Annotated in this window: 38 protein-coding genes and 1 tRNA gene; 19 read left to right on the forward strand and 20 right to left on the reverse strand. The window is 44.7% G+C overall.

Going from position 1 to position 42,113, the window contains the following annotated elements:
- Positions 1 to 187: 187 nt before the first annotated feature.
- The 5 genes from FFM77_RS12650 to FFM77_RS12670 all read right to left on the reverse strand — a co-directional run bounded on the left by FFM77_RS12650 (position 188) and on the right by FFM77_RS12670 (position 9,732).
- The gene (locus FFM77_RS12650; protein ID WP_171001637.1) at positions 188 to 3,142 is read right to left on the reverse strand and encodes a mucin-binding protein; all 2,955 of its coding nucleotides are present in this window, start codon (positions 3,140 to 3,142) and stop codon (positions 188 to 190) included.
- Between the two features lie 269 nt (positions 3,143 to 3,411).
- Positions 3,412 to 3,864 (reverse strand): hypothetical protein, encoded by a 453-nt coding sequence (locus FFM77_RS12655; protein ID WP_171001636.1) that lies wholly within the window; start codon positions 3,862 to 3,864, stop codon positions 3,412 to 3,414.
- Positions 3,839 to 7,660, reverse strand: a complete 3,822-nt coding sequence (locus tag FFM77_RS12660) for a bacterial Ig-like domain-containing protein (RefSeq protein WP_137636135.1) — start codon at positions 7,658 to 7,660, stop codon at positions 3,839 to 3,841. Before FFM77_RS12660 ends, FFM77_RS12655 begins: the two co-directional genes overlap by 26 nt.
- 507 nt (positions 7,661 to 8,167) lie before the next feature.
- Positions 8,168 to 8,998, reverse strand: a complete 831-nt coding sequence (locus FFM77_RS12665) for a hypothetical protein (protein WP_137636136.1) — start codon at positions 8,996 to 8,998, stop codon at positions 8,168 to 8,170.
- 449 nt (positions 8,999 to 9,447) lie between these two features.
- A complete protein-coding gene (locus FFM77_RS12670) occupies positions 9,448 to 9,732 on the reverse strand; it encodes a hypothetical protein (RefSeq protein ID WP_137636137.1) in 285 nt (94 codons plus the stop codon).
- Between the two features lie 432 nt (positions 9,733 to 10,164).
- Here FFM77_RS12670 and FFM77_RS12675 point away from each other — a divergent pair, with 432 nt between their 5' ends.
- The 4 genes from FFM77_RS12675 to FFM77_RS12690 all read left to right on the forward strand — a co-directional run bounded on the left by FFM77_RS12675 (position 10,165) and on the right by FFM77_RS12690 (position 12,742).
- Positions 10,165 to 10,581, forward strand: a complete 417-nt coding sequence (locus FFM77_RS12675) for a Zn-Finger Containing protein (RefSeq protein ID WP_137636138.1) — start codon at positions 10,165 to 10,167, stop codon at positions 10,579 to 10,581.
- Positions 10,582 to 10,678: 97 nt separating this feature from the next.
- On the forward strand, positions 10,679 to 12,118 hold the full coding sequence (locus tag FFM77_RS12680) for a DHA2 family efflux MFS transporter permease subunit (protein ID WP_137636139.1): 1,440 nt from the start codon (positions 10,679 to 10,681) through the stop codon (positions 12,116 to 12,118).
- 121 nt (positions 12,119 to 12,239) lie between these two features.
- Positions 12,240 to 12,434 (forward strand): hypothetical protein, encoded by a 195-nt coding sequence (locus FFM77_RS12685; RefSeq protein ID WP_137636140.1) that lies wholly within the window; start codon positions 12,240 to 12,242, stop codon positions 12,432 to 12,434.
- 14 nt (positions 12,435 to 12,448) lie between these two features.
- Positions 12,449 to 12,742: a hypothetical protein gene (locus FFM77_RS12690; RefSeq protein WP_137636141.1), complete on the forward strand. Its 294-nt coding sequence runs from the start codon at positions 12,449 to 12,451 to the stop codon at positions 12,740 to 12,742.
- 53 nt (positions 12,743 to 12,795) lie between these two features.
- On the opposite strand, the gene FFM77_RS12695 is transcribed toward FFM77_RS12690, so the two are convergent.
- Together FFM77_RS12695 and FFM77_RS12700 are read right to left on the reverse strand one after the other, a co-directional pair.
- On the reverse strand, positions 12,796 to 13,179 hold the full coding sequence (locus FFM77_RS12695; protein ID WP_137636142.1) for a DUF1398 family protein: 384 nt from the start codon (positions 13,177 to 13,179) through the stop codon (positions 12,796 to 12,798).
- A 47-nt stretch (positions 13,180 to 13,226) separates the two neighbouring features.
- Positions 13,227 to 14,600: a cytosine permease gene (locus tag FFM77_RS12700; protein WP_137636168.1), complete on the reverse strand. Its 1,374-nt coding sequence runs from the start codon at positions 14,598 to 14,600 to the stop codon at positions 13,227 to 13,229.
- Between the two features lie 541 nt (positions 14,601 to 15,141).
- On the opposite strand from FFM77_RS12700, the gene FFM77_RS12705 reads away from it, so the two are divergent.
- Positions 15,142 to 16,359, forward strand: coding sequence for an MFS transporter (locus FFM77_RS12705; protein ID WP_137636143.1), 1,218 nt, complete (start codon positions 15,142 to 15,144; stop codon positions 16,357 to 16,359).
- 156 nt (positions 16,360 to 16,515) lie between these two features.
- Positions 16,516 to 17,211, forward strand: a complete 696-nt coding sequence (locus FFM77_RS12710) for an ATP-binding cassette domain-containing protein (protein ID WP_137636144.1) — start codon at positions 16,516 to 16,518, stop codon at positions 17,209 to 17,211.
- Between the two features lie 23 nt (positions 17,212 to 17,234).
- Here FFM77_RS12710 and FFM77_RS12715 read toward each other — a convergent pair whose 3' ends face one another.
- The gene (locus FFM77_RS12715) at positions 17,235 to 18,173 is read right to left on the reverse strand and encodes an alpha/beta hydrolase (RefSeq protein ID WP_137636145.1); all 939 of its coding nucleotides are present in this window, start codon (positions 18,171 to 18,173) and stop codon (positions 17,235 to 17,237) included.
- A 24-nt stretch (positions 18,174 to 18,197) separates the two neighbouring features.
- Positions 18,198 to 18,659, reverse strand: a complete 462-nt coding sequence (locus FFM77_RS12720; RefSeq protein WP_137636146.1) for a DUF1836 domain-containing protein — start codon at positions 18,657 to 18,659, stop codon at positions 18,198 to 18,200.
- A gap of 231 nt (positions 18,660 to 18,890) precedes the next feature.
- Here FFM77_RS12720 and FFM77_RS12725 point away from each other — a divergent pair, with 231 nt between their 5' ends.
- Positions 18,891 to 19,364, forward strand: coding sequence for a nucleoside 2-deoxyribosyltransferase (locus FFM77_RS12725; protein WP_137636147.1), 474 nt, complete (start codon positions 18,891 to 18,893; stop codon positions 19,362 to 19,364).
- Positions 19,365 to 20,014: 650 nt separating this feature from the next.
- Here FFM77_RS12725 and FFM77_RS14070 read toward each other — a convergent pair.
- Complete coding sequence (locus FFM77_RS14070; protein ID WP_171001638.1) at positions 20,015 to 22,198, reverse strand: GW dipeptide domain-containing protein; 2,184 nt, start codon at positions 22,196 to 22,198, stop codon at positions 20,015 to 20,017.
- A 636-nt stretch (positions 22,199 to 22,834) separates the two neighbouring features.
- Here FFM77_RS14070 and FFM77_RS12735 point away from each other — a divergent pair.
- A complete protein-coding gene (locus FFM77_RS12735; protein ID WP_137636148.1) occupies positions 22,835 to 24,385 on the forward strand; it encodes a bifunctional metallophosphatase/5'-nucleotidase in 1,551 nt (516 codons plus the stop codon).
- A gap of 188 nt (positions 24,386 to 24,573) precedes the next feature.
- Here FFM77_RS12735 and FFM77_RS12740 read toward each other — a convergent pair whose 3' ends face one another.
- The gene (locus FFM77_RS12740) at positions 24,574 to 25,434 is read right to left on the reverse strand and encodes an aldo/keto reductase (RefSeq protein WP_137636149.1); all 861 of its coding nucleotides are present in this window, start codon (positions 25,432 to 25,434) and stop codon (positions 24,574 to 24,576) included.
- A gap of 148 nt (positions 25,435 to 25,582) precedes the next feature.
- On the opposite strand from FFM77_RS12740, the gene FFM77_RS12745 reads away from it, so the two are divergent.
- Positions 25,583 to 26,335: a threonine/serine exporter family protein gene (locus FFM77_RS12745; RefSeq protein WP_137636150.1), complete on the forward strand. Its 753-nt coding sequence runs from the start codon at positions 25,583 to 25,585 to the stop codon at positions 26,333 to 26,335.
- 12 nt (positions 26,336 to 26,347) lie between these two features.
- Positions 26,348 to 26,815 carry a threonine/serine exporter family protein gene (locus tag FFM77_RS12750; RefSeq protein ID WP_137636151.1) on the forward strand — a complete coding sequence of 156 codons (468 nt, stop codon included), beginning with the start codon at positions 26,348 to 26,350 and terminating at the stop codon, positions 26,813 to 26,815.
- A 147-nt stretch (positions 26,816 to 26,962) separates the two neighbouring features.
- Here the strand turns inward: FFM77_RS12750 and FFM77_RS14075 are convergent, their stop codons facing one another.
- The 5 genes from FFM77_RS14075 to FFM77_RS12770 all read right to left on the reverse strand — a co-directional run bounded on the left by FFM77_RS14075 (position 26,963) and on the right by FFM77_RS12770 (position 29,866).
- Entirely contained in the window at positions 26,963 to 27,118 is a 156-nt protein-coding gene (locus tag FFM77_RS14075; RefSeq protein WP_171001639.1) for a hypothetical protein, read from the reverse strand.
- A gap of 292 nt (positions 27,119 to 27,410) precedes the next feature.
- Positions 27,411 to 28,238 carry an undecaprenyl-diphosphate phosphatase gene (locus FFM77_RS12755; protein WP_137636152.1) on the reverse strand — a complete coding sequence of 276 codons (828 nt, stop codon included), beginning with the start codon at positions 28,236 to 28,238 and terminating at the stop codon, positions 27,411 to 27,413.
- A gap of 181 nt (positions 28,239 to 28,419) precedes the next feature.
- Entirely contained in the window at positions 28,420 to 28,938 is a 519-nt protein-coding gene (locus FFM77_RS12760; RefSeq protein WP_137636153.1) for an O-acetyl-ADP-ribose deacetylase, read from the reverse strand.
- A 2-nt stretch (positions 28,939 to 28,940) separates the two neighbouring features.
- Positions 28,941 to 29,522, reverse strand: a complete 582-nt coding sequence (locus FFM77_RS12765) for a TetR/AcrR family transcriptional regulator (protein WP_137636154.1) — start codon at positions 29,520 to 29,522, stop codon at positions 28,941 to 28,943.
- 20 nt (positions 29,523 to 29,542) lie between these two features.
- Positions 29,543 to 29,866 (reverse strand): DUF4175 domain-containing protein, encoded by a 324-nt coding sequence (locus tag FFM77_RS12770; protein WP_137636155.1) that lies wholly within the window; start codon positions 29,864 to 29,866, stop codon positions 29,543 to 29,545.
- A 179-nt stretch (positions 29,867 to 30,045) separates the two neighbouring features.
- Between FFM77_RS12770 and FFM77_RS12775 the strand changes: the two genes are divergently transcribed.
- Entirely contained in the window at positions 30,046 to 31,008 is a 963-nt protein-coding gene (locus tag FFM77_RS12775) for a DUF1002 domain-containing protein (RefSeq protein WP_137636156.1), read from the forward strand.
- A gap of 596 nt (positions 31,009 to 31,604) precedes the next feature.
- On the opposite strand, the gene FFM77_RS12780 is transcribed toward FFM77_RS12775, so the two are convergent.
- Positions 31,605 to 32,102, reverse strand: a complete 498-nt coding sequence (locus FFM77_RS12780) for a MarR family winged helix-turn-helix transcriptional regulator (RefSeq protein ID WP_137636157.1) — start codon at positions 32,100 to 32,102, stop codon at positions 31,605 to 31,607.
- A gap of 162 nt (positions 32,103 to 32,264) precedes the next feature.
- The gene (locus FFM77_RS12785) at positions 32,265 to 32,903 is read right to left on the reverse strand and encodes a TetR/AcrR family transcriptional regulator (protein WP_171001640.1); all 639 of its coding nucleotides are present in this window, start codon (positions 32,901 to 32,903) and stop codon (positions 32,265 to 32,267) included.
- Positions 32,904 to 33,320: 417 nt separating this feature from the next.
- Here FFM77_RS12785 and FFM77_RS12790 point away from each other — a divergent pair, with 417 nt between their 5' ends.
- Complete coding sequence (locus FFM77_RS12790; protein ID WP_137636159.1) at positions 33,321 to 34,973, forward strand: phosphoenolpyruvate carboxykinase (ATP); 1,653 nt, start codon at positions 33,321 to 33,323, stop codon at positions 34,971 to 34,973.
- Positions 34,974 to 35,077: 104 nt separating this feature from the next.
- Entirely contained in the window at positions 35,078 to 35,269 is a 192-nt protein-coding gene (locus tag FFM77_RS12795) for an LBP_cg2779 family protein (protein ID WP_137636160.1), read from the forward strand.
- Between the two features lie 405 nt (positions 35,270 to 35,674).
- Here FFM77_RS12795 and FFM77_RS12800 read toward each other — a convergent pair whose 3' ends face one another.
- The gene (locus FFM77_RS12800) at positions 35,675 to 36,772 is read right to left on the reverse strand and encodes a C40 family peptidase (protein WP_137636161.1); all 1,098 of its coding nucleotides are present in this window, start codon (positions 36,770 to 36,772) and stop codon (positions 35,675 to 35,677) included.
- 256 nt (positions 36,773 to 37,028) lie between these two features.
- Positions 37,029 to 37,361: a hypothetical protein gene (locus tag FFM77_RS12805; protein ID WP_137636162.1), complete on the reverse strand. Its 333-nt coding sequence runs from the start codon at positions 37,359 to 37,361 to the stop codon at positions 37,029 to 37,031.
- 246 nt (positions 37,362 to 37,607) lie between these two features.
- Here FFM77_RS12805 and FFM77_RS12810 point away from each other — a divergent pair, with 246 nt between their 5' ends.
- The 6 genes from FFM77_RS12810 (at position 37,608) to FFM77_RS12835 (ending at position 41,867) form a co-directional block, all read left to right on the forward strand.
- Complete coding sequence (locus tag FFM77_RS12810; RefSeq protein ID WP_223876845.1) at positions 37,608 to 38,315, forward strand: SDR family oxidoreductase; 708 nt, start codon at positions 37,608 to 37,610, stop codon at positions 38,313 to 38,315.
- Positions 38,316 to 38,829: 514 nt separating this feature from the next.
- Complete coding sequence (locus FFM77_RS12815) at positions 38,830 to 39,201, forward strand: hypothetical protein (protein ID WP_137636164.1); 372 nt, start codon at positions 38,830 to 38,832, stop codon at positions 39,199 to 39,201.
- A 64-nt stretch (positions 39,202 to 39,265) separates the two neighbouring features.
- Positions 39,266 to 39,338: transfer RNA gene (locus FFM77_RS12820), tRNA-Ala, on the forward strand.
- 175 nt (positions 39,339 to 39,513) lie between these two features.
- Positions 39,514 to 40,260 carry an alpha/beta hydrolase gene (locus FFM77_RS12825; protein ID WP_137636165.1) on the forward strand — a complete coding sequence of 249 codons (747 nt, stop codon included), beginning with the start codon at positions 39,514 to 39,516 and terminating at the stop codon, positions 40,258 to 40,260.
- Positions 40,261 to 40,435: 175 nt separating this feature from the next.
- A complete protein-coding gene (locus FFM77_RS12830; protein ID WP_137636166.1) occupies positions 40,436 to 41,164 on the forward strand; it encodes a demethylmenaquinone methyltransferase in 729 nt (242 codons plus the stop codon).
- Positions 41,157 to 41,867: a YdcF family protein gene (locus tag FFM77_RS12835; protein ID WP_137636167.1), complete on the forward strand. Its 711-nt coding sequence runs from the start codon at positions 41,157 to 41,159 to the stop codon at positions 41,865 to 41,867. The genes FFM77_RS12830 and FFM77_RS12835 overlap by 8 nt, the downstream gene beginning before the upstream one ends.
- The last annotated feature ends 246 nt before the right edge of the window (positions 41,868 to 42,113 follow it).

The raw sequence follows: 42,113 nt of genomic DNA on the forward strand, positions 1-42,113 counted from the left end.
TTGAGGATGTGTCCTTTTAGTTTACACAAAAATTGGTGTTGATGGGAAATCCATCAACACCAAATATTGTAGAACCACAAAAACTGACCTTAACCTGATATTGGTTAAAGTCAGTTTTTATTTTGCCACTCTGGTCGGTCCAGAATCGGCCGGAACGTGGTGACCACGTTTATAAGTCCAAGCGTACTTAATGTTCTTTGTGCCGATAACCGACTAATCCTAAGATCAATACCATGAGACTACCAAGTAGACTCCAACGAGAATTATTGGTTTCATTAGTTTGCGGTAATGTCGTCGTTTCAGTTGCGGTTGCTTTGACAGGACGAGTCGTATGACCAACTGGATTAACTGAATTAGCCATTGGTAAGATGTGTGCCGCCTGAGCCTCACTAGTCCCACTTGTGCCTGGTTGCGTCGCGGTTTGATTTTCTGGTTTAGTTGGCGTCGTTGTGGCCGGTTGATCAGGATCTGGTGTCGGCTGCGGGTCAGGATTAATCGTATCCCCTTGACCCGGATCTTCCGGTTCAGTTGGCGTTTCTGGATCAGGGTTACCAGGATCAGGCGTTGGTTCCGGATCAGGTGTTCCTGGATCCGTAACCGCTGTGTAAGTGACCGTTGTTTCTAAGCTAGCACTATCGGCGGTGACCCCATCGACTGCCGCCACAGTCGTTTGGTCAGCTTGATATCCAGCAATCACTGGTGAAGTTTGTGCGGCAAACCCCGTCTGATCGCTTTGCCAAGCACGCCAAGTCGTTACCCAGGTCACAAGATCACGTTGGCCACTGCGGTTAAAGACCAGCTGCTTGACACTATCGGCCGCAGCGGTGGTACCATCTGCATAAATGTAATGAATCGTCTGCGTGATCGTCCGACTATCCGTTACTGTAACCACTTGATGTTTGAGATGAACCGTATACGTTGGCGCTTGATCGTCAAAGTCCACACCCTCACTTGGAAAGTCATCGCTAACTAAGACGTAGCCCAAGTCTAAATAATGCTGAATAGTGGCTTTAGTCTGATAATCACTGGCGCTCCCTTGCGTCCCGGTGATCGTATCGCTGGTCAACGTCTTGCCAGTCGTATCGTCAACATAGACAATCGTGATTTTACCATCTTCACTTGGCGCCACGGTCTCTTTTTGGTAGATATAAGTGACCGTCCCGCCAGCTTTAGTTAACGTCCCATTAGCCGCTAAACCGGCACTATCAACCTGCTTAAATGTGTAACCAGCAATTGATTTTTCAGTTGTCGTGTAACTTTCACCGACCCACTGGCCATTTGGATAAGTCGCGGTACCAGTGGCCAAAACATTGCCAGCCGTATCGACATACTGAACTGTCACCTCACCAGCGGCTTCTTGAGTCGCTTCGGGCGTGAAGTAGAGGTTAACCGTTTGTGGATCGGCAGTATACGTTAACTCTAAAGACTCTGCATCCGTTTTAACATAATCATAACCGTCTAGTTTAGTATATGACGTTAAATCAACCGTCTCACCGATTTTTTGGCCCGTGCCTAGTTTTTCCGGTGCTTTAATGACTTTACCGGTGGTGCTATCAAGGTAATTCACTTGAATGCTGGGATTTTCTTGCCAGTTAGCTGGTCGATAAATCATCGCATCGGTCAATAATTCTAAACTATTGTAGCCATCGCCATAATTAACATCAAAATAGTAGGCCGACCCCGCTGGATGCGCGAGATACCCCCACTGACCATACGTGAAATAATCTTCAGTCTGAACGGGCGCATCAATTTGATACATCCCATCGCCTAAATCTGTGACTGAATCCCAAGTTTTTTTGGTACTAGTAGTCCCGTCCGGATTCGTAACCGTGGTAGAAACCGGTGGCAAACTGTATGATTTGGTATTTTGATGCTGTAAATATTCACCATTAATGCCAATCTGATCAGTAGCTTTAAATGTAATTGGCTGGCCAGCGACAATATTCATCTCGACGGAACTTTTATAAGTCTGATTAGCCGCAAAAATTCGGACATAGGCATTGGGGTTAACGCCACTAAAGACTGAAAAATCAGTAATGCAGTTACCCGTTAATCCAACCTGTCTAAAGCTACCGCCATTGCCACCATGGTACCCATTATTAAGGAAATCCGTTAACCAATCGGCAATCTGTGCTAATTGGGCATTCGTCATCCCATTGAAGTTCTTGTGATAATACTCCTTATCCGGATCATTTGATTGTAAATCCACATATTGTAAATCAGTCGTTGCAATTTTATTGAGTGGGGTTAGATCAACCTGATTGAAGTAGTTAGTGTACAAACTAAGCGTGTCAAAATGTAAGTTTTGTAATGGTTTTAAGTCAAAATCAGTCCCCACAACTTGATTTTGCGCATTGACCGTAGCTGCTTTAATATCCAACGACAGTTTAATCACTGTTTTTTCAGGTAGATAACTCAGCGCTTCTAAGCCAGCTAAAGTCGTTACATCAACATCCGAAACGGTAATACTGAGCGACGTTTTCTTCGTATTACGAATATCACCAATCGTCAAGTCGGCATCAGTCGCTAAGCCCAAGCCTTTTTTAACGGCCGCCAATAAGTTTGTATCACTAATTGTCACGATATCTGTATCACTGACTTCGGCTTTAACCGCCTTGGCCTTTGGCGCGACACTGCGCGCTGCTGGGGCCGCGGCTTTCATTTTTTCAACATCTTTAGCGGCACTGCTGGCAACTGCTGGTTGTTTAACAGTACTAATTGGTGCTGCTTCTGACGTTGACTCACTAGCAACGGAACCGGTTTCACTTGAGGCTTCTGATGTCGTTGAAGCTTCCGAAGATGCACTAGTCCCGCTTACTGAAGCCTCTGATGCGGTCGAACCAGCTTGACTGGTTGCTTGTGATTCAGTATCGTTTGACCCTTCGCTCGAATTAGGATCAGTTTCAGTCGATGTTGTGCTATCAGTCGCATTTAAGGCCACTTCTGGTTGTTGTAATTGACCAGCTTGTTGATCTGTTTGCGTCGTTCCGGCATCGCTGGCAGCTGGTTCGGTTGCGGCTTGGGCGTTGTTAGGCACCGTTAAAAAGGTCCATGAAATCGCCATGGTTGCCACCCCGGCCGTTAGCCAGTTCGGGTGAATCGTAACGTGTTTGGTTGATGTAACGGTTGGCTTGATGCGCATTTTAATCTCCCCCTGAGTCAAATGTCTACCAGTAACTAACTTCATTAATAATTATCTTTTCAGATTAACGTTATTATAAATACACCTCTTTAATTATTATACCCTATCGTTAATTTATGTAAACCCTTTCTTATTGAAATATTACTAATAAAATAACAATGTTCTTTGTATTATACTGAAGACCCGTTTAATTGCGACTAAACACACTTAAAAAAGTGACCTATCAACAGTTCGATAGGTCACTTGGTTTAACTTTATTTGGGTTTTATCTAATCTTCATGCCGACGTTTGCGACTTAATCCTAGGCCACCCATTAACCCAGTTAAGACTAACAGTACACTCCCTAAAGCAGTGGTTGCCGATTTGGCTTCTGTCGTTTGTGGCAACGTCTGGGACTCAGTTTTAGCCATTGGCGCTGATGAGTCAACCGTCGACACGGCTTGCGCAACTGTGGTCGTGTGACTCAGACTAATCGTAGCTGCTTGTGCATCAGTTACTACCGGTTTAGCAATCGAGCCAGCACTGGCTGTTGTACTTGCCGCCGTTGAGTTTTGACCACTTTGAGGCCGGTTAACTGTCTTACCCGTCTGATGGTCATCCGTGGTTTTTGAATTATCCGTAGGTTCATCAGTACCAGAATTAATGGTATCACCATGTTCGCCGCTTCCATCAGGCTGGTCAACATTCACGCCCGGATTATCCCGTATTCCCACTCTCCCCATTAGCCGTAACCGTCACTGTCGCCGTCTTACTGATCAGATTACCAGCTGCATCGGTATATTGGTAAGTAACTGGGTAAGTCCCTGCAGTTGTTGGGTCAACAGCGCCAGTCACAACGACTTGTTGAGGATCAACCGTTTGGCCGGTGGCATCAAGAACCTTGACGATGTTATCAGTGGCGTTCCATGCCTCACCAACCATTAACGTACTGTCTTTAACTTGCAAGTCTGCTTGACTCTTTACCACGGTAACCGTCACTAATTTCGTCACTTGATTCCCTTGGCCATCCGTATAATGCAACGTGACTGGATACGTTCCTGGCGTCGTCACATCAACCTTGCCAGTCATCGTCACTTTGCTTAAATCATCAGCTTGACCAGTTTCGTTTTGAATGGCCGTTACACTGTCGCTCAACTGCCAACTCGCTTTAGGACCAGCAATCACTGTATTGTCATTAGCGTTAATCTTAGCTTGCGTCGCAACGACCGTAATCGTCGCCATATCGTCAAACACATTGCCGGCCCCATCAACATAGTGATAGGTGACCGTATATTGACCCGGCTTGGATAAATCAACGGTATCGCCACCAACTGTCATCGCACTAACATCGACTAAGTGACCGTATTCGTCTTGACGAGTCGTTAATTGGTCGGCCGCATTAAAGTTAGCGTTAGGGCTTTGAATAACCGTCGTATCTTTGGCTTTCACACCAGCTTGCGAAGCGACTACCGTCACAATGGCCGTCGCAGTAGTCGTGTTACCTTGACTATCGGTATACGTATACGTCAGTTCATTCCGACCAGCTTTGCTCAAATCAACCGTTCCACTTACCGTAACTGTAGTCCCATCTGTCCGTAAATAGCTGTACATCACCGACATGACCTTAGCCGCAATTTTGACATTGTTTTCTAAAATAACATCATCAGCACTAACTGTATCACCATTGGCCTGAATGACTGACGTTAAATTATCCTTCGCGTACCAAGTGGCGTTCGGCCCCATCACAATGGTGGAATCCGTTGCATTAACTTTCGCTTGTGAGGCAACTACCTTAATCGTCGCCGTTTTTTCGTGTTGATAACCGGCTGCATCAGTGTAGGTAATCACAACCGTCTGAATCCCCGGCGTGGTTAAGTTTGGCGTTTGATTGGTAGTAAGCTTAACTGTCGTTAGATCAGTCACGGCATTACCATCAACGTCAGTTAAACTAGCTAAACTATCGGCAATCGTCCAAGTCGTGTTGGGACCCGCCGTAACTGTGATGTCTTTAACTTCTAAGGCAGCCCCATTGGCAACCACAGTGACGGTAACGTTATAGCTATGTTGGTTACCTTCACTATCCGTATAAGTTAAGGTAATCGGGGTTTTACCAACCGTGTTCAAATCAGGTTCAACATTAGCTGTAATATTCAGATTATTGACATCAGTAATAACATTGCCAGCAAAATCAGTAGCACCCGTCACATGATCAAAGAGGTTCCAACTAGCTTGGTCACCTTGTACAATGGTTAAATCTTTCGTCGTTAGCGTAGCTTGACTGGCAACCACATTGACGGTAACGTCTGCCGTCCGTTCATTTCCAGCAGCATCAACGTAGGTTAAGGTTACCGTTTGCGAACCCGCTTTGCTGGTATCTAAAGTGGTACTCGTCACTTTGGCCAATTCGTCAGTCGTTAACGCATTACCTGCAGCATCTTTACTTTGCGTCGTATCAACACTATCACTAGCTGTCCAAGTTGTGGCGCCTTGGTTCACACTGACTTCTTTACCAACCAAGACAGATTGGCTATCGACTACTGTAATGGTTACATCTGCAGTCCGAGTAACACCCGCATCATCAACATAGGTCAAGGTCGCTGTGTAAACGCCCTTTTTGGTAGGATCAACATTGCCAGTTACCGTTACTGCTTTATTAACATCCGTCGTGGCTAAAATATCTTCACCAGCAGCATTCTTTAAGCCAGTCACACTATCTTTAGCACTCCAAGTTGCAGTTGGACCGCCGATGATGGTCTTATTTTCGGCAGTTAAGACGGAAAGTGATGGTGCCGCCTCCCAAACATAGGTCGTCACTTCACTTGGTGCTGATTGACCATTATATAAATTCATTAAATCAGCGCTACTATATTTCTTGGTGCTATCCGTTAAGCTAATCCACTTACCAGTATAACCAGCCGCCGTGATTGCCGGTAAATTCACAGCTGTCGTTAATTTTGTATTCGCATTTAAAGTTAATGATTTAAGAGTCTTTGAGAATAGCATTGACGACAGACTGGTAGCTTGCCGTAAGTCCCAAGATGAGAGATCTAGAGATTCAATGCCAGCACCATTAAACATAAATGTCGTAGTCTTAACTTTACTTGTATCCCATCCAGAGACATTGACCGACTTCAAATTGTCATCAAGAAAAAACATGCTCATTAAGTCAATAGTTGTTCCAGTTGCAACATTAGTTCCAACTTGCCACTTGCTCAAATCAATTGAAGTTAAACTTGAATTACTATCAAACATATGAATAAAAGAGGTTACCCGACTAACATCCCAATTTTCAACTGGAATACTAGCAGCAGTAACGCTAGAAAACATGTACGATGTATCGGTTGCTTGACCCATTGACCAATCGGCTACACCAGAAAAATCAGCCACTTTATCACCAGAAAACATTTGTGAAAAGTCTTCGGTATTTGTTACGTCTAAATTTTCTAGACCATCAATTTCAGTCAGCGGTACATTATTTTTATCCTGTGCACGTTTGAAGAACGCATACGATAAAGTCTTTCCGGCAATCACACCTGGTTCAATAACAACTTTTCTAATCTGAGAACGCATAAGATTCCCATCAGGTAAAATTTGGGCTGCCTGAGTACCACGCCATGGTGCTGGTGAATCACTCAAGGTCCCAGCACCAATCGTTAATGTCCCGTCACTCGTCAATACCCAGTGACTAGTTCCCCAATCGCCACTAGCTAATTCAGTTAATGCCGGTGCCGCCTTCATTAAACTCTTCCGTGAAAATGTCTGTTGGACCGTTGCTGCTTGAATCGCACTATCCAACAAACCACTCGCTAAATAATTCGCATTTCCAACTGATAAGTCATTCTCAGCTAAGCCATTAACATTCTGGTCAGTAACTAAGTCATTAACATTAACCGTAACTTTATCTTCGACTGGATTAGTTATTTCAGATTCTGAATGATCATCGTTCACTGACTGTTCAACATTGGTATCAGTTGCCGGTGCCGTTACAACTGGTGTTTTTGGTGTCGTCGTAATCGGTTTCTCTGGTTCAGTTGGGTTACTTACCGAATTAGCTGCATCAGACTCAACTGATATGGCTTCATCTTGTACTTTTTCATCACTATTTGAGGTAGTTTCTTTTTTGCCCGATTCATTGCTAGCACTATTACTAGTATCAGAAGATTCAGTAGTAACTTCAGCAGCATCAGTCACTGATTTATTCTGGTCATTAGTATCAACAGCCGCATTCTTATCAGTATCAGTGGTGGTCGTGGTGTCAGCCTTAGTGGTTGCTGTATCACCTGTATTTTGCCCATTAGCAACGTCTGATGTACTACCCTGATCACTTGAACTCGTGCTATTTAACGGCACAACCTTTTGACTAAGTTCGCTGCTACTCGTGGTTTCGCTAACAGAAGCGGCACTACTATCATCCGCCGTTGTCGCCGCTTGACCCATTAAAGCATTCACATTCCACGCGGCCACTGCGACCCCCGCAAAGACCCAAAAACGGCCTTTTTTATACATCTTGTAGTAAACCTTTTCATTTTGTTTTGTCATTTTATTGCCCCCAAGCTAAGAAGATCCCTTTGTACTAACCAACTTGCCAGTCATTAACATTGACTGCCGATTACATTTATTAATAGTGATATCAACGAAGCTAGAATTGACGCTCGTTTGACGATCATTGCTATTTAGTTCATTAATTATTGTGTTTAATAAATAAATACCTTTTATATTTATAATATAGCACGATAAGTCAGTATAAATCAACATAAATTCGTTATATATAGATCATTTCCCACTGTTGCTAAACTTATGCGATAAGCCAGATAATTGCTAATTTATCAATGTTTTACTTTGTTAAATAAAGGAATAGTCTTATCATTTTGTTGTCTACTTCAACCAGATATTTTCGTTACTTAACGTTCTTGAGTTTTCCCAAAAATATTGCCATAATTCACAATTTAGATGACGCTAGGCACGGAAACCGTGAGATAACAAAAAAGCACCATCAATCTGTCAGTCAACAGATTAATGATGCTAATGATTTATTTAGTTTAAGAGTTAAGCTTGACGTAATTTGTGACTAACACCGGCTAAGCCAGTCAAGGTCGTTAAGGCTAGTAATAAGCCCCCTGCCATTGAGATTGGTGTGGTCGTTGGTGTGCCATTGCCTGCAATCGTAATTGCTGGCTTAGTGACTAGGGTTGCACTAACTGGCTTAACCGTAGCCGTGGTGGCCGCAATCTTAGTCGTCTTAACTGTGACCGGCTTCGTTGCTTTAGCAGTTTTAACAGCACTGGCCGCAACAACTTCAGCTTTTGGCGTAGTCGTGGCAGCTGACTTAACCGCCGTGGTTGTCGCTGGAGTGGCCGTTACCGTCGTTATTTTGGTAGTCGCAGTTGAACCTGTCGTTGCTTTAGCGGCTGGCGCAGCGGTTACCTGACTCGTTGCCGTGGCTTTAGCAGGTGTTGTTGTCTTAGCAGTTGTTGTCTTAGCAGTTGTTGTTTTAGCTTGTTTTTGGCTAACAGGCCGTGGTGATAAGTTAATCCGATCGGTAATTTCTTCGGTCGTTGTCCCATCATCATAAGTGGTCGTCTTCGTACCATCATTTTCGGTGACACCCGTTTTAACATTGGCGTCATAAGTCGATTCATCGGTCGCACTACTGTCAGTCACATCAGTTTGCGCCTCAGCGGTACTGTCGCTAGTTTGATCCGTGGCTTGGCTATCATCAGTTGTTGCGGTGACCGTTGTTGAGTCGCCAGTCGTTGCAGCCCCATCATCCGCTTGGCTAACGATCCCAGTCATACTTAAGGTAGCAAGGGCGACTCCCGCCAACAGCCAAATTCGACTTTGTTGTTGTAGTTTTTTTAAATTCATTGATTTACGCATCCTTGATACCCCCAAATTCTGTTAAAAAACGTTCGAAATCGATTAATATTATTACATTTACTTATATCGGAAAGTCAATAATCCGGTTAACCACTGATAAATCAATCTTTTCATAATTGGTACTATCATTTAATTTAATCAATCGGGTAAATAGCTAAACCCTTTCTGCATTTATAGAATAACACATCACATTAGTATAAATCAATAACAAATTCTTAATATACCGATTTATTTTAGTGACAATTGTAAACGCATAAATGACTACTCATTTACTGTAATAACGCTATTCGTCGACGAGGCCACTAACTATACCAATTATTATATTCGACTGATCAGCGTCGTTGATTAGTTAAAACAGCTAATTGTACGTTATTGGAAAAAGCAGGGTAGTGAAAAGCAAAAAAATAGCGTTAATCAGACGATAACGTCCAATTAACGACTCAATCTATTTAGTTATCATGTGATTGATGAGTGACGAATTGTGCCAATACCGCAGTTAGCGTATCAACCGTTGCTGGATAATCGGCTGGATGTTGTAATAAATAACTCATGACACGACCCTGATACAACACTGAAGTCGATTGTTGGCCATTGGTTTGTAATAAGGTCCGTCGAAATTCATTTAATAATTGCTGCAACCCAGCCTGATCAGTGTCTGCTCCGTCTAGCGTTAAAGCCGCGCGACTGATGGCATCCAAGACCATCGCTTGCGTTGTTTGTTGTTTAAGTGTCATAGTTCAAGCCCCCACCCTTTTTTGGATAAGCTTTAGTATACGCTAAGTTTTCTGAAAAAAGCCAGTCAAAAGTTTGTCAATTGCGGCGTATTAGGGAATATGTTAGGGTATTATATTGCGACGATTACTAATCTACGCTTGGTGCTAGTTGAAATTGCCGCCTGCCGGTTGGATTCTAAAATAACTGAACTTTAAATCATTAATCGTTAGTTTTTTAATTCCTGTTAGTTAACGACGGGCGGCCCAGAATTGGCTCAGTGGTGTCGTTTATCTTGGTCGGCAATATTCCGACTTAGATAAAGCCCGGCTTTCGAGACCGCCCTGTGGCTCGAAAACGCGGCCACCACGTTCCAGCCGATTCTGGGCCAACCAGAGTGGCAATTTAATCCAACTAGCACCAAGCGTACTAACTGATATGGAGGTTACGACTTAATGAAACCATCCTCAAAATGGCTACGACGGCTTCAAAATTTCATGCGCGGTCGTTATGGTCAAAATGACACGTTAAATAAATGCTTAAACAACTTGGCACTCTTACTGTTAGTCATCAGTATTTTCACTCGAATTGGCTGGCTAGTCTTAATTGCTTTCCTATTATTAGCCCTTAGTTACTGGCGACTCTTTTCTAAAAAGATCTATCAACAAGTTGCCATCAATCGCGGGTTTCAACGGATCTGGTTTCCAATCGTACGACCCTTTACGCGTTTAGGCTATCAGTTTAAGCAACATTGGCGTTACCGGTTCTTTCATTGTGCACAATGCCAGCAACGGATTCGAATTCCACGGCACCACGGGCGTGTTCGGGTCACTTGCCCCAAATGTGGCCATCAATTTGAAGCCAGAACTTAAACTCATTTTCAGAAATTACTTACGAAAACTTTCATTTTCTGTTACAGTAATCAATTGTGCTCATATTACTGGTTACTAGAAGGAGAAAAGTTTTTTTATGAAAAAACAGTCACAATCCAATCCAACCTTAATTATGATTGGGTTACTCTTGGGTGGCTTTGTCGGGATGTTTAGTGAAACGGCACTAAACATTGCGCTCCCCCAATTGGAACAACAGTTACACGTTAATACCGGGACCATTCAATGGCTGGTCACTGGTTACTTATTAATGGTCGGAATCGTCCTACCATTATCAAGTATGCTGACCAAGCATTTCACCACCCGTCAGTTATTAATCTTTGCGTTAGTCGACTTCATGGTTGGGGCCGCCGTCTCAGCCATGGCTGGCAGCTTTGCCATCTTATTAGTCGGGCGAATGATTCAAGGGATCGCGACCGGATTGATTCTGCCATTGATTTTTACCGTCTTGTTAGCGATTTATCCGCCACAAAAACGGGGTAGCGCCATGGGACTAGTTGGGCTAGTCATTATGTTTGCCCCCGCGTTAGGCCCGACCATTGCCGGCCTGATTCTGGGGACGTTATCATGGCACTGGATCTTTTGGTTATTCATTCCATTATTGGCGATTGCCTTAATTATCACCCTGATTTTCATGCAAAATGTTTCCGACGTCACCAAGCCGAAAATCGATATTTTATCCATTATTTTATCTTCATTTGGTTTCGGTGGGTTAGTCGTTGGTGCTAGTCTAGCTGGGGACCAAGGTTGGGGAAATCCCATCGTTTTATTGGCTTTAGTCATTGGGATTGTCGCCCTTTACGTGTATGCCCGGCGCCAACTCAAACTGGAGACCCCTATCTTGAATCTGCGGGCTTTCAGCTTCAAGAAGTTCAGTGTCGGGACGATTCTCGTCATGGTCGACTTTGGGATTATCATGTCATCGATGTACCTTTTGCCAATGTATTGGCAAAAAGGGTTAGTCGTTCCGGTTGCTTTAACCGGGGTCTTAATGTTACCTGGTGGGATTGTCAATGCAATCGTATCCGCTACCGCTGGCCGCTTATTTGATAACTATGGCGCCAAGTATTTAACTCAGATTGGCTTTGCGTTGAGTTTCGTAGGGGCGGCAATGCTACTCTTCACGACCACCCATTCAGCTTACTGGTATGTGATCTTAGCCCATGTCATTATTATGATTGGGGCGCCACTCGCCATGTCACCAGCCCAAACGTATGGGTTAAACGCTTTACGGGGGCCAGTTGCCGCTGATGGGAGTACCATTCTGAACACGTTACAACAAATCCTGGGCGCCTTAGCAACTGCGATTGCAACTAGTTTATTGGGGATTGGTCAGAGTGCCAGTCACGCAACTGGCGCAACGGCCTTTGTTCACGGGACCCATTACGGCTTTTGGTTCACCTTAGCACTAGCCGTCTTAGGCTTCTGTCTCTCTTTCTTAGTTAGCAATCAACCAGAAAAATCAATTGATCCACTCGCTGAAAAACGGCACCCAGAACGGGCAGCTACTGAACATTAATTTCTAAACTAAATGACCAAGTTAAGATTCGCTAATGAGTCTCAACTTGGTCATTTTTTAGATTGCACTTTCCCAGCTTTTCCGCCACAATGGACTTGGACACACACGAGGGGTTTAATTTATGGAAACAACGATTGATTTAATTATTGGTACCAGCACCATCTTAGCCATCATTTGTTTTTGGCAAACAATTCACTGCTTTCGGCTCGGTCAGAATCGGCTCATGGCCAGTATCTGGCTCGTAGTCGGTTTGCTACTAGTCGGGTTGGCTGGTTTCTTCATCTGGGCCGCTATTCCGCTGTGGACTAGTCTTTAGAGGGGGTCTGATCAATGAATCCAGCAGAAGTCTTCAATAAATATTTAGATAAGTATCACATCACCATGCAGCATCCCGAACATGGGTTAGTGATGTTAACGTCCCCCGTCTGGCCGCAACATCCTGCGTTACAACAAGCAATCTTGCGTGCGTTGCAAGACCTAAAAGGCGTCTCACAAGTGACGATTAACAGCCCTGAACAACTTGTCATGCGCTACGATTCTAGTGAACTACGACGAATCAATCCATTGACGCTGTTCGCCATTGAACGCAAGCTTAGCCGCCAATATCATCAGGCCGGCTATTAATTAAAAAAGTCGTTACCCAGTAAGCTGAGTAACGACTTTTTTAATTAATAGCTTTAAAATTCAATGACGGCCATGATCTTACCTTCGGCCCCGGCAAAATCAATGACTTTGCGCTTTAAGTTGGCGGTCCAGGTCTGACAACCAGCCGCGGCTAACCCTTTAACGGCTTCTGCCAAGCTCAACTTACCAGCGACATAATCCGTCCCTAGTTGTTGGACTTTATCAGCATCTTCTTCAGTGGCTACCTTAGTGCCTAAGCCATTAGTTAATCGTTCTACCAAGTACCCATTTTCACCAAAGTACGTTGTCGCACCAGCACGTACATCGTATTCAAAATGTTGCACGCCTAGGTCAGCTTCTTTTTTCGCGATAGTTGCAAAGTCCGCGTGGTCGCCTAAGCTGGCCAAGACTTCATCAATTGCTGCTAATTTAAACATAATTTTATCTCCCTCGTATAATTAGTCCGTCTCTATTGTAATCCAAATCAAGCCTGTGTGTCTTTTAACGGGTAGAAAATTCGCATCAATGCCATATAAATCAGCGCAATTAAGATCATATCAATAAAGGTTGCACCTAACACGTTCGCAATCAATGGCAGTTGTTTTAAAAGTAAGAATAGGCCGACACCCAAGACCCAACAAATCAGCGCAATCCAATTCACCCCGTGCGCATACCAATACTGCCCGTGCGAGTTGGCTAATTCATTGACATCATAGTGTTGGTGATGGCGCCAATAATAATCAACCAACATGACACTGATCATCGGTCCTAAGACCATCCCAATATAATCTAGAAAAGCCGTGAACGCCGTCAAAAAGCTACCAACCATTAACGGAATTAACGTGACCAAAGTCGCAATGATTGTCACCGCCCAAAGTGCTGGCCGTAACCGAATCTTAGGAAAAATATTGGATAATGCCGATCCAGCAGCCAATAGATTAACCGCATTGGCAGTCATACTCGTTAACACGATGACGAGTAACGCCAACACCCCTAACCCTAACCGACTGGCAATCGTACTAGGATCAGAATTATTCGGATCATAAGTCCCCGATGTAATCGCAATACTGATTGTCGCGGCAAGACCGATAAAGGCAAACCAGAATAGTCCCGTAAAAGCGCCGAGAAACGGCATCCCGGTTGCGCCGGACCGTTTACGCGTGAACCGCGTAAAATCAGCCCCAGCCGTCACCCAAGAGAGGTTAAACGCCGCTAACGTATCCATTCCAGCACCAGATGTCATTTGTAAATGTGCGGGAGCATGCCAGTGTAATAAATCGCTAAAAGTCACCGTTTGGAAAACCACAATCGTTTCCCATAAGACAAACAAGATGACCAGTATAATTCCAATCCGCTCAATCAGTTGTACCGAGCGTTGACCCACCGAGACACTCAGCAAATGCAGCACACTCATCACAACAATACCCAGGACTAACCCTTTAGCACCACCCGGTTTGCCATAGACTGGCCAACCGACAATGTCATGCAATAAATAACTGACTGAAGTGGCCGCAATAAAGGTATTAACCGCGGTCCAGCCAATATACTGCGTTAAATTGACAAACGATGGGACATAACTGCCACGAATTCCAAACGAGCCACGAATCAGACTCATCGTAGCGGCACCAGTCCGATAACCCATAAATCCAACTAACGATAAACACAAATACGAAAGGGTTGATGAAGCAATAATGACTTTTAAGGCCGTCAGCAAGCCACACGCTGCTAAGACACCGCCAACATACCAGGTCCCGTTATTCGCATTCGCACCAATCCACGTCGCAAACATGTCCCAATTTGCCATATGGCGGTGCTTGGTGGGAATCACTTCAATCTGATATTTACTTTCTTGCTTCACAATGGTCACCCTTTCTACAATGTTATCCATTGTAAGTTTATCCGTTAGCGATGGTCAAGCGTGTTCAACGAATTTCCTGCATTGCGGTGACTAAAAATTAGCCGTAAGATAAGCTATAATTGCCTGGTGCTAGTTGAAATTGCCGCCTGCCGGTTGGTTCCTAAAATGCTGGAACGCCATGGGCCATTTTGAAGCCAAAGCCCGGTCTTCAAAGCTGGCCTTGGCCTAAGCCCGAGTAGCCCACTCGCACTAAGGCCAACGACACGGCTGAGCATTTTAGGAACCAACCTCTCGGCTAAATAACTGAACTTAAAATAATTAATCGTTAATTTTTTAATTCTGGTTAGTTAACGCCGGGCGGGCCAGAATTGGCTCAGTGGTGTCGTTTATCTTGGTCGGTGATTTTCCGACTTAGATAAAGCCCGGCTTTCGAGACCGCTCTGTGGCTCGAAAACGTGGCCACCACGTTCCAGCCGATTCTGGGCCAACCAGAGTGGAAACTTTAGCATCTCAAAAATAATTAAATTAGGAAGTGTATAACATGCATGGTCGTTTAGTTGGTTGGCGGCGTAATTTGGCCGTCTTATGGTTAGGCACCTTTATTGCTGGCATGGGATTCTCCGAAGTCATGCCGTTTTTATCGTTATATGTTGGCGAACTCGGCCACTTTACCCGCGGCCAATTAACGATGTATAGCGGGCTGACTTATGCCGTCACTTTTTTCGTCATTGCCGTAGTCTCACCATTGTGGGGTAAGCTGGCTGATCGCCGGGGCCGAAAACTCATGCTTTTACGGTCATCACTGGGGATGGCCATTGTAATTGGGCTAATGGGGTTCGTCCATAATATCTGGACCTTAATTTTACTGCGTTTCTTACAAGGGCTATGTGCTGGCTATATTCCTAATGCCAGCGCCCTGATTGCCACTGAAACTCCGAAAGAAAATAGTGGAACTGCCATCGGGATCCTGACAACCGGTTACGTATCAGGTAACTTGATTGGTCCCATCTTAGGCGGTGTTTTAGCCCAGATTTTCTCAATTCGACTGACATTTATCATTACTGGCATTTTGCTATTGGTTGTCTTTGCACTAAGTCTTTTTCTCGTTCACGAAACGTATCGGCCTAATCCGAAAGCTCAAGCAACGCGTCAAGGCAGTTTACTCAGTCAATTTCAAAATCCAACTTTAATCATTGTCTTGTTAGTGTCAACCATGATTATTCAAATGGGCAATAATTCCATCACCCCAATCATTAGTCTCTACGTCAAGCAACTGATGCACAATGTCGGTCCTATCACTGTAGTAGCCGGGATTATCGCGGCCCTACCAGGAATTTCAACCTTACTGGCGGCACCACGTTTAGGCCATTTAGGTGATACGCGCGGGACTGGCCGCATCTTAGTTTTTGGATTCGTCTTTGCCATCTTAATGTATTTCCCTCAAGGCTTAGTGTCTAGCATTTGGGTCTTAGGACTACTGCGCTTCATGATTGGAATCTCAGACGGCGCCCTCTTTCCAACGATCCAAACGATGCTCTCCAAAAACACGCCACGTGAATTGACCGGCTCCATCTTCAGCTGGAATCAATCATTTCAAGCGCTTGGCAGTATGCTTGGTTCTTTAGCTGGTGGGGCTGTATCGAATTGGTTTAACTACAATGGCGTCTTTATTTTCACTGCCTTATCGTTACTGTTGAACTTTATCCTCGTCCTATTCTTTATTCCCGAACTACGACATCCTTGGCAGCCAAAAGCGTAAATAAAAGGACCGCCAAGCTAATTTGGCCAAAACCAGTTAGCTTGGCGGTCCTTTTATTTACACGAACTTAACACAAACAATATCAACTCTTTACGCCCCTAATATGTTTAAACGGTAAGCTTAAGCTATCAAATTAGTTGCTAGGGGGGCACTATCATGCCGGTCATCAAACTTAAAAATGTACAGAAAAGTTGTTTAGATCAACCGATTCTTCAACCACTCAACCTCACCTTACCAGCCCAACAAATTACCGCCATCACCGGGCCAGCCAGTGCTGGTAAAGCCACCTTGCTGAATCTCATTGCTGGCTATCAACAGCCGGATACAGGCCGAATTTACTTTGATCAGCGCCTGGTCTTCAATGAAACCCATCACTTTAGCTTGCAGCCCCATGATCGGCAGGTCGCCATGCTCTGTCTTGATTTTGCGTTTTGGCCGCATCTGACGGTTCGTGAGAATATCGCTTTTCCGTTGCGCAACGAGTTAACGGGTCAGACTTTAGTTACACGGGTCAACCGCGCACTAGTGCAATTAGAACTGACTGACTTGCAGGACCGTTATCCCGGCGACCTAAGCCAGTTACAAAAGCAACATCTCGCGCTAGCCCGCATCTTAGCCCAACAGCCAGCCGTACTAATATTCAATGAAACTTGGAGTCTGGGTAACACTGACTTAGCCAAGCAACTACGAACCACCGTTGCCACTTTAGCGCGGCGCTTAGTGTTAACGACCGTCATGGTCACCGAAGATGATCAAGCGGCCGCTCACTTAGCCGACTACCTGGTGGAACTACAACACGGCCAAGTCGTTCAAACTAGTGCCGCAAAAAAACTAGTGCTAACAACCAATTAGGCCGCGCACTAGTTTCAAATGACTTATTTAAGATATTTCGCCATAAAAGTATCGACTTTTTGCGTATACACTTTTGGCTGTTTCGTAAAGGACTCCGCATGACCAGCACCTGGGACAACCCAGAGTTGTTTATCCTTAACCGTAGTCGCCTGATAGTTTTGATAGACCATCTTCGTTGGCACAAACGTATCACTACCGCCATGGATGAAAAAGATTGGCAAGCGATTATGCTTCAATTGCGTTACGGAACTGGCTTTTAAGAAATTAAAATGGGCTTTGGCTTGTGCGACCCAACTAGCAGTGTAAATCAACGGGAATTTCGGCAAATGATATAACGCTTTTAACTCATACGTCAATTCATCGCCCACACTCGTATAACCACAATCTTCAATAATGGCCTTAACTTGCGATGGCAACTGCTCTCCACTCATCATCATGACGGTTGCACCACCCATCGAAACACCAAACAGGCCGATACGACTATCTTGGCCCACATGGCGAATAACTTGTTGCGTCCATTTGAGATAATCTAAGCGATCCGGCCAACCGAAGCCATAGTAATTACCTTCGCTTTGACCATTACCGCGATCATCCGGCGCTAAGACGTTATAGCCTTGGCGATGCCATAAGCGAATATAGCTGGCCATTTGTTCTTTGTTTCCCATATAACCATGCGCCACAATGACGGTTCGCTTGGTCGCCTTAGCTGCTGGCACAAAATCAGCAACAAGCTTCAAGTTATCCGTTGCCGAGGTTTCCCGCCAAGTCTGCTTGGACACCGTCTTCAACCAGTTTTGATTCCGGACCAAGTTCGCATGACTCTTTTTTGAACTATGCGTCAAAACTTTGGGAGTCGGCTCAAAAGCAAAGTGATATAAATAATAACTGCCGCCCGCAATGCCGATTACGAGCACCGTGACTAAAGCGATAAGCGCTAAAGTCCATTTCTTTCGTCTAGTCATCAATTCGTTCCTCTCTAAAAACCGTTAACTTAATCGTTGCGTTGTCAATAAATGCGCGCCAACCGTTTGCGCAGCTAACTCAATGGCTTGCGCCGTCGAATCGGCCGGCGTTAATTGAAGTGGTTGCAAGCGCAAGGCCCGTTCAAAAGCCAGTTTAAATTGCTGATATCGCGGCTCGATTGCCCGAGAATCACGAATCTTTAAGATCGCGCGACTGATGGTCGTCAAGTCAAAATCCTGCTTTAGAATCGTCACGACGATCACCGCTACAATCTGGTTACGCGTATATTGCCGCCCAATTGGTCGACTGAAAAAGTGCTGCTTCACATAACTATTGACCATCGTTTTGGTCACTTCCGGAATTCCCAATGGTGCTAACGTTTGATTAACGAGTTGCAATAATTGTTCCATGTAGATGGGCATTGTTGGTAATGCCGGCCACGGCGTTAACTCAAACTGTGCTAACGCTGACTGGTTATCAGCCATCATCACGCCTCCTTCTAAATGCTTTACCTAATTTACCGTAATCTAGAATTAATTTCAACAGTTACTAGTATTATAAATTAGATTATCTAGGATTATAATCTACGTGATCATTAATCATCACTGCACTTGCGAGGTCTCACCCTTTTCCGCTAAAATAAGAGAGTCTTAAGGACGTCAAAGTCGGCTTTGACGCCAACTAATCATTACGCCATGACAGAAAGGAACTTTCTCATGAATAACGTTTACCTCGCTGCGCCTTTTTTTGACGATGCGCAAAAAGCCCGGATCGAACAAGTTAAAAAGGCCTTGATCGCTAATCCGACCATCAACAGCACTGGGATCTTTATCCCCGAAGAACATCAATTTGAAGCAGAACCTTTCGGCAGTCGGGCTTGGCAACAATATGTTTATGCCTCCGATATGCGGCAAGTTCATCGCGCCGATCTCGTTGTTGCCTTGTTAGACTTTGATATGACCAGTGATACGAATGAACCCGATTCTGGGACCATGTTTGAGATTGGTGCCGCGGTCGCCGAAAAGACGCCCGTGCTCGTCGTCCAATTCGATGCTGACAAACAATTAAACTTAATGATTGCACAAGGTTTAACCGCATACTTCGATGCCAGTCAAAATGGCTTAGCCGAATTAGCAGCTTATAATTGTGATGACTTAAAATCAAAACCAGCTAAACGACCAGTTTTCTAAAGCGGTCCATTCAAAAACGCGCGAGCAATCAGCTCAGCGCGTTTTTTTGATTATTCAGTTAACTCGGCCACTGCGACTAAGTCAACAACGTCGTCACTAACCAACCTTGATATAACTCAATTCATATGCAACTAAGTTTTAAACACCACAACTCAAAATTTCTGGTCCATTTAGCCGCTGCCGCTTGTCATCACTAATATGCTAATCGTTCCGCTCCGGTTAGGCTGGATTGATGCTGGAACGTGGTGGCCGCGTTTACGAGCCAAAGTACGGTCTCGCAAGCCGGGCTTTCACTAGGTCGAGAAAGCCACTCGGCCAAGTGAAATTTCACCACTGAGCATCATCCAGCCTAACCTACGCTAAATAGCAGGCTAATTGTAATTAAACTTAATCTTCTATGTTGATTAGCCTAACTTTAGTCGCAGTGACCAGTAGATTCGCCGTGTCGAATCACTTAGACCGGTGAGTTTTCCGGTCTTAGTGATTGGGCCAGCTTGTTAGACGTGGTTTTCGGCTAACAAGTGCCCTGCAGACCGTTCTTTGGCTGCAGGTCTGCCCCACCGCGAACCTGCTGGTCAACGGAGACGGCCAATCACATAAAAAAATAACCTCACCAGCCGTTAAGCCCGTGAGGTTATCATCAATCTTGGTTATTTCAAATCAAAAGCAGAAGCACGTGTCCAATTACCATTTTCCATTTGATAGAAAGTGGTCACAGCGCCCTTTGAATCGGTCCGGCGAGCCCGCTGCACAATCTTAACGTTCAATTGTGAGACATCGCCAGTCGTCCCTTTAGCCTTAGCTAAGTCTTCTGCATTAAAGACCTTGTCATAGACTGGGTAACGTTTAATCAAATTCAACGTCTTGCTGTAGTCTTCATACGTAATCTTGTCAAAGACTAAGCCGCTCTTGCGAATCCAGAATTTTTTGGCCGCTGAATCCTTAGTAAAACGAATCCGGTACCAAGTCCCTGAATCAGCGTCAGCTTTCATATCAATGTAAGCCCGCGTGTAGCCAAGCTTCTTCCAATCAACCTTGGCCGTCTTCCAGTTCTTAGCACCCTTGATATGGTTGTAAAGCACAAAGTTTTTCGCTTGTAAGTTCGTTGCTAATTCTGCATGTTGGGTATCCAAGCCAGCCCGATACGTTTGAGTATCATTAGTCTGGTCATGTTTCTTGGTCGACCAACTGCTCAATGATTGCAGATTATTACGCTTCTTAGCTGAGATTGACACGCCGCCAATCCGAATCCAATAATGGTCGGCTGTTTTTGCGTTACTAAACGCAATCCGGTACCATTGGCCAGACGAAGCTTTGGCATACTTATCTACATAAACCGTTGACCCTAACTTCTTCCAATCTGGTACGACTAGATTCCAGTTCTTGTGACCACGAACATGGTTATAAAGCGCGTATTTCTTGCTAACGGCTTTAGCACTAACCTTAGCTGCTTGCACTTGTGATCCGTGGAAATAAGTTTCCGTCTTGTTCGTTGCCTTACGCTTCTTAGTCGGCATTGAGATAGATAATTTACCAGAATCTTCAATCTGCGTCCCACCGGGCACTTCCTCAACCTGAGTACCTGGTAAAGCCGTTGATTTATTATTGCTAATCGCCATGCCAGTCGTGTCGAAGTTAGCCGTAACAAATGGCACACTACTCTTAGCCGTTTGAATCGTATTACCGGTAATCGTAATGTTCGTCATCTTGGTACCAGTCTTGGCATCCAAGTAAACGTAACGGTTATCAGGACTCAAGTTAGAAAACGTATTGTTTTTAATGTTTAAGTTGTCCATCGTAATGTCTTTTTCGGTATTATATAAACGAATATAATTCCCAGACCCAAGGGCATACTTATTAACGAATTGATTGTTTTGAATGTATAAGTTCGACACATCCCGGAAATGAATATTGGCATCATCTTCGGTTAATAATGGCCGGACATCTTGCACGTAGTTATTTTCAAAGTAAACGTCATGAATAATGCCGTCTTGACCATGGTTATAAAGCGCATGTTGGCCGATTGGGTTTGGCGCAAAACTTTGCACATAACCATTCGTCTTTTGCACTGGTAAGAACTTGTTATTCGTGACATGAACATCATAAGTTGGTAAGTTATCATATTGATCGCCCGGGTTCTTGTAAGACATCGCCTTGGCGTTCGAGTAATCAACCTGGATAGCTTCTTTATATTGCTTATCCGCACCATTAAATCCAGTAAAAGTTGAGTTTTGAACAGTAATATCATGACTACCGTCTAAATCAATATAATGGCCAGTTGGTGATTCCGCGTTATCAAAGGTACAACCGTCAAACAAGACCTTGGACGCATGATGGACACTTTGCGTAAAGATTGATTGACCAGCCGTGGTTTGACTCCCCTTAAATGTGGCGTTTTTCCAAGTAATGTTGGAGATTCCGCCATCGTAGCCAGCATTCGGGCTTGGATAGACAAAGTTCACACGCCGGGCATTATCGACGATGAAATTAGCCCCATCTTCGAAGTTAAACGTAATGTTGGAATGTAACTTAACCACTTCGGTGCCTGTATCGCTACCAAAATGATAATCACCCTTGGGCACATTGATCACGAGTGGCGCACTGGTATTAGCATCAATAATGTCTTGTAAATTCTTCACATTATCAATCGCCGCATTATTACCAACTAAGCCCGCATCCTTAGCATTGACTGTCTTGACATTACTAGTTGTCGCAGCCACCGCATTAACTTGTGGTTGAACTAAGGTGGTGCCACCAGCTGTCAATAACACACCCATGGTAACTAATCCTAAGCCGGCTGCCCAATTGGTCCGTCGGCGGGTACTATGTTTCATTATAAATTTCCTCCCCATAACCCTTTTTTTCCTGGTTAGTTTTAGTCTATCATGAAAACCATTAACAGAAAGATTTGTTAACCAATTGTAAAACAATCGACATATATTCTTAGTACGGCTGGTGTTAGTTAAAATTGCCGCCTGCCGGTTGGTTCCTAAAACGCTGGAACGCCATGGACCATTTTGAAGCCGCAGCCCGGTCTTCAAAGCTGGCCTTGGCCTAAGTCCGAGCAGACCACTCGCACTAAGGCCAACGACACGGCTGAGCATTTTAGGAACCAACCTCTCGGCTAAATTTGTAGTCGACAATAAATAGTCATTAATTTCTGTTAATTAACATCGGGCGGGCCAGAATTGGCTCAGTAGTGTCGTTTATCTAAGTCGTTGTTCTTCCGACTTAGATAAAGCCCGGCTTGGAAGAACGTACTTCGGTTTCCAAACGCGGTCACCACGTTCCAGCCGATTCTGGCCCAACCAGAGTGACAATCTAATCCAACTAGCACCAAATATACCTCAAGCATAGCTGGTTAACTGACTAAATGTACAAAATATTAAATAGTTTGTTGCCATGATTAACGAAATCCGGGTCAACATTGGTATAATTAGACCATAAACTCAAAAACGGAGGTGTGCGGAATGCAAATTAAACTAATCTCGACCAGCGATGTCCACGGCTACTTAGCGCCTACTGATTATAGCCGCCGGACCGACGTCGCGCCTTTTGGTCTGAGTCGCGCCGCTACCCTAATTCGGCAACTGACAGCAACGGATGACGACACGGTCTGGCCAATCGTCATCGACAATGGTGACTTTGTACAAGGATCACCATTAACATATTTCATTGCGCGGCAACATTTAGAAGCTGCACCATTATACTCACGGCTCGCCAATTGTAATCAGGTTCAAGCTGGTATTTTTGGCAACCACGAATTTAACTACGGGTTAGATTTCTTAGACTTATGCGAATCGGCCCGTCACTATCCGATGTTGGCCGCCAATATCGAAGATGATCAACACCGCACGTTATTTTCCAAGCCCTATACCATTTTGGAGCGGGCGGGGGTTAAAGTGGCTATTCTAGGCTTAACGACACAATTTGTCGGCCGCTGGGAACTGCCATCCCATCTAAAAGGCCTGCATTTTAAAGACGTCGTGACCACGGCTAAGGCGTACGTGCCTAAGCTACGGCAACTCGCGGACATCGTGGTTGTCGCTTATCATGGTGGGTTGGAATGCGATCCCCAAACTAATCATCCAACTGAACGGCTAAACGGTGAGAACCGGGGCTCAGCCTTATTGAATGAAGTTCCCGGCATCGACGCCTTAATTACTGGCCATCAGCATCGTCGCCTAGCTGTTAATATTAATGGGATTCCAGTGACCCAACCTGGCATGAAAGGTCAAAACGTTGGCCTGATTACCTTAGATTTAGATGCCCAACATCATATCACCACTCGTAAAGCTGAAACGTTAAGCGTCAAGCATGCCGCTCCAGATGCGCAAGCGATGGCGCTAATCAAACCAATCAATGATCAAATGGAAGATTGGCTCGACACCCCATTAGGGACCATTAACGGGGATATGTTAGTTCATGAACCACTTGCAGCTCGGTTACATAACCATCCGTATCTGAACTTTATTAATCAAGTCGAAATGGCTGCGACCGGCACCGACATTGCGGCCACGGCACTTTTTAACGATGATGTGCCAGGCTTAAAACCAAACGTGACCTTACGCGAAGTGATGAACAGCTATGTCTATCCAAATAAATTAGCCGTTGAAACCATTACTGGCGCCGATCTCAAAGCTGCCTTGGAACGCTGTGCCAGTTACTTCTTACTTCAAGATAGCCATGTGATCGTTAATCCAGAATTTTTAAAACCCAAACTACGGCATTATGTTTATGATATTTACAGCGGCATCGACTACACCTTTGATTTAACCCGCCCAATGGGACAACGAGTCGTCCAGCTAGATTATCATGGCCAGGCTGTGACCCCTGAACAACCATTAACCGTCACGCTAAATCATTATCGCGCTGGGGGCGGTGGCAACTACCCGATGTTCAGTACCACGAAGATTCAGCGCCAACTGCCAACTGATATGACCGTTTTGATTGCCGACTATTTCGCTAAGCATCCCGTCGTTACGGCGACCCAGCCAACTAACTTTAAGGTTAAGTACTAAACTGCCACTCTGGTTGGTCCAGAATCGGCTGGCGTTAATTAACCGATATTTGAACTTAAGACCACTCTAGACGCAACGTCACTATGTCTAAAACTTAGCCTCAAGCTACTCAACCAAATCAAAAACGTCCAACCTTAGCACCGGTCATTTACCGATGTTAAAGTTGGACGTTTTATTTTAATGTCAGATTAGAAATTAACCGTATCTGGATCATTAGCCAAACCAGCAACCCCACGGAGGCCGTCGATGGTTGCCATATCGTCTTCACTTAATTCAAAATCAAAGATTTCAGTATTTTGTTGAATCCGATCGGCGTGAACTGATTTTGGCAGTGGCAAGAACCCATGTTGCAAGGACCAGCGCAAGACCACTTGGGCCACACTCTTGTCATACTTTTGCGCCATCGTTTGTAATTCTGTAATACCAAAGATCTTACCAGTGCCTAATGGACTGTAAGCTTCTGATAAAATACCATGGGCGTCATTGTAAGCCACAACTTCTGGTTCCATGTCGCTAGGATTCAAGAAGATTTGGTTAACCGCTGGCACTACTTTAGCGGTCTTTAGTAAGGCATCCAAATGCTTCGGCCGAAAGTTTGAGACCCCAATGGCCCGCGCTTTACGATCCGCATAAGCTTCTTCCATCGCCCGCCACGTATCCGCGTTTAATTGTTCCCAATTATCCCGCATATCAGCTGGGTTTGGCCAGTGAATCAAGTATAAATCAACATAATCCAAACCTAATTTAGCTAAAGACGTGTCTAAGGCCTTTTTTGCTGCTTCGTAACCATGATCGGCGTTCCAAAGCTTCGTCGTAACGAATAACTCTTTGCGGTCAACACCACTATCAGCGATGGCCTTGCCAACACTATCTTCGTTGCCGTAAGCAGCCGCCGTGTCGATGTGCCGGTAGCCAGCCTTTAGTGCGGCTAATACTGAGTCATAAGCCACTTGACCATCAGGTGTCTGCCACGTGCCGAAGCCCACAACTGGAATTTTAGTGCCATTATTTAATGCATACGTATCGGTGAGTTTGGTAATTTTTGTCATGCCAAAAAACCTCCAATTTTTAATTACAACATCAAGTTTACCGGTTAACGAAGTCCGCTGCCAAGTAATCTGTTTCAGAAAAGATGACGGTCGCGGAAATAAGTGCGAAAATATAAGCAACCCTTTTAGAGAAACGGAGGTCGCGGTCATGACAGACGCCAATTTATTGATGAATACCACGTTACTAGCCGGCGCTATTTTGCTTGAAAATGGCGCTGAAATCGCCCGCGTGGAAGATACCATGCAGCGAATCGCCACGAATGCTGGCTATCCGGATGCCCAAGTTTTTGTCCTACTAACGGGGATCACCATTTCCTTACCAACCGTCGCAGCTAGTCAAGTTCGCGCCATTCACCAACGCGGCATGGATTTGGAAAAAGTCGATCAAGTCAACACTTTATCGCGGCGCTACGCGGACCACGAGATTGATTTACCTGCATTCGCCACCGCTCTAGCCCATGTGAACCAGGCCGTCCCAACATTTCCGTTGAGTTGGCTACTTGTAGCCGCGCTAATCGTCAGTGTCACCTTAATGGTTGCTTTTACGGGTCACGCCACCATCATCGACCTAACAACTTGTGCAGTGGCTGGTGTTGTTGGCTTTGCAGCATTCTTTGGGATTAATCGCATTGGTCGGATCCGCTTTCTTAGTGAATTTGTCGGTGCCTTTTTAATTGGCCTCGTTACCCTGATTAGCTTTTGGCTGAGCCATGGACACTTGCATCCCGATGCCATCATTATCGGTGCTGTGATGCCACTCGTTCCCGGTGTCGCCATCACTAACGCGGTACGCGATACCATGACCGGTAATTTATTAAGTGGTCCCGCCCGGGCGATTGAAGCGATTCTGTCAGCTTGCGCAATCGGTCTGGGCATTGCCCTAACATCAATTTTTTACTAGGAGGTGACCAGCATGCTACATTGGCTTTTTACGATTGGCTTATTACAGACAATTCTAGCTTACCTTGCCACTGCTGCTTTTGGTGTTTTGCTAAATATTCCACGCCGGGCGCTCAACCTTAGTGGCTGGGTCGGGGCGGCGGGTTGGTTGACCTACGAAGCCCTTTACCAACTTTTACCGACAACCATCGATATTAAACTCGCAATTGGTAACTTAGTGGCCGCCGTAGTTATTGGGGTCTTCAGTGGGCTCGCCGCTCACTATAAACGAATGCCAATGATAATTTTTAACATTCCTAGCCTAGTGCCATTAGTCCCTGGCGGCCAATCATATCGCGTGGTGCGTAACTTAGTAACCGGTCACCCAGCAATTGCCAATCAATACTTAGCCCAAGTCGTCATCATCGCCGGCGTCATTGCGATCGGCTTTTTACTCGCCGAATTTATCAACCGCTTGCTATGGCAATTAAGCCATTCGTAGCCAGCTTCAACTCAATGGATCGACTGCATCAAAAAAGCTGGCTGACAAGTCTCAGAGTATTCTGAGAACTTATCAGTCAGCAAATAACGTAGACATAGCTGTTATAGTTAACATTCATACTGCCTGCCAATAAAACAGACAAACGACCTAAAGAAAGTCGATTTGATGGAGGTTTGCCGGCATTTTAGCATGATGGTGAGCTACCGTTCCCGCTTGCATTGCCCGTGCGGCATTCACAAAATGTGCGCCCGTAGCTGCAATCAAACCCATACCTAAAATAGTCATAATACTCAATACCATCATTATTCACCCTTTTCTGATTTCTTTACGGTTCTATTGTAGCGCTTACACCAGTGCTGTCATTTGAGAACCATTAAAGAAAGATTAGGGTTTTCTTTTTTTAGTCTTTTACGTTCAAAACGTTAGATTCTTAAGTTTTAGGTGCTCACGACTAATGATTTAGTGGTTTTGGGCTTTATTATCTAAAGTGGCTTGGCGTGGCATAATCGAGAGTTAAGCCGCTCAACTTACAAAAATAATCAAAGCACTATAAAAAAAAGGAATCCACGCGGGATTCCTTTTTTTATATCAGTTTTTAATGAATTAACGTGAAGTACCCAATCACTAAAGCCCCGAGTACGATTCGATACCAACCGAATGCCTTAAAGTCATTGCGTTTGATGTAATCAAGTAAGAAGCGGATTGAGATATAAGCGACAACGAAGGAGACAATCACACCGACCGCTAAAACCATCCCTTGCAAGCCCATCAATGAGTTACCGTGGTCAAAGTACTTATACAGCTTCAATAATGACGCGCCAAACATCGTTGGAATCGCCATGAAGAAGGAGAATTCAGTCGCCACATAACGTGACGTGCCAATCAAGATGGCCCCTAAAATCGTTGCCCCTGAACGTGACGTCCCAGGTACTAACGACAAGAGTTGGAAGACCCCGATAAATAACGCTGTCGTATAAGGTAACGTCTTTAAGTCAGCAAACCTCGGCGTCAAAGCCTTGTTATGATTTTCAATCACAATGAACAAGATCCCGTAAATAATCAAGGTCGCTGAAACGACGGCCCAATTCATCAAATGGGCGTCCATCCAGTCATTTAACGGTAACCCAATAATCACTGATGGAATCACGGCTAAGATCACTTTACTCCATAACACCCAAGTGTCACGCTTTTCACCGCTGCTCTTGCGTGGTGATAACGGATTTAGCTTGTGGAAGTAAATGACGACAACCGCCATAATCGCCCCCAACTGAATGACGACGTTGAACATATCCGTAAATTGCGTTGATTGTTGCATCTTAATGAATTCATCAACCAACACCAAATGCCCCGTGGAACTAATAGGTAAGAATTCAGTAATCCCTTCAACAATCCCCAAGATTACTGCTTTAATAATGTCTAACACGATGTAATTCCTTTCTGTATGAACCCCGTATTTAAAACTAGCCTTAACTTGCTACTCCGGTTGGTAAACAGCTTAACCCATTGCCAACTAACAATCAGTAGCTAGCAAGGTCTTAAACTATTTTATTATACCAAGCACATCGCAACCTGAATAGTTCTATCAGGTAAGGATTCGGTAAAGCTTAAGCATTTAAAGCCGCAAGGGCGGTCTCATAGGCCACTTTAGTTTGATTATCGAAACAAACAATCTGAATTGTTTGCACCGTTTGTGCCGTAGTCGTCGCGGTCTCTCGTAACGTGGTCAGGGCAATCGTAGCAGCTAACTTTAATGGAAAGTGATAAACGCCCGTACTGATTGACGGAAATGCCACACTTTGACAATCATTGGCTGCCGCTAATTCCAAGCTATGCCGATAACTATTCGCCAACAGCGCCATTTCTCCGTGCTGCCCGCCACGCCAGATGGGACCTGGGGTATGAATCACAAATCTCACCGGTAACTGAAAGCCCGGGGTAATCTTGGCATCACCCGTCGCACAACCGTTCAATGATCGGCACGCTGCTAATAATTCTGGCCCAGCCGCTCGATGGATTGCGCCATCAACCCCGCCGCCACCAAGTAAACTGGTATTAGCAGCATTGACGATAGCATCCACTTTCACCGTGGTAATATCACCTAACTTAATTTCAATCGTTGCCATTTCTACCCTACTTTCAAAAGAAGTGTCACACTCGCGACCGCCTGTTGCTTTAATTGCGCCGTTCCTGGCTGTTGCTTGGCTAAAAGTTGCAAGCCGGTTCGCAGTTGCATCAAGCTCGCCGCAATCGTGGCCGTTGATGCTGGCAAGGTTTGCGCCTGTCGTGTTAGTAACCCAACTAACCGTGTCTGCAAATCCAAATAGATGGCTTGTGTTTGATCGGCAATCAACGGATCGGCGTCACCGACCTCGGCCATCAAATTAACCATTAAACATCCTGCTGGCCAAGTCTCACTTTTAAACGGCATTAACAAGCAATCGGCTAACAATGCTGGCAACGGTGTACCGAGTGCTTGATCACGTTGGATCAATCGCGTTAACTGCTGATTCAATACTGTCTGATAAGCCTGCAAGCACTGCCTTAATGCCACTGACTTACTGCGATACCGACGATAAAATTGAGAGCGTGACAGCTGACCAGCCGCAGCTAAATCTGCGACCGTCGTTTGTCCATAACCGGCCGTCCAAAACTGAATCATTAACTTTTCCGTCACTTGAGCTGGTGTTAACTGCGCTGTAATTGCCATTTAAAAAACCTCCCGACTGTTTACGCGGTCACTAAAATCTGAATCCCTCGAATAATTGACCAGAAGTAACTGACAACAGCGACAATTCCGAAGACTGCTAATAAAATAACTGCCAACCAACCGCTATGCATCAAGTTATCCATATATAGGCCAGAAACGCCTAAGACAATCAAGAAGATGACTGCCATCACCGCTGGTAAAACATGGAGCCAAAAAGCGCGGCCGGCTGTGCGATGAGCTTCTGGATTATCGCCAGTGAGCACCCACACGATTAATGGAAACAACACTGGTAAAAATAAAATACTTAAATAACTCAAACTATCAATGACCCGATTTCGTTGCATAACTAGTGCCTCCCCAATCAGACTTTACCACGAGTATAGCGAACCCGACGCGTCACGGCAAATCCTAAAGAACGCTTAAATTGTTTAGAAGTCTGTCAAGTTTACGGCCTCATTATCCCATTTGGGGACGGTTCTGCTATAATTCAAGGTGCATTAGTTAAGATGCGGAGGAAAATAGCATGCAATTTAAATTCAAATGGGGCGTTGTATTAGCTGCCCTACTACTTAGTATCGGTGGCTGGCAATTAACGTCACGCGCCGATGACAGTTCAAATGACACCCCCATCGTCACACTGGGGACTAGTCTAACGAGCAGCCAAAAGGATGGCACCATTAAAACTTTAACGGCTAGTCTCGACGACAGTAGCAACTATCAAACGTTAACCGTCAATGGCGATACCCTCGTCAAATACCTTAACCCCGCTGGCGAGAGCTTTACCAGCAGTTCCGGCGTTTGGTCCAGTGCCATGATTGAAAAGACCAGTTCCGGGTCCGGGATCAACGTTAAAATTCTCGATTACAATGGCAGCAATAATATTACGACCATCACGGCCGATCAATATAAAAACGCGGCCTTAACTGCTGGGATTGCCGATGCCAATATCTACATCACCTCAGCCACACCCATTGATGGTTCTGGCGCGTTAGCCGGGATTTACGCGGCTTACGCTAAAGCAGGTAATGGTTTAAATGCCAAACAAGTTAGTGCCGCACAAAATGAATTAAGCACGTTGAGTGGGATTACGAAGGATAATAAGGATAAAGACGGTTATTCTGATGCCCAATTAAACAACGCGGTGGCTGGTGCCAAAAAAGACATGGCCCAAAAAGGGAGCAACGTCACCAAAAATGAAATTACGACCATCGTCAACAATCAAATTAACAATAATAACTTAACTAATGTCATTACTAATAACCAAAAAACACAAATCATCAACTTGCTTGTTAAGATTCGAGATTCTGGGGCGTTAGATTCATCCAGCTTCAAGACCCAAGCCAGCTCATTGATGAAGAACATTCAATCAAATGCTAAGGGAATCTTCAGTAAATTAAATACCCCTGAAAACCAAAATGCCTTCCAAAAGGTCTGGACATCAATTACCAATTTCTTTAGTTCAATCTTTAAATCGATTTTTGGTTAGACTACATTAAAAAAGCTAGCAATCACTTGGACACATGTCTGAGTAGTTGCTAGCTTTTTTGCTAATTAATAGTTGAGCGGATAAAGGTATCCGGTGGGGACTGGGAATAATAACCCAAGCACGGTCTATTCCTTCGTTCAACTGCACTCAAATAACCTTGGCAAAAATAGTTAGTCAATAACTACTCTAGCTGAAACTTATCAGTGACAAAACCAATTGTCGAAGTCCCAATCTAATCTTTAAGCATCAAACTCGCTATACTTGTTACAACATAGTCGTGAATTAGCGGCGGGCGGACTGGATGACGCTCAGTGGTGTCGTTTGACTTAGGTCGGGTGACTTTTCCCGGCCTTAGTCAAAGCCCGGCTTGTGAGACCGAATTTTGGCTCACAAACGTGGCCACCACGTTCCAGCGTCAATCCAGGCCAACCAGAGCGGTAACTCAATCCAACTAACAATTAGTTCAATCATTTTGACTGTTAAGTTAGTTTACTAACCAATCATTTCCGTCTATACTAAAAAATCGTCCCCGCAGTACTCTTCAAACTGCGTGAACGATTTTTTAAAATGATTGACACTTTTTATAAGTTTCTAGTTTATGCTTCGGCCCGCTTGATATCGGCATAACTGGCCTTTTCAGATTGCTTGCCGGCATTATTGTTGACAAACTGATCCATAAATTCATCAACTAAATCTAAAGTTTGATATTGTTTAGCTAAGTTAAATGATTGGCTCCATGCACGATTGCGTTGTAATAATTCTGAGAAGACGACGTGTTCAATTCGAGCGCCTTCTGGTGTTAATTTCAAGACCTTATTCCGACGATCATGATCTTCGGCTTCTTGATATAAGTAATCTTTTCGTAATAAGCGACCAATTAATCGTGAAATTGCAGAACGCGTCACGCCATGAGTTTCCGCGATATCCATTAGACGAATCTTGCCCTTGGCTTCGGCAATATCATAAAGAATGTAAAATTCGTCTAGCGTAATCCCGTGCTCCGTGGCTGGTTCCGCGAACATATCGGCTAAGTTCTTAAAACCGTGTAAGTACATATGACTAAAGCGATTAAAAAGCTCCATGTCTTCATTCATAATAAAAATCTCCCTTTCAATTTAAAAGTCGAATTAGTCCATAAGTTGTCATAATTCGCTCCAAAGTTATTTTAAAATTAGTAAGCGTCTTTTATCATTTCCCCGATTTAAAGTGTACTAGTATATTTTACGAAATACAAGGAATTTAGGTTATCTTTTATATTAAATTTTTATTTCAGCGCTCAAATCAATGGTGGCATGCTCGTGCAAGTAACTAATAAATTGTTGGTAGTAGCGATCCGTATTATATTTCGCCGTACTTAAGTAAATTTGATCGATTTTTTGAGGCTGTTCCCCAATTAATAAGTAGAACGCCTGCGCGATATTTTCTGAGATGACTTCGACACTGGCTTTCAGTAAGACCCGCTTAAAGAAGACAGCCATTCCACCTGAAACTGCGAAGTTAATCGCATAGCGAATCACCGCCGTCTCCCCTTTAACCCCGATTGACTCTAGCCAATCTAGCGTGACCAAGACCAACTCAGTGGTTAACTCTGGATTTTCAAAAATATCTTTAATGAAGTTTTCCATCTTGGGATTTTCATCCAGTGTTCGTAACATAAAGCTCATCTGAATCATCGTCCGTTGCTCAGCGGATAAAGCGGTCAGCTGCTCATTACTATAGACGAACACACTCAACATAATTTCATTTAACATCGTACTCAAAAGCACAATTTTTTTGGGGAAATAGTGTTGCAATAACGATTTACTGATATCGCAAGCTTCCGCGATATCTTTCATCTGAACATTGTCATAACCATTTTCCGCAAACAAACGGAAAGCGGTATTCACGATTTCCATCCGGCGTTGCGTATTTCTTTTTCGTGGCACGACTTTCATCCCCCTCGCCTGTCAGTTAACTGGTGACCCAAATTAACCAGCTTAATTATTTTATCATATCAACGAACTATTTTTAGAATTTCTCGTTATTTTTCCCTTTTAAAGCTATACTAATATACTTTTCAGTGCAAGTTTAAGACCAGTGTGAGCCGCAGTCAATCATGCTTAATCACCTAAAGAGGGGTAATTCTCATCACATGTACCCGATTGGGTAAGTTGCCTTATCAACCAATAAGTTTTTATGTAATCGCTTAACCACGCGTTTCTGATGGTTGCTTCAAGGAGCGTGGCAGGCCGGTACAACTACAAATAAAGCGCTTTCAACAACGTTTTTTGTGGTAAACTTAATCTATTAAACATGATAGGGAGGTATCCAGCATGAGTACTCAAAATTCATATCAATTAGCTGATATCGGTCGTCATAACCCAATCTTTTCACAAATTCGATCGACCGTTGAGACCGCTTTTTACGCTAATAACATGACCCACGTCCCAAATGTCGCAACGGCCTACGAATTAGCCGTCAATGGTCCCGGAACCGTTAAGACCGATTTACCGATCTATCGGGCAACTGATCTTGGCTTACCGGCAGACGCCAAAATGCTCGTTGAAAATACCGGTAAGGTGGTCGGCCGGACTGCGCAAGCGCGGCGAATTCTCGGGACGGCCGGCGTTGATGAAGCCGATATGGCAGGACGGCTCCGTCAAGCCATCTATAATGCTCAAAACGAACACTTCATCAAAACAGATGTCTTCGTTGGCTTAGACAACGACTTTATCGTGCGGGCCCACTTAGCGATTCAGGATAACTATGCGAACAATTTGCTATCCTACATGCTCAACTTCCAGCCGATTACTAAGCAGTATCAGGACATATTCGACAATTCGGTCGCTTATCCTGAAGGTGATATTTACATTTATGCGGATCCCACCTATCATGACCCAGATTATCCTGACGGCCTAGCAATTTTTGATCCCGAACATAACGTTGCGGCCATCTTGGGGATGCCCTATTTTGGCGAATTAAAGAAGTCCACCCTGACCTTAGCATGGTCGATTGCGCATCGGCACGGCTACGTTGCTTGTCACGGCGGCTTAAAAGCGTTTCATTTCACCGACAAGCAAGATCAAGTCTTCGCGATGTTTGGTTTATCCGGTTCCGGTAAGTCAACGTTGACGCATGCCAAGCATGGCTACAAATACGATATTACCGTTCTGCATGACGATGCCTTTGTGATTAACCGCAAAAATGGGAGTTCAGTTGCTTTAGAACCGTCTTACTTTGATAAAACGAACGACTATCCCATGGCTTCTAATGAACCCAAGTACTTTATGACGATTCAAAATGTCGGGGTCACATTAGACGATCAGGGCCGCAAAGTTCTCGTTACTGAAGACTTGCGTAATGGTAACGGGCGGACGATTAAGTCGCGCTATGCCTCCACGAACCGGGTTGACAAAGAAGCGGCGCCAATTAATGCCATCTTCTGGATTATGAAGGATGATTGCCTACCACCCGTAATCAAAGTCGATGATCCGATTCTCGCGGCAACTTTTGGGGCGACTTTAGCAACTAAACGGAGCTCTGCTGAAAACTTGATCGGTAATGTTGACCGTAACGCCTTAGTCATCGAACCATTCGCCAATCCATTCAGAGTTTATCCACTATCTGAAGATTACCATGACTTTAAGGCCTTATTTGAAGACCGCCATTTGGACTGCTACTTGCTTAATACGGGTTACTTTGGCGACAAAAAAGTTCCTAAAGAAGTTACACTTGGCGCTTTAGAAGCCATTGTCAACGGAACAACTGAATGGGAATCCTTCGCTGGCTTGGATCACATGCAAAACTTAAAGTTAGCTGATTTCCCAGTTGATTATGATAATCCTGATTATCGTAACTTAGTGGCAACGCGTTTGGAGATTCGCTCAAACTTCATTGACCATTATCAACATACGCATAACGACCGGTTACCACACGAAACCAGTGATGTCTTGATCAAATTACAACAACAATTGAAGCGCAACTAACTAAGGATTTCATTCTTGCCCCGTTTTTTTCAAATTAAGGTTATAATGAAAGTATCAGTTACAAGCACTGAACTTTTACGAATCTAATAATCGGGGTGAAGAGCATGGAACTACCATTAAGTCAGTTATCTGAAAAAATCATTGCGTTCGAACGGGATCACCATTTGACCGATAATGATTTAGCCTTTGGCAGTCAATTATCAGTGGAACGAATCCATAACATTAAATCTGGTGAAATGACGCCAACACAAGAAGAAGTTCAATTATTGAAGAAATTCATGAATAGCAAAAGCTAAACAACACTAAAAAGACCCCCGCTTGGGAGGCCTTTTTTAGTGATATTTTGATTGCCGCTTACCGGTTTTCGATTAGACTTGCCACTCTGGTTGGCCCAGAATCGGCTGGAACGTGGTGGCCACGTTTTCGAGCCACAGGTCGGTCTCGAAAGCCGGGCTTTATCTAAGTCGCAAAACCACGACTAAGATAAATGACACCACTGAGCCAATTCTGGACCACCCGGCGTTAAAATTAACCGCTATTTAGATCTTATCAATTACTTACTTCAACCTGTTGCCTTAGCCAAGCTATTAATTTCAAACTAGCCATGACGTGCCAGCATCTAGAAGCCACCCAGCAAATGACAATTTCAACTAATACCAAACGCATTAAATAATCAAATTAAACCCATTATTAATACGCCTTTACCGAACATGGATTGCAAAGCTAGGGGTAAAGTAGGCGGTGCTCTTAACAGAGACCGTTTCGCCGTAATCTGGTGAGGCGATATATTTGCCATTGCCTAAATAAATCCCAACATGATAAGGTGCGGAATCAGCTCCCCAGAAAACCAAATCGCCAACTTGGGCTTGACCAAAGGAAATATGCGTTCCAGCCGTAGCCTGCGTATATGTCGTGCGGCCAATGGTGATTCCAGCCTTAGCATAAGCAGCTTGCGTAAAGGCTGAACAATCCATTTGTTCGTACGGTGTCCCTAAATAAGAATAGGCTGCCGCAACAATAGCACTTGAAGTCGCGGTCCCAGTAGTATTGGTCGTCGAACTTGAACTACTGGTCGTTGATGAACTCGAACTAGCTGATCTCGTAGCGGTGCTGGTGCTAGCTGCTGAAGTTGTGTTACCAGTACTGCTACTCGTGACTGAACTAGGTGCCGTGGTACTAGCGCTGGTCGCTGAACTGGTTGACCCTTGACTAGTGACACTTGAGCTGGCCGCGCTAGAACTACTTTGACTAGCTGTTTGCACATGTGCCCGGGTGGCCGCGCTACTAGTACGATTTGCTGAGCTTGTTACCGCACTACTGCTGACACTGCTGGCGGCACTGGTGCTGTTTTGACTAGCTGAACTGGCCGTTGATCCACTTTGACTAGTCGTGATTGACTTGGCCGCCGTTGAACTAGCGCTGATTGCTGAAGTCGAACTAGCACTCGTCGCCGATGTCGCGGTCGAACTAGCAGTAGTCGCGGTATGACTGCTTACTGCTTGACTCGTACTTTGGCTTGCCGCAGTACTGGTCCCACTTTGATTAGTCGTGGTCGATTTAGCGGCGCTGGTCGTGGTTGACCTAGTTGCCGGCTCACCAGTTGGAATCGTAATCTGATGACCAGCAATAATTAAATTGGCATCGCTAAGATGATTCGCCGCAACAATTTTTTTAATTGACACATGGTACTTTTGAGAATAATTCCAGACGGTATCGCCCGTTTGGATGGTAAAGGTATCAGCATTAGCGACACTTTGCCCGGCGACTAATAAGCCGGCTAAAGCAGCCGTCCCTAACATTGCTGATTTTAAATTGATTTTGATAATGAGTCACTCCAAAGAAAAAGTCACGTATGACACTTTCAAGCCACTCTCTATATTACTCAGTTTGTATGACATTGAGGTACCAGATAAATAACATTATATTGCATAGGTTACATTTAGTTAACAGTATGACTAATCCCAGCTAAAAACAATCTTTTTTGTCACAAAAAAATCTGGAGCCGCAACTCCAGATTTCATCAATAGTCTTCATTAAAGGTGCCAAGTCAGTCCCCTAACTGATTTGGTGGTGACGATGGATGCGTGGTAAACCTAAGAGCCACCGAATATCATTACCAGTGAAGTTTAACTTCACAAATTCGGTTTGGCGCGCCTGGTCGTACATCGTGGTGACGACTTTAGTATCAAGTTCGATCACCCGGCGAGCGACTTCTTCATCGAACAAATAAAGCAATGTGGCTTCAGTAATTTGCGTAATTGAGAAAATTTCCGCGGCATTATCAAATAAATCAGTTTTGCTACGTTGTAATTGAACCGTACGAAACTGGTCGTAAGCTTGATTCAAAACAAATTCAGCTTGCGTGGTTAATGCGGTCGTGGCTGCCATTTTTAAAAGACCCCCTCTTTAAATTATCCCTATTTTAACGAGCCTGGTCCAAATTAGCTATCGCCAACCCTCTATTTATTAGGAAATTTTTTATACACCCTTTTAAACATGGCTTTATCTTGACACTAACTAACGTGTCCTGGCCGATTCGCAAACTTGCACATTCGACTTTTTATGGTACGCTCAGTCTTAGATCGCTCAATGATCTAGCTTAATGAACTTACTAAATAAATGAGGCGAATACTTTTGCAACAAGTAAAGACGATCATTATTACGGGTGCCACGAGTGGCATTGGTAAAGCAACCGCGTTATTAGCAGCCAGCCATGGCCATCAAGTTGTGCTAGCCGCGCGCAAAGAAGCTGATTTGCAGGCCACTGCTGAAACCATTCAACAAGCGGGTGGTCAGGCAGTTTTTAAGGTAACTGATGTTAGTAAGCAGGCTGACGTTCAAGCTTTGATTGATTTTACCATAGCCAAGTATGGTCGTATTGATGTGTTGGACCTAAACGCTGGGGTGATGAGCTTCGCACCCATGAACGAAGTCAGAGTTGATGAATGGGAAAAGATGATCGACATCAACGTTAAAGGTGTGCTATATGGTCTAGCTGCAGCCATTCCGGTAATGGAAAAGCAACAAAGTGGCCAGATCATTGCGACTGATTCAACTGCGGGCCATCAAGTTGGTCAAAATAATACGGTTTATGCTAGCACAAAGTTTAGTGTCCGAGCCATTATGGATGGGGTCCGGGCAGAAGAAGCCAAGGCACACATTAGAACCATGATGGTGTCACCAGCATTTGTTAAGACGGGGTTCTTTGAAGACCAAAGAAATGCTAATTTAGAACAAGTTCCTAAATTAAGTCCTGAAAACATTGCCGCGGCTGTCCTATTCGCTATTGAACAGCCGGCTAATGTGGATATTAACGAAATTGTTTTACGACCAACTTTATAATTAGCATCAATAACGAGCTTTGTAGCGCCTTTACGAAGCTTTTTCTGTCTATTAAAATTGTGATCCACTATGATAAACTTAACGCTTGGTACTAGTTGGCTTAAATTGCCACTCTGGTTGGGCCAGAAACGGCTGGAACGTGGTGGCCGCGTTTGGAAGCCAAAGTACGGGCTTCCAAGCCGGGCTTTATCTAAGTCGGAAAATCACCAACTAAGATAAACGACACCACTGAGCCAATTCTGGCCCGCCCGGCGTTAATTAACGGCATTACTGATAATAATCTATTGTCGACCAAAAATTTAGCCGAGAGGTTGGTTCCTAAAATGCTCAGCCGTGTCGTTGGCCTTAGTGCGAGTGGTCTGCTCGGATTTAGGCCAAGGCCAGCTTTGAAGACCGCACTTTGGCTTCAAAATGGCCCATGGCGTTCCAGCGTTTTAGGAACCAACCGGCAGGCGGCAATTTCAACTGGCATCAAACGTAAACTTAATACTACATTACTGAAAGAGGCTTCACTTTGACTAATACAGCTGACCGTTACTACCAACCAAATGACATTAAAGATGCACTCCAGACAATTCAAAAGTTATTTAACACGTATACCAATGCTCCACTAACGCCGGAATTAATGGCGTATCATCAAAAATTAGTTAATCAATTACAAACTAATTTATTACCGCTGGCACAACAACAAACTGACCAATTACGTGTCGACCAGATTGGCCAAATGATTGCCGTCATGCAAGATTGGCTTAAATTGCGGCTAAATGGGCAAGCATTCAACGGCAAGATGCAACACTTTAAATTCGTCAGCAATAACCAGCCAACTTTTAAACGGCGCGTGCATAAAATCCGCGGGGGCCAAAACCACCGGGCTAGTCGCCATTAGTTTGAACCCGCTTACTTTCAGGGGTTGCACTCACCGAATTTTATTGTATACTAGAATAGTACTTGGGCCTTTAGCTCAGTTGGGAGAGCGCCTGCTTCGCATGTAGGAGGTCGTCGGTTCAAATCCGGTAAGGTCCATAAAACAAATAACACCACTTAGCTCATCGCTAAGTGGTGTTATTTGTTTTTTTCGGGCATATGCTCTGTACCGACGACCTTAGCGTCACAACCCTTTTTTAAAAAGTTTCGCAAAATTAATCATTTCCGACTATCCTAGATAGGTAAGGATAATAAAAATGGAGGTTTTTCAAAGATGGATTTTAATGTGACCCGCGACGGGTTAACTTTAGCAGGAATTTACGAACCGGCACCCCAACCTAATGGCACCATCGCCATTCTCATGCATGGCTTTATGAGTGACCGTGGCTATACGGATTCGGCCTTATTGGTTCAACTCGCACAACACTTACGCGAAATTGGCGTAGGCACCGTGCGTTTTGATTTTAACGGTCTTGGTCACAGTGACGGCGACTTCGCCAACATGACTGTCCTTAGCGAAATCGCTGATGCTCAGGCAGTCTTGACCGCTGTTCAAGATCGGCTCGCACCTCAGCAAATCGACCTATTAGGTCATTCCCAAGGTGGCGTTGTCGCCAGTATGTTAGCCGGCTACTACCCCGATTTAATTCACAAATTAGTCCTGATGGCCCCTGCCGCAACGCTCAAAGACGATGCGATTGCCGGGCGCACTCGTGGTCTTGTTTACGACCCACACCATATCCCGGCACAACTGCCAATGGATAATGGTCGAACCTTGGGCGGCTTTTATCTGCGTACCGCTCAACTGCTCCCCATCTACGAAACCGCTCAGAACTACGCTGGTCCAGTCTGCTTGATTCACGGCGATGCTGACCATATTGTTTCCTACCAAGCTTCACAACGGTACGATAAAGTTTATCAAAACAGTACTTTCCATCTCATTCCCGGTGCCAGCCATTTGCTAAACGGTGCTGCTCGGGAAACCGTCCTCCAGTTGGCAACGACCTTTATTGCCGATTAGACACTCAACGCGCTCAGTCATTGGCTAAGCGCGTTTTTTCATAACAAAAATTGCGTTTACGAAATCACCGGTAACAAGTAGCTCCCAACTCACCATCTTTCAATGACTTTTGATTCAGCTTCACCACTAAACCTGCTATAGTAGGCTTAAACGGATTATCACTAAGGAGAGTTTTATGGCAAATCGCTATTTACATAACGTACAAGGGTTATTCGATACTATTGCCCCTAATTACGATCGCATGAATAACATTATCAGTCTCGGCACCCATCGGCACTGGCGGCGACAAACGATGGCTCAGATTCAGCTGGCGCCTACCGCACAGGCCTTGGACCTTTGTTGTGGTACTGGCGACTGGACCATCGCCATTGCCAATGACTTACAATCAACTGGTGAAGTGATTGGCTTGGACTTTTCAGCGCCGATGCTCAAAATTGCGCAACAAAAAGTCAATCAGGCCAATGTCGCTGACCGCGTCTGGTTACGACGCGGCAATGCGATGCACCTGCCCTTTCACGACAACAGCTTTGACTTAGTCACAATTGGCTTCGGACTCCGGAACTTACCGGATAAGCCGCAAGCTTTGGCCGAAATTTATCGGGTCTTAAAACCAGGCGCTCAATTAGTCTGCCTAGAGACCTCGCAGCCAGATCAACGGCTGATCAAGCCGGTCTGGCAATGGTACTTTACCAAAGTGGTCCCCTTTTTCGGGCGTTTATTCGCACATCAATATCAAGAATATTCTTACTTACAAGAAACGACGCGTCACTTTGTCAGTTATCGCCAACTCGTAGGCTTATTCAAACAAGCTGGCTTTCAGGCAGTCCATTATCAACGCTTCAACTTTGGTGCCGCGGCGGCTCACTTTGGGACTAAGCCTAGTCTGGAGGACACTCATGACTAATTTAACTGCTTTAAATCAATGTTTAGCCTGGTTAACTGCCCCCGCGGACTCACTAACGACGGTCGATGGGTTAATCTTGTGTGGCAACAGCCTGCCACTAACTGCCCAGTTAGCTGCCCAGTTAGCTGCCCGCTTAGCCGATGAACACCAGCTCAAAACGGTAATTATCGCTGGTGGCATCGGTCATGCCACTAAATACTTACGACAAAATATGGACGTTACTAATGAGTTAAGTGAAGCCGAACTAATGACCGGGTTAATGCGAACAGCCGGTTATCAAGGCACCATTCTACAAGATCGTCAGTCGACTAACACCGGCGCTAACGCTCGCAACGCTATGGCTTTAGCGCCGATTGACTGGCAACATGTCCTACTTGTGCAAGACCCGTTACTCGCACGACGCACTCAGTTGACCTTCGAACAAGTCTGGGGACCGACGACCCAGTTCAGCCGCTATCTTCCACCTAAGTTCCAGTTAAGTCAGCTTGATCCATTGATATTCGGCATGAATACAGCCTACGACCATGCTTGGGAACCAGCTTACTTTACCGAACTGTTACTCGGTGAACTCCAACGCCTTTGGGATACCCCCCAAGGTTACGGGCCAGCTGGGGCGGGCTATATCCGGCATATCGACATCCCGGGAGCAGTTATAACCGCGTACCAAGGGTTGCTACAAGCCTCATTAAAACGGGAACGTTAATCATCTATAAAAATAGGGATTCAGAAGTCGATTGATTTCTGAATCCCTATTTTTGTAATATCATCCTACTGTTTAATTCAACTAATACGCTTGGTGCTAGTTGCAATTGTCGCCTGCCGGTTGGTTCCTAAAACGCTGGAACGCCATGGGCCATTTTGAAGCCAAAGTTCGGTCTTCAAAATTGGCCTTGGCCTAAGTCCGAGCAGACCACTCGCACTAAGGCCAACGACACGGCTGAGCATTTTA

The sequence above is a fragment of the Lactiplantibacillus songbeiensis genome, assembly GCF_005405125.1.
GTDB lineage: Bacteria > Bacillota > Bacilli > Lactobacillales > Lactobacillaceae > Lactiplantibacillus > Lactiplantibacillus songbeiensis.

Coding starts and splice junctions, on each gene's coding strand:
- FFM77_RS12760 (WP_137636153.1), bottom strand. CDS start 28,938: ATGGCAACGATTGAAATTAAGTTAGGTGATATTACCACGGTGAAAGTG.
- FFM77_RS14070 (WP_171001638.1), bottom strand. CDS start 22,198: ATGAAACATAGTACCCGCCGACGGACCAATTGGGCAGCCGGCTTAGGA.
- FFM77_RS12780 (WP_137636157.1), bottom strand. CDS start 32,102: ATGAATGAAGACATGGAGCTTTTTAATCGCTTTAGTCATATGTACTTA.
- FFM77_RS12690 (WP_137636141.1), top strand. CDS start 12,449: ATGAATCCAGCAGAAGTCTTCAATAAATATTTAGATAAGTATCACATC.
- FFM77_RS14075 (WP_171001639.1), bottom strand. CDS start 27,118: ATGATGGTATTGAGTATTATGACTATTTTAGGTATGGGTTTGATTGCA.
- FFM77_RS12655 (WP_171001636.1), bottom strand. CDS start 3,864: ATGGGGAGAGTGGGAATACGGGATAATCCGGGCGTGAATGTTGACCAG.
- FFM77_RS12745 (WP_137636150.1), top strand. CDS start 25,583: ATGACAGACGCCAATTTATTGATGAATACCACGTTACTAGCCGGCGCT.
- FFM77_RS12790 (WP_137636159.1), top strand. CDS start 33,321: ATGAGTACTCAAAATTCATATCAATTAGCTGATATCGGTCGTCATAAC.
- FFM77_RS12710 (WP_137636144.1), top strand. CDS start 16,516: ATGCCGGTCATCAAACTTAAAAATGTACAGAAAAGTTGTTTAGATCAA.
- FFM77_RS12715 (WP_137636145.1), bottom strand. CDS start 18,173: ATGACTAGACGAAAGAAATGGACTTTAGCGCTTATCGCTTTAGTCACG.
- FFM77_RS12830 (WP_137636166.1), top strand. CDS start 40,436: ATGGCAAATCGCTATTTACATAACGTACAAGGGTTATTCGATACTATT.
- FFM77_RS12740 (WP_137636149.1), bottom strand. CDS start 25,434: ATGACAAAAATTACCAAACTCACCGATACGTATGCATTAAATAATGGC.
- FFM77_RS12680 (WP_137636139.1), top strand. CDS start 10,679: ATGAAAAAACAGTCACAATCCAATCCAACCTTAATTATGATTGGGTTA.
- FFM77_RS12795 (WP_137636160.1), top strand. CDS start 35,078: ATGGAACTACCATTAAGTCAGTTATCTGAAAAAATCATTGCGTTCGAA.
- FFM77_RS12725 (WP_137636147.1), top strand. CDS start 18,891: ATGAATAACGTTTACCTCGCTGCGCCTTTTTTTGACGATGCGCAAAAA.
- FFM77_RS12660 (WP_137636135.1), bottom strand. CDS start 7,660: ATGACAAAACAAAATGAAAAGGTTTACTACAAGATGTATAAAAAAGGC.
- FFM77_RS12735 (WP_137636148.1), top strand. CDS start 22,835: ATGCAAATTAAACTAATCTCGACCAGCGATGTCCACGGCTACTTAGCG.
- FFM77_RS12765 (WP_137636154.1), bottom strand. CDS start 29,522: ATGGCAATTACAGCGCAGTTAACACCAGCTCAAGTGACGGAAAAGTTA.
- FFM77_RS12825 (WP_137636165.1), top strand. CDS start 39,514: ATGGATTTTAATGTGACCCGCGACGGGTTAACTTTAGCAGGAATTTAC.
- FFM77_RS12800 (WP_137636161.1), bottom strand. CDS start 36,772: ATGTTAGGGACGGCTGCTTTAGCCGGCTTATTAGTCGCCGGGCAAAGT.
- FFM77_RS12785 (WP_171001640.1), bottom strand. CDS start 32,903: ATGGAAATCGTGAATACCGCTTTCCGTTTGTTTGCGGAAAATGGTTAT.
- FFM77_RS12670 (WP_137636137.1), bottom strand. CDS start 9,732: ATGACACTTAAACAACAAACAACGCAAGCGATGGTCTTGGATGCCATC.
- FFM77_RS12685 (WP_137636140.1), top strand. CDS start 12,240: ATGGAAACAACGATTGATTTAATTATTGGTACCAGCACCATCTTAGCC.
- FFM77_RS12775 (WP_137636156.1), top strand. CDS start 30,046: ATGCAATTTAAATTCAAATGGGGCGTTGTATTAGCTGCCCTACTACTT.
- FFM77_RS12835 (WP_137636167.1), top strand. CDS start 41,157: ATGACTAATTTAACTGCTTTAAATCAATGTTTAGCCTGGTTAACTGCC.
- FFM77_RS12705 (WP_137636143.1), top strand. CDS start 15,142: ATGCATGGTCGTTTAGTTGGTTGGCGGCGTAATTTGGCCGTCTTATGG.
- FFM77_RS12665 (WP_137636136.1), bottom strand. CDS start 8,998: ATGCGTAAATCAATGAATTTAAAAAAACTACAACAACAAAGTCGAATT.
- FFM77_RS12750 (WP_137636151.1), top strand. CDS start 26,348: ATGCTACATTGGCTTTTTACGATTGGCTTATTACAGACAATTCTAGCT.
- FFM77_RS12650 (WP_171001637.1), bottom strand. CDS start 3,142: ATGCGCATCAAGCCAACCGTTACATCAACCAAACACGTTACGATTCAC.
- FFM77_RS12805 (WP_137636162.1), bottom strand. CDS start 37,361: ATGGCAGCCACGACCGCATTAACCACGCAAGCTGAATTTGTTTTGAAT.
- FFM77_RS12770 (WP_137636155.1), bottom strand. CDS start 29,866: ATGCAACGAAATCGGGTCATTGATAGTTTGAGTTATTTAAGTATTTTA.
- FFM77_RS12695 (WP_137636142.1), bottom strand. CDS start 13,179: ATGTTTAAATTAGCAGCAATTGATGAAGTCTTGGCCAGCTTAGGCGAC.
- FFM77_RS12720 (WP_137636146.1), bottom strand. CDS start 18,659: ATGGCTGATAACCAGTCAGCGTTAGCACAGTTTGAGTTAACGCCGTGG.
- FFM77_RS12675 (WP_137636138.1), top strand. CDS start 10,165: ATGAAACCATCCTCAAAATGGCTACGACGGCTTCAAAATTTCATGCGC.